Below are 57,671 nucleotides of genomic sequence, written 5' to 3'. Positions count from 1 at the left end.
GGTCGAGGGATCTGACGTTCCTGAGCCCCGAAGTACTGGCGATGCTGCCTGCCGACGTCCCCCATCCCTGGCTAAGACCGCCCGCCTCGGTGTCGCCCGGGTTCGCAGCTCAGGTCGCGGTCCTCGCGGTCGCGCAGGGGTGGGCCGAGGAAGGCGACCTCGAAAGCCCGGTGCGCCATGCGTCACCGCTGGCGAGCCTCCCGGTCGTTCGCGCGTGCCTTGATGTTCCTGTCTGGTGGTGGTTCAAGGGCCGCCGCAGTCGCATTCTCGCACGCGAAGCCTTCAAGGATCGGCTTCCACCGGACGTCTACGCGCGCCAATCCAAAGGTTCGCCCGATGGTTTCGTCGCGGAGGTGTACCTTGCCAACCGCGCCACGCTGCGCGAGATGCTGCTCGATGGCCACTTGCGACGTCTCGGCCTGCTCGAACCCGACGCTATCGAAGCGGCGACCCGGGCACATCAGCCGATACGCGGCGTTGTCCACGAGCGGATTCTCTTTCTTGCGCAAGCGGAAGCCTGGCTTGGCTCATGGTCCTGATCCGGTTTCAGCAGGCTTCCAGCCGGCGGCGAGGGCGTTCCAGTGGGCGTACGTGCCCGCTTGCTCCTCAACTTGGTTTGGATGCGGGGCGGTCTTCCCCTGAAGCCAGAACGCGAACCAGTCGATGTTGCGCTGATAGGCCGCAAGTTTCTGTGCCGGTTGCCACTTGTGATGAAAGGCGTCGGGAAAGACGTACATGTCGACAGGTTTGCCTTGTTCCCGCAGCGCCGCGTAGACGTCGACACCGCCGAGATATTCACGGTCGGCCAGTTGCATGAGCAAGGGCGTATCGATCCGCGCCGCATTCGCGACCAGCGAACCATGTTTCCAGAATGCGTCGTCCTGCGCGGTGAGCGGCGCATAGCCCTGGCCCTGCTTGAGGCGGGCAAAGGCCGGGCCATAGCCCGCATTGACCGCCCAGGGCTCCATGCAACAGGTGCTGATCGATGCGGCCGCGAACCTGCGGCTGTTGATCATGGCGAACGCCGCGCTCGTCGAGCCGTCGCTCAAGCCCGTGATACCGACCTTGCTTGGATCGGCGATGCCCATTTCGACGACACGGTCGATCCCCCGTTCGATCGCCGATTTGACGGCACGCCGCCAGAGCCAGGTCCGTGTCCCGGCCGCTCCGACTTGCTCCCGGCTGTCGAGATCAGGATCGCTGGCCGCCGCGCGCTCGGGTGCATTGTAGCTCAGGACAGCGAAACCGGCCGCCGCAAACGGATGAATAGGGTACTCGTCTCCCATCCCGCCGCGCAGAAATCCGTTGCTGGTATAGGTCGTCACGATGAGGGGCACGCGTGTTCCAGGTTCGTAGCCCGGCGGGAGGACGAGGTCCCCGCGCACCTGGGCGCCCGCATCGTTGCTCCATTGCAGGTGCCGAACTGTGCCAAGCCGGAATGAGGCCCATTCGGGATTGGGATCGTACAAGAGTTCCGATTTGCCGGAACGGACATCGAAGCGAACCAGGCGTTGCGGCTGCGTAGAGGTTTCGCGCAGACAGACAAGGCCTGCCTGCGCGATCACGCAATTGCTGATCAGGTCGTGGGTCAGGACAAGACGCTCAGGCTCGCCTTTTCCCAGCGTCCAGCGATAGAGACCGCTCAATCCATGGGCCCAGCCTTCCCGGCGCAGAAAGACGAGGGTCTTGGTATCCGGTGTCCACCACATGTCCACGATACGCCCCTCGCACTGAGTATAACGGCATGCAATCTGCGTTCCGTTGGGCAAGCTCACCGTGATTGCGAGCGGACTGAGCGGGTTACTCGTCGAATGACTAGCCCGCGCAACGCGGCCATCGTACCCCTGCGCCACGGGCAAGGGAGGGAACTTGCCCAACTCATCGTCGGGCAAATGCTCCATCTCGGCCTCACCTGCCCGACGTCGCCCCCCCGATTTCAGATCGACACGGTAGCTCGTCCATCCGATCGAGGCATCGGGCATGGGACGATCGGACATGATCGGAACGAAGCGATCATCGTAGTGGAAGCCGGAACGCCCTTCGCGTGCGAATGCCGCGCGTTCCGCGAGTCGACCCGTGCGGCTGGCATAGATGAGCGCCGCGCCATCCGCTGACCAGCTCACCGCTTCGACATCGACCGCTTCGTGGGTGACAGCCCGTGCATTGCCGGTCGCGACGTCGGCGAGCCACACTTGTGTGGTCCCGTCATCGCGGCGCAGCCAGGCGATCGACCGGCCATCGGGAGACCAGCGCGGGATCGTGAGCGAGGGATATCCAACGCCCCATATGCGGCCCCTGAACGAATTGACCGTGAGAATAATGCTCCCACCCGCGTTCAGGAGACGTGGAGGCCCCGGGCGATCCAGAGCCAGAACGGCAAGGCCCATGCAGTAGCGATTGGCCTCGGGATCGGCGCGCTGGATCACGAAAGCGAGGTGCCGGCGGTCCGGCGACAGGGCGAGCGCAGGGTGGAACGTGAACATGGCTTCCGGCTCGCCGATCTGCCGCAGGCGCAACAGGTCGACTGGGTGCACGGTCCGAGAGTTCTCTTCGTGCCTTGCTCCCATGACCGAATTCGCCAGGAGATCGGCGCAAGGCGCCCCGGCACAGGCCGGGACTGCCGCGAGCGCCCACGCAAGGCTCAGCGAAACCAACGCGCACCTGCGGACGACCGGGCTTACCATGTGCGACGAACTTCGAAGGCGACGAAGCGCCCAACGGGTGAATAATTCGTGGAATCGTAGGGCGTGTCGTAGAACAACGTCGTCGAGATCTTTCCGGGCATGACGTCGAAGAGATTGGTAATGGTAAGGCCCAGCTGCGTCCCGTTCAGCGCCCCATCGGGCTCGGAGAACGCGTAGCGCGCACCAATATCGAACGTCGTCATCCCCCGCACCTTGGCGATCGGCTTGGAGCGTGTGTCGCGCACGCCGCCCTGGTGATTGACCGCCGCCGACAGGCGCAGCCCGGCCTTCTCCCAGCCAGCGCGAGCCTGTCCGCGCCAGTGTGGCGGATTGTAGAGATATCCGGCCAATGCCTCGACACCTTGGCCCTCGGCTATCTGCTGCGAGCTTTCCAGGTAACTTGCATTGAAGGCCGTCGTCAGGCGACCGGCGGCGAACTCGCCTTCGTAAGTCGCCTGGACGTCGAGCCCCTTCACGTCTTGCCGTCCCGCGTTGACATTCCGGTTGTCGATAAGAACCGCGACATTGGCGGGATCATAGGGACTGGAGGTGGCGTTGACGAAGGTATCGGCTCCGGCAAGGACGTCTTCGAGTAGGCTGGCATCGGGCGAATAGGTCAGTTGTGCGGCGTAGGCCGAGTTCGTCAGCGACTGCGCCGTCAGCGTGATCGGCGTGACCACGCGGTTCGTGTAGTGCGTTTCGAAATAGCTCAGTTCCAGCCCGAAACCTGGAAGCGCTTGCGGACGGATGTCGACACCGGCCGACCAGCTCTCGGCGCGTTCGGGCTTGAGATCCGCATTGCCCCCCGAGACGAACAGTGCCGTGGCGTCCGGCGCATAGCCCTCACCGCCGAACCGGGATATCGGATAGAGGTTCGCGGCCTGGACGCCGTACAGATCGTAAAAGCTCGGCGCGCGAAACGAACGCCCCCATGATGCCTTCAGCGCGATCCCTTCGAGAGGGGTGTAGATCGCCCCGAGTTTGGGCGTTGTTACCCCCCCGATCCCTTCGTAATGCTCGTGGCGCAGTGCGGCGGTTGCCGTCAGTGCGCGAACAAAGGGGATACCCATGTCTTCGGAAACGAACGGCAGGCTCAACTCTCCGAAGACATACTGACTGTCCTGGGTGGGACGAGCGTTCTGATAGTTTCCCGCGCCTCGGAAAATCTCGAAGCCGTTGCTGCGAAAGCCGGCTCCGGCTGCGAGGCCCACCGCGCCAGCCGGAAGCGAAGCGAGGTTGCCGGTGGCCGAGAGTTCGCCTCCGGTCGAACGATTCGCGTAGCGCAACCCGTCGGACAGCGAAAGAATGTCATCATAGTAGTACTCGGCGAGCATATCGTTGCGACCTCGCCCATGAGTCATCGACGCCGAGACCTTCCAATCCTGCCAAGTGTAATGGAGCGCGCCCGATACGGCGAAGGAATAGGAATCGTAGCTGCGTTCGGTACGGCTGACGTCGAGATCCGCCTGCGCGTTCAGAGGATAGAAGAACGATCCCTTGCGCCGGTTGTAGAGACCGTCGACTTCGAGCGTCAGATCGCGAGCAAGCTCCTGGTGAAAATGCCCCGCGAGAGCGTGGCGATGGCTGGCCGGAAGGAGCGTGAGATTGGGCTGAAAGGATGTCGCCTCGCGCTGGTTCGACACCACATCCGTGTTGCGATTGTATTCGTAGGTCGCGAAGAACCCGCCGCCTTGCCAACGGTGTCCGCCCAACAGGCCGTAGCGTTGCTGGAAATCCCCGCCCTGCGTGGCTCCGCCCAGCCGCGCCTGCGCGTCAAGACCTTCGTAGTCCTCGCGCAGAATCACGTTCACGACGCCGCCCACGGCATCCGAGCCGTAGATCGCCGACGCTCCATCTGCCACGATTTCAATCCGCTCCACCGCCGCCATGGGAATTGCTGAAATATCGACGCCCTGCAGCGCGGAATCGTAAGGAAGGCGCCGTCCATTCACCAGGGTGAGAGTCGCATCGCTGCCCAGCCCGCGCAGATTAACCGTCGAGCCACCGCCGGCATTCGCCCCCGCCGATTGGGGAACACTGATACCGATACCGGGGTTCTGCCCGCCTCCAAAGCTCTGCGGCAGATCGCGAACGACTTCCCCCAGGTCCGCACGTCCCCCATCGCGCAACGCCTCCGCATCGAGCCGTATGACCTGCGAGGCGATTTGCGCCCCGCGAATGCGCGAGCCAGTAACTGTGATGGCCTCACCGGCCGCGTCCTGGTCGTCGGCTCCGGCATCCGCACGACGCACCGCGTAACCGCCCTGAACCGCGTAGGCTACCAGCCCAGAGCCCGCCAGCAGCCGATCGAGCGCCTGCTTGAGCGAATAGGTGCCGCGTAAGGCGGGAGCGCGCTTCGCAGCCACGCTCCCGCCATCGGCCAGGACGACCTGTCCCGACAGCGCCGCCAGTGCCCGTAGTGAATCGCCCAGGCGCTGCTCTGGAAGATCCATGGTGAGTTGCGCAGTTTGCTGCGCGTTTGCGACCGAAGGGCTGCTGAATGCCGCGATCGCGCCAAGAAGCGCGAGTTCGCGAGCAATGCCTGTACCTACGCCAATGAAAGACGTCCTCATGATGATCGTTCCCCCCATTCGCCGGTTTTTCCGGCAGGTTCTCCCGGGGAGACGACGGGGCGTGATTTCACCCCCCGAATATTTTCATGAAGACTTCACTTCGTACGCAAGACCACCCTGTCCTTGCGACTGCGGTCGATCTCAAGATCATAGATGCCCGCCACGGTTCGGGCAAAGGCCTCCGGATCCGAGCGTCGAAACGCCCCGGTAACAGGACGCGAGGCGAGCCCCGGATCGCCCAGCACGAGAGGAGTTCGCGCGTAGCGATTAATGATCGCGACGGCCTCGCCCAGGGGCATGTCCTCGACCGCCAGCATGCCGCTCACCCAATTCGCGTCGTCCGCGCCCGGGGTGAGCACCTTCGCGTCCAGATCGCTTCTCTGTCCCTCGGCAAGTTCCACGACGCGGTCCCCGGCAGCCACGCGGATCGGCACGCGTGGGGCGAGCACTTGGCCCACACCGTCCTCGAGACGAACATCGAAGGGCGATCCGTCCACGCGCAGCGACCTCGCTCCGGCCCGCACGCGCACATGTCCATCTGCAGTTTCAACCCGTATACGACCGCGTGCGAGATCGAGCTTTACGTCGCGTCCTTCTTGCGAAACCGCGACACGTGAATTGCTGTCGAGCACGAGAACCAGCCCACCTTGCGTCTTAAAACGCCGGATTTCGCCGATGCGCGTGCTGTAGCTCGCCGCGTGGGCCACGCTCACCACACCCAAGTCCCGGCCCGGGAGCCCCACGACCGCCAGCGTCAGGCCAAGGCAGCCGACCAGACCGGCCGCACCCAGCGCCAGGTGCGTCGAGCGGCGCATGTAGACGGGCGCACGGACCAGTCGCCGATCACGCCCGATGGCAGTTTGGCCTATCTCCCCTGGCACATCCCAAACGCCATAAACGTCCTCGTACGCCTGACGGTGGCGCGGATCACGTTCCAGCCAGGCGGCGAGTTTCGCATCGTAGTCGGCCTCGCCTGTGCCAGCCCGCGCCATCCAGCGCGCGGCGGCCTCCCGGATCGATGCCGGGATGTTCGAACCATCAGTCATGCCCGCGAAGGTCCCGTGCCAGGAGTTTGAGCGCCCGGCTCATCTGCTTCTCAACGCTTTTCACACTCAACCCCGTCTCGGCCGCGATCTCGGCATAACTATACCCATCAACGCGGCTTGCCAGAAAGATCTGCCGGGTGAGCGGCTTGAGTTTCTCAAGAGCGCGCTCGATCCGCCGCAACCGGTCGCGCGCTTCCAGGCAGGCAGACTGGTCGCTGCCGGCAAGCTCCACCTCATCGAGCGAATGATGATCGTTCTCGCCGCGGCGAGCGGCGCTGCGGTAGCGGTCGCGCACGAGATTTTTCACTGCTTGCCCCAGATAGGCGCGCGGCGCGTGAATGGTGCCAGCACCGCGTTCCGCGAGGCGTACGAAAGCGTGCTGCACGATATCCTCGGCGTCTTGGTGAGACGCGCGTGAACCGGCAAGCCCCAACAACCAGGAGCGCTCTTTTCGATAGGTCTGTTCGAGTTGCTTACCTTCCCATGCCCCTTGGTCGGACGGCGAGCAAAACCGATCTTCGGGCGGCAGGGGGTCACCCTCCGCCAGCGACACATAGGCCGCCCCGGGCAGCCTGCTCACAGGCCACCCCACCCATCTGCGGGTGGAATTTTCGCGATCATCAGCCGGTCCTCGACTGCGAGGCGAACCGACGAAAAGCCGGGTGTTGAGACACGCAAGAGTCGTGCACCGACGCCTTTAGCCGAGAAGGCCTGGACATTCGCGTCGGTAACCCGGCCGCATCAGGAAGCGGGCTGAAAGGATCTCAAGCGAGGTTCTCACGCCTCGGCATCGAAATACGATGCTCTTTAAGTCTATCAAATGGATAGTTTAGTGCAAGGTGGTCATACGGAGCCGGAGCTTGGAAAGCTGGCAGCGCCATTCTTCCCTGACTTCGCCGGGCCTCAGCGGTCCCCTCATGACACGCTCGTCCGTGACAATCGGTTGCCTGTGAGCTATCGTTGCTTCCGGCCTTGGGAACGCGAGCCTTAGCCTCCCCTCATCTTCAAAGGAATCTGGGAGCTTGACCGAAGGTCCCGCAGTTGAAATCTGATCAATCGTCTTCGATCGCTTCGCGCGCAAGACGAGCGATTCTTGGGAAAGCTTCTGCCCGGACAACCGCTTGGGCGTTCGTCGCTGTCCCGCGTAGCACGCGCCCCTTGATCCCGTGGAAAATTGCAGCAAGACGGAACAATTGGAAGGTTACGTAGAAACTCCAATGGTCTATGCGCTCGCGCCCCATTCGAGCGCAGTAGGTTGCAACGAAGTCCTCCTCGTTGGGAATGTTAAGCGCAGCGAGATCGGCCTCCTTGAGGCCAGCGACGATATCCGGCGGCATGCGGTACATCATCGCGGCGTAGGCAAAGTCTGCAAGTGGATGCCCCAAGGTCGACAGTTCCCAGTCCAGCACGGCTACGACACGCGGCTCGGTGGGATGAAAGATAATGTTGTCACACCGGAAATCGCCGTGGACGATACTAGTCTCATCGCCTTGCGGGATATGTTCGGGCAACCATTCGATCAGCCAGTCCATGTCCGCATTGCGCCCGGCAGCATCGTCCTCGAGATACTGGCGCGACCAGCGAGCGACCTGCCGCGCAAAGTAGTTGCCGGGCTTGCCGTAATCCTCCAGCCTCAGGGCGGCGTAATCGACCTGGTGCAACTGCGCCAGGGTCGCGTTCATCGCGTCGAAATAGGCCGGGCGTTCCTCGTTTGAAACTCCGGGAAAAGTCGCGTCCCAGAATATCCGCCCCTCGACCATATCCATGACGAAAAACCAGGTGCCGATGACGGTGTCGTCGGTACAGATGCCATGGACGCGTGGGACCGGAAAACCCGTCGCGCCCAGCGCCGCCATGACGCGCGCCTCGCGCTCGACCGCATGGGCCCCCTTGAGAAGCTCCCCCGGAGGCTTGCGGCGCAGTACATAGCGCGCGTCGGGCGTTGAAAGCTGATACGTCGGGTTCGATTGTCCACCGCGAAACTGCGCGATCGACAAGGGACCGCGATAGCCCTCGACATGCGCGAGCATCCAGGCGTCGAGCCGGTCGAGATCGATCTCGTAGCCTTCGCGCACTTCGGTGGTGCCGCTGTTGGCGGCCGCAATGCTCTCGCTCATGCGCTGGCCTGCCCTTCGCCAGCGGCCTGTGCCTCGCGCCAGGAGCGCTTGATCTTCTTGGCCAGCGACCACTTGTGGACTTCGGTCGGGCCATCGTAGACGCGGAAGGCACGGACCTCGCGAAAGATCTGCTCGACCACGGTTTTGTCGGTGAGGCCGGTGCCACCCATGACCTGCACGCAATTGTCCGCAATCCGCATAAGCGCCTCGGAAACGGCCACCTTGGTCATCGAGCTTTCCTGCGTGCCCAGCCCTCCCTGGTCGAGGATGCCGGCACACCACTCGACCATGAGCTGCGCTTGCTGGAGATCGATCCGGTTCTGCGCGAGGAGGAAGCCCACGCCTTCATGGTCGATCAGGATTTTTCCGAAGGCTTCCCGGCGGCAGGCGTAATCGGTCGCGATTTCCTGTGCGCGGATGCAGCTGCCCAGCCAGCGCATGCAGTGGGAGAGCCGGGCCGGGCTCAGGCGTACCTGCGCATAGCGGAAGCCCTCACCCGCATCGCCCAGCATCTGATCGGCTGGAATCCGCAAATCGGTGATCTCGACCGTCGCATGCGATCCGGGCATCGAGGTGTCGATCGTGTTGGGAACATCGATGATACGGATCGCCGGATCGGGCAGGTCGACCAGGAACATGCACGCCCCGCCCTCGCTGTCGGCATCCTCCGACTTGGCCATGACGATGCCGACTTTGGCCCCGTCGGCGCCGGTGATGAAGGCCTTGCGACCGTTGATGACCCAGTGGTTGCCATCCTTGCGGCACGAGGTCTTCATCATCATGGGATCGGACCCTGCCCCGCCCCATTCGGCAGGCTCGGTCATGAAGAACGCGCTGCGCGCCTCGCCCGAGATGAGCGGGGCGAGGAAGCGCGCCTTGATGTCCGGTGAGGCCACGTGCCCCAGCAGATACATGTTGCCCTCATCGGGCGCCATCGTGTTGAGCGCGATCGGCCCAAGCGGCGAAAGCCCAGAGCGAATGAGGACGTACGCTGTACCTTCCTGCGTGAGGTGCGCCCCGTCGGGCAGGATATGCGGCGTCATCAGGCCTTCGGCGCGTGCCAGAGCGCGCATTTCGTCCACCAGCTCTTCGGTGGGAGCACCGTGACAGTCACGGCGCGAGTCTTTTTCGTACGGAATGATCTTTGTGCGCACGAAGGCTTCCACCTTCGCCCCGATAGCCCATGCCGGATCGTCCGCCTTCAATGCCATTGTCCTCGAACCCATTTTCATCTGCCCCGGTGTCCCGGGCGCTTTCCATGTTCACAGGAATAGACATTTGCGCGCGGCCTGCGCCCCCACCTTTAGGAGGGGCATGTGCAGTCGACTTCAGCGCCTACGCCAATGGCTGAGTGCATCCTCCAGCGCGAGCATGCGCCCCTCAGCGATTTGCCCCGGCGTCACCGAGAAGCGCGGGGCGGGCGCGGCCTGTCGTGTTGCGTCACGCTCGACGAAGACCCCGCGCGCCGCATTGACGGGGTGAACCATCGCCTCTGCCATCGACAGCACCGGGGTTACACAGGCATCGGTATCGCGAAACAGCGCTTCCCAATGGTCGCGCGGGGCTTGGGCGAAAGCCTGCGCCAGAGCCTCCTCGAGCGCAGGCCAGCTTTCGCGCTCGTGCTGCGGGAAGCGCGCCGGATCGAGCGCCAGCCCCTCAAGTAAAGCCCGGAAGAACTGGGGCTCCAGCGCCCCCACCGCCACGTAGCCGCCGCAGGCGCAGGCGTAACACCGATAGAACGGCGCGCCGCCATCGAGCAGGTTCGCGCCCGGTTCCTCGCGCCACTGCCCACTGGCAAGCAGCGCGTGAAAAAGGCCCATGACATGGCTCGCCCCATCGACGATGGCCGCATCCAGCACCTGCCCCTTTCCGGTGCTGCGGGCATGAAGCATCGCGCTGACCATCCCGAAGGCAAGGTAAAGCGCTCCCCCCGCGTAATCGCCCACGAGGTTGAGCGGCGCCTGCGGATAGCCGTCGCGCCCGCGCAACGCATGAAGCGTGCCGGTCAGCGCGAGGTAGTTTATATCGTGCCCGGCGCGCGCGCGCAGCGGCCCGGTCTGGCCCCATCCGGTTGCACGGGCATAGACGAGGCTCGGTGCGAGCGCATGGCACACGTCCGGTCCAAGCCCGAGCCGCTCCATGACACCGGGCCGCATACCTTCCACCAGCGCATCGGCATGACGCACCAGCGCCAGAACGCCCTCGCGGCCCGCTTCGGTCTTCAAATCGAGCTCCACGCTCGTACGCCCCCGGTGGAGGATGGCGCCGCCCACATCAGCATAGGCGCTTTGCCCGCCGGGACGCAGCACCCGAACCACATCGGCGCCCATATCGGCAAGGAGCATGCCGCAATGAGGCACCGGTCCGATCGCATCGAGCTCGAGGACCCTGAGACCGACCAATGGCCCGGCATGACGCGCGGCTTCATCCTGCTCGTGTGCGGGGCTCGTTTCTTTAGCGAGGTCATCCATCATCGCGTGTCCTCCCTGCGTCCGAGCATGCGGAAACGAAGGAACGCGGACGGCCACAAGGGCCGTCCGCGCAGGATTCGGTACACCGTCAGGGCGCCGATCAGTACCGAATACGAATGCCAAGCGTGAAGTAGCGCCCGATCACGTCGTAAAGCTGACCGTCATAGGCCTGATTGAAGCCCAGGTTGGTCGAGTTGGTCCGCCCGACGCGCGGCTTCTGGTTGAACAGGTTGTTGACGTTGAAGAACATTTCGGGACTTCCGAACGTCTCGTCCTCAAACCTGTAGCGCATGGTCGCGTTCGTGTAGAACACATTCTCCACGGTGTTGTCGTCCACCGTGATCGGAAGCACGACGCGGGTCGTCTTGCCGATGTAACGCTCCTGAACCGAGAGCGAAAAACCTCCGTTCGAATACGTCGCCGAGAAGTTGCCCCGCCAGCGCGGCAGCCCCGGCGTACCGGCCTGCTCGACAGTTGGTGCACCCGGATTGGTGAACTGATACGTGTCGAGATAGGTGCCGATGGCGCGCAGCCGCACGAAGCCATTTCCCAGCTCGGTGTCGTAGTTGGCTTCGAAGTCGATGCCCGAGACACGGCCCGAGGCCACGTTCTGCAGCGGAGCGTCGATCTCGGTGATGAGGCCCGCGGTGTCGCGTGAGATCAACCCGCAGAACAGCGCGTTGCCCGCATCGCACTGGTCGACGACGGTCTGGAATCCGACCTGCGTGATCGAATCGGACAGCTTGATGCGGTAGTAGTCGACCGACAGACCCAACCCCGGCAGCCAATCGGGACGATAGACCGCGCCGAAGGTCAGTGTGCGCGCCTTCTCGGGGCGAAGTTCGGCGTTGCTGCCCGAGAAGGTGAAGATGTTGAGGAACGTCTGGCCGTTAAATTCGGGATCGCTGATCGTGGTGACCGACCGGACGACACCGCCGAACAGCTCGTTGATGTTGGGCGCGCGAATGTCTTGCGACAAACTGCCGCGCAGGCGGAAACCGTCGAAGACTTCGTTGGTCACACCGATCTTCCAGGTCGTGACGCTTCCGCTCGTGCTGTAGTTCGTGCGCCGAACGGCGGCGTTGACGCTGAGGTCGCGAGCAAGCGGCACGTCCTTCAGAAGCGGCAACTGCACTTCGCCAAAGACTTCCTTCACGTTGTAGGAGCCCGCGCTCGAGCTGAGGTTGCCCGCGCTCCAGCCGAAGGACATGCCGGTGGGGTCGGCAACCTGGTCAAGCGAGACCTTGCGGTACTCGGCACCGACAGCGGCGCTGATCGGACCTGCCCAGCCATCGAAGACCGTACCATGCATCGCAGCCGCGGCAACGTCCTGCTTGGTGGTGCCGCGCGCGATCGACGTGCCCGTGAGATAATTGCGTTGATCCTCGGTCAGGGGGATTTCGCCAAAGGGGGTGGTTGGTACGCAACCGTTGCCCGGTTCGCTGAGACTTGAACGGCAGACGATCGAGCCGTCCGGCGCGAACACGGCATCCGTCGCAAGACGCGAGCGCGCCTGATAGCGGCTGTTCTCGGCACCGTAGCGGGTCTTGGAGACGCTGTGCGTTCCGTAGACGTCAAGTTCCCAGTCGCTCCAGAGCTTGGCGTTCAGGCCGGTCGAGAGACTGTAGGTGTCGCTCTCAAAGAAGGTCACGTTGCGGCCGTAGTTGCGGTCCAGCTTGCCCAGCTGGATCGACGTCAGGCCGTTCTCGTCCATGAGCTGCGCGATGGAATCGGGCAAGTACGCGTTGTCGCGCTGAACGCGGTAGGCGTTGCCGCCCAGATTGAAAAAATAGAGGTTGGGGCTGCGCGATTCCGCATGACCGTAGCTGCCTTCGGCAAAGAGTTCGACCCCGTCGAAGACTTCGTACTTGGCATGGGCATAACCGCTGATGTTCTCAACATCGGCGCTGAATGGCTGCGCATAGCGGGCACCGTCGCCTCCCACCTGGAGGGCGCCGGACACGAGGCTGCCGGGCGCGTACGGAATCGGGTTGGCGTCCGCGTCGAACTGGATGTTATTGAGACCGGGGGTGATGATCCGGCCACCGAAGGTTGCCGTGGTGATCGTCACGTTTTCCCGAAACAGCAGATCGGGCTCACCGGGCTGGCCGGCGTCGGGGTTGGGCATGGTCGACCAGCCCGCACGGCCATAGTCGCGCTGGGAACCGTCGAGATAGTCCTGGCTGTTGTAGTTGACGCTGGCGACGATGTGCCCGCGTGACCCGATGTTGGTGCCGCCCGCGATTTCGAAGGCCCGCGCCGCGGCATCGCCATAGGTGGAGAGGCTCTGACGCGCCTCTGCGGTAAGGCCCTGGAAGTCAGTGTCTATGATGTAGTTGACGACGCCCGCGATCGCGTCCGAGCCATAGGCCGAGGACGCTCCGCCGGTCACGATATCGACCCGCTTGACCAGCGATTGCGGGAAGACACCCGCATCGACCAGACCCGAACCACCGAAGATCGCCGGACGCCGCCCGTTGAGGAGGGTCAGCGTGCGGTTGGCGCCCAGGTTCCGCAAGTTGGGCGTGTTCTGCGTGCTCGGACCGCCGCCGATGGTCGGGTTGGGCGTCGCGGGCGAACCTGACGCGGTGAGCTGCGGCAACTGGCGCAACGCCTCGTTGAGATTGGGGGCGACGTCCTTGAGCTGCGCGGCGCTAAGCACGGTGACGGGCGTGGGCGCCTGTTCGCCATTGGTGATGGTGCGCGAGCCGGTAACGATGATTTGCTCGGCTTCCTCAAGTGAAGGTGCCGCTTCTGCAGGTGCGCCCTGCACGTCCTGCGCCAGCACAGCCCCCGGCACGATCCAGGCTGCGGACGCGAGCAGGCAAGAGTAGAGTCGCATTTCAGGTCTCCCAGATTGGTATGTTTTTTATTGCTGTTTGGAAATATTGCCGGGGCGATGCCGGCCGCCCCCCCCTCTTTGAGAGGGGGCAGAAAAATTCAGATACGCACGAGCGACCAGGAACCGATTAGTTCGGAACCTCGCCTCTGCGCCCCTTGGCGGCGACGAAGCACAGGCTCGACAGAACGCTCACGGCGGTGACCGCGATCAGCGACCAGCGAAGCCCTTGCGCCTCGCCCATCGACTGGGCCAGCCAATCGCTGATGAGGCCAATCGACAGCGGGCCGAAACCAAGCCCCAGAGCATTGAGAAGGAAAAGGAAAATCGCGAGAACCGTGGCCCTTGAACGGGCATGGGTCATGCGCTGAATGGCGGCGTAGGTCGGCCCGTACCACATGCTTTTGAGCGCAACGGGCACAACCAGCAGGGCAAGCGAGAACCCGGCCGAGGGCAGCAGCAACGTTGCGATATAAAGCGGAACCGCAAGCGCGCTGCCAAGCGCGGGAACCCACAGGTAGGCGTGCGGCGAACGCCAGCGATCGCCCAGCTGTCCGCCCAGAATGGTCCCGATGGTTCCGCCCAGACCGAACGCAATGCCAAGACCTACACCCAGCACGGTCGTCGGGCCAGCCAGCCCCCACGACACGGCGAGCGCGTCGAGCTGGTCGGCATGGTTGCGCAAGAAGAAGGATGCATAGAACGTCTGCTGGCCGTAGCCTACGAACGTCGTCAGCGCCGCGCCCGCCGCGATCCACCAGAAGGCCGTGTTGCGGCGCAGGTTTGCGGCCACTTCGCGCAAGGAGGGGACATCGCCGGGCTTCGCAGCGGCCTTGCCCGCCGCACCGCGCGGGTCGCGCAGCAGCATCCGGATGAGAATGGCCAGCAGGATACCCGGAGGACCGACGATCCAGAACGCCCAGCGCCAGCCCAGCGCATCGACGACGAAACCACCCAGCACCATCCCCAGCAAGGCGCCCATCGGAACGCCGAGGTTGTAGAGCGCAAGCGCGCGGGACTGGTAGGCACGGGGCGTGGCGTCGGCAATCATGGACATGGCGGGCGGGCTGCCCCCGGCTTCGCCCAGCCCCACCCCGATGCGGGCGAGGAAAACCTCGAAGAAATTGCGTCCCAGCCCGAACAGCGCCGTGCACCCGCTCCACAGGACGAGCGCGGCCGAAATGATGTTCACCCGGTCGGTCCGCTCGGCAAGGCGCGCGACGGGCAGGCCCAGCGTCGTGTAGAGGAGCGCGAAGCCGAGCCCGCTCATCGCCCCGATCTGCCAGTCGGCCAGATCGAGATCCGCCTTCATGTGCTCGGCGACGATGTTGACGATCTGCCGGTCAAGGTAGCTGAAGGCATACGTCAGGAACATCATCCCCACGAGCAGGTAGGGCACGCCGCCGCCCGGGCCATCCCGGTTTTCGACGGGCGGTGCGGCAACGGCAGGCTTAGCTGGGCCAGCGGGAGGGCCAACGGGAGGGGACGCGTTCATGATGTTGGCTCCGCAAGGGTGCAGGAAAAGCTGGAGGCCTCATCGACAGGGCCACCGCGATAATGGGCATAGGCGGGATAGGAGCACAGGGGCCGCGCGTAGGATTGCGGTGCCACGGCGCGCGCAACGATGGCATCGGGCGCAGTGCCCTGCTCCACCCAGTCGACCAGAGCGCCGAGCAGATCGGCCTGGTCCGGTCCCGGACCGCCTCTGCAATGGCCCACGCCTGGCGCCACGAAGAAGCGGGCAAAAGTGTCGCGCTGCGCGCCGTAACGCTCTGTCAGCCTCTCGACATAGCCTTGGGTCTGATAGAGCGAGTGCGTGGCATCGGCCGCACCGGCCCAGAGCAGGAGCTTGCCCGAGCGGGCGCGGAACGCGTCGAGGTCAGGATCGTCGTTGATCATGGCAACGCCTGCAGCCTCGTCGGGGTCGCCGCTGCGTGCAGGCCAGGCCACCGCTGGATTGGCCGGGCGCAGCGCGTAAGGATACGCGAGCGCGATCGAGGGCCCCTGGTCGAGGGCGAACGGCTCGGCCGGATCGCTCCAGACCATGCGAAGCATGTTCGAGGAAAAGTGCAGCCGGATCGAATTCGACGCTGGCTTCGCATAGTCACCGAGCCACCAGGCGCGAAACCCGGCGCTCTTTGCGGTTATGCCGGTGTCCCAGGGATAGCCCACGTAGATCGGCTCGCCCGCTGCGTTGCGGACCGGCGCGTGCAGCGCCTCAAGCGTTTCGATCTGGCTGGGAAGGAGGCAATTCGCTCGCTTGTCGCCGGTGCATTCACGCGCCCGAAGTCGCGCCATGACCTGTGTGTTGCTGCACTGACGAAAATTGGAGACGAGCCCGTCGACAAGCCCGTCCGCACCGTCGCAGGCCGCGGCAATGGCATTGGCCGCCAGAAGCAGATCGCCGTCCGAAAAGACCTTGTGGATGGCGGGCAGACCGTCGGGGGCCATCAGGCCTTGCGCGCGCGCCTCCTTAGCTAGGATCTGGAGCCCGCGGACCGAAGACAGCGACTGCATCGGCTGAAGAAACTGCGGGGCGCCGGACGCGATACCGTCGAAATGCTCCGGAAAGCGCTGCGCCATCAGCAGCGCCTCGCGTCCCCCTTCCGAACAACCCATGAAATAGCTGCGCATCGGCGCATCGTAGAACTGACCGGCGAGAAACTTTCCCGTGCGCGCGACCATGTCGTAGGCGTTGAAGAAGTGGTCGCGCCGCGCCTGCGGATCGCGCCCAAAAGCGGCCGAGCCACCGGCTTGCGGGTCTGCGTTCGAGGCGTTGTGCCCGCCATCGGTATCGATCACCGCAAAGCCGCGCAGGAGAGGCGTGGTGTTCGAGGCAAAGAGCGTGTCGAGAGCGGTCGGCGTGGCCCCGTTGGAGCCGCCCCCGCCCAATTGCACGAAACGCCCGTTCCAGACATCCTCGAGCGGGAGGCGCAGGACGAAGGCAACCGCATATTCGCGTCCGTCGACAGGGCTGGTGCGGGGGTTGAGGCGCCCTTCGATCCGGCAGTGGCGGGGCAGCGCCTGCCCTTCCCATTCGCCGCTCTCGATCCGTGCCCCGTCAAAGGCGACAGGGGTGCCCAGCGTATCGGAAAGCCCGCTTTGCAAAAGCGCCTCGCAGCGTGTGTCCGCGCCTCCCGTATCGCCCGACAGAGGCGCAAACGCGGCTGGCGCTCCCACCGCAAATGATGCGACGGCGCACGACAACCAGACGCGCGCGCGGATTGACCAACAGGCTCCCATAAGCCCCTCTCCGATGTTCTGCTTATTGCTGGGAAACCTTGTGACCCACCCCCCGAGAGAGTTCCCCCTCCCAAAAGGGGGGCGAGCACGATTTCCGGGCCTCTTTCATCGTCAGAACGGCAGCTGAACCGCCGCAACGGCGCGGCGCGGCAAGGCAAGGCAAGGCAAGGCAAGGCAAGGCACGGTTCACAGAGTGGAGACGAGGTGCCCCCCATCGACGCAGATATCCGCGCCCGTCATGAACGAGCCTGCTTGCGACGCCAGCAGCAACAGGGGGCCGTCCAGCTCCTCCGCGCGGCCCAGACGTCGCTGCGGCACGCGCCGGATCAGCGCCTCCCCTGCTTCGCTCGCGAAGAAATCCGCGTTGAGGTCTGTCTCGATGTAGCCCGGACACAGCGCGTTCACGCGGATGCCGTGGCGCGCCCATTCGAGCGCGAGGCTGCGAGTGAGTTGCACGACTCCCGCCTTGGCCGTGGCATAGGCGGACAGCCCGCCCGCCACACGGTGGCCGAGGATGGAGGCGATGTTGACGATCGCCCCACCGCGTCCGAACGCGCGCATCCCCTGCGCCGCGCTGCGCGCCACGAGGAAGACGCCGGTGAGATCGGTCGAGAGAACCCGGTTCCAGTCTTCCAGCGCGGTGTCCATCGCGGCGCGGGTGATGGTCACGCCTGCGTTGTTGATCACGATGTCGAACGCCTCGCCTTCGAACGCGGCGGTGACCGAAGCCTCATCGCACACGTCGAGCACCACGCGCGAAGCCGAATGGCCTGCCTCGTGCAGTTCATCGACCAACGCGTCGAGCGCCTCGGCCCGCCGCGCCCCGACGACCACGTGCGCCCCGGCGCGGGCAAGGACCCCGGCAAAATGCCGCCCCAGCCCGGAGGAGGCACCGGTCACCAGCACGCGCTTGCCCGCAAGAGAGAACCGATCGCTCATGCCGTTTCGCTCGCCTTGGAGGCGCGCGCCTTGCGCACGCGCGCGGCTTCGGCCCGCACCGCCTCGATCGCCTCGGGATCGGGGGAGAACCGGGGGCCGGCCTCCTGCGCAAAGCGCTGGCAATCGGCCACGAACGCATCGATGCCCACGGTCGAGATGAGCGAGAGAGCGCCCCCCGTCCAGGCCGGATAGCCGATCCCAAGGACCGAACCCAGATCCGCGCTGGCTTCGTCGTCGATCACCCCTTCGGCCAGGCATCGCGCGCTTTCAAGCGCCTGAATGTACAAGAGACGCTTGGCGACATCATCCGCAGAAGGCTGCACTTTGGCCTGCGGGAACATCTCGGCGAGCCCCTCCCACAGGTGCTTGCCCTCGTCGGTGAAAGTGTAGAAGCCGCCGCCCGTCTTGCGGCCGAGCCGACCCCGCCCGTTCATCGCCTCGACAACCGGTTCGGCATGGGCGCGCAGGAACCGGGCATCGAGACCATCGCGCTTGGCCTGCTCGATGACGCGCTTTTGCAGATCGAGGGAGACTTCGTCGGTCACGGCCAGCGGCGGCGCGGGAAAGCCTGCTTCGCGCGCGGCGTTTTCGATGAGCGCGGGCGAAACGCCTTCGCGCAGCATCGCCATGGCCTCGTCGATGTACGTGCAGAAGACACGGCTGGTGTAGAAGCCGGGGCTGTCGTGGACGAGGATCGGCGTCTTGCGCAGGCGGCCCGCGAGCGCGAAGGCATCCGCCATCGTCGCCGTGGACGTCTCGCGCCCGGCGATGATTTCGACCAGCGGCATGCGCTCCACCGGCGAAAAGAAGTGCATGCCGATGAAACGCGCAGGATCGGGCAAGCCTTGCGCGAGACTGCTGATCGAAAGCGTCGAGGTGTTCGAGGCAAGAACGCCGCCTTCGGCCAGCCCGGCCAGAGCGTCCTTGTAGACCGCCCCCTTGATGTCGCGGTCCTCGAAGACCGCTTCGATCACGAGGTCGCAGCCCCCAAGGTCGCCCGCCTCGGCGGTGGGCGTGATCCGATCGACGATTTCGCGCGCGGACGCCTCGCTGCGGCTGCCGCGTTCGACCTCCTTCTGGCGCTGTTTGGCCGCACGGTCCTGCGCGCGCTGCGCCGCCTCGGCGCTGGTGTCGAGCAGGACGACCTTGATCCCGGCGCCCGCCGCGACGTTGGCGATGCCCGCGCCCATCATGCCCGCGCCGATCACGCCGAGCTTGCCCACGGCCATCGGCGCATAGCCCGGCGCGGCCAGATCGCGCTTGCGCGCGCGGTTCTGGCGCAGGAAGGCCCGGACGAGGTTGCCCGAAACCTTCCCGCCGATGAGCCTGCCGAAATACTTGGCCTCAATTTTGAGGCCGACGTCCATGGCGACCTGCGTGCCTTCGTAGACGGCGGACAGGATGGCGACGGGCGCCGGATAGCGCCCCTGCCGCGCGCGCAACTGGCTCGCGCCCGCCTGAAAACTGCGCGCGGCATGCGGCGCCAGCGGACCGGCGCCACCGGGAATACGGTACCCCTTCACATCCCAGGGCTGCGCGGCCGACGGCCCGGCAAGCAGCCATTCGCGCGCGCGGGAGAGCAGCGCTTCCTCGGTGTCCGCGAGGTCTTCGACGATCCCGGCCGCATGGGCTTTCTCCGGGTCGAGGCGCGTCCCCTTGAGAAGCAGCGGCAGCGCTTTTTCTATGCCCAGCATGCGCGCAAGACGCTGTGTGCCGCCCGCTCCGGGCAGGAGGCCCAGCGTCACTTCGGGCAGGCCGACCGCGATGTCGCGCCGCGACAGCAGGACGCGCCGATGGCACGCCAGCGCCAGTTCGAGACCACCGCCCAGCGCCAGCCCGTTGATCGCCGCGACGACCGGCTTGCCGCAGGTCTCCAGTTTACGCAGCACGCCGCCGTTGGCCATGGCCCAGGCCGCGCCTTGCGTCGGCGTGAGGCCTCCGGCCTGCATGTCGAGAATTTCCTCGACATCGGCGCCTGCCATGAAGCCCGACGGTTTGCCCGAGGTCAGGATCACGCCGCGCACGGCCTCGTTCGCGGCGGCTTCGTCGATGGCCTTTTCAAGGTCCTCGAAGAACTCCGGTGTCAGCACGTTGAAGGCGTGGCCCGGGACATCGACCTGCCAGAGCGCGATGCCCGCCTCGTCGAGGGAGGTGTGGATCGTGGTCATGGTTTCAAACTTCCTTTCAGACCCGTTCGACGATGGTGGCGATGGCCATTCCGGCCGCTGCGCACAGCGTGACAAGGGCGGTATTGAGATCGCGGCGTTCCAGTTCGTCGATGACGGTGCCCAGGATCATCGCACCGGTGGCGCCCAGCGGGTGCCCCATCGCGATGGCGCCCCCGGCAACGTTCACCCGGTCGTGCTCGATGCCCATTTCGCGCATGTAGCGAAGGACCACGCTCGCGAAGGCTTCGTTGACCTCGAACAGGTCGATGTCCGAGACATCCATCCCCGCCCGCGCCAACGCCTTGCGCGACACCGGGCCGGGGCCTGTCAGCATGATCGCAGGCTCGGTGCCGATGGTGGCGAATGAGCGGATACGCGCGCGCGGCTTCAGGCCGCTGGCGGCGCCGAAGTCGGCGTTACCGACGAGGACCGCCGCGGCCCCGTCCACAATGCCGCTCGAATTGCCGGCGGTGTGGACGTGGGCAATGGTTTCGATCTCGGGATAGCGTTGCAGCATGATGGCATCGAGGCCGTCGCGTTTGCCCATCCCGGCAAACACGGGCGACAGCTTGGCAAGGTCGGCAAGCGTGGTGCCCGCGCGCACATGCTCGTCACGCGCCAGCACGACATCGCCCAGCACGTCGCGCACGGGCATAATCGAACGGTCAAACCAGCCGTTTTGCCACGCATGGGCCGCGCGCGCCTGGCTTTCGACGGCATAGGCGTCGACCGTTTCCCGGTCGTAGCCTTCCATCGTCGCGATGGTGTCGGCGCCGATGCCCTGGGGAATGTACCAACTGCCCCAGTTCGCGTTCGGATCGCTGTAGCAGGCACCGCCGTCACCGAAAATCGGCACCCGGCTCATCGATTCAACGCCGCCTGCGACCATGGCCATCCCGTCTCCGGCAATGACCTTGGCCGCGGCGAGGTTCACCGATTCCAGCGCGGAGGCGCAGAAGCGATTGACCTGAATGCCGGTGACCTGCTCATCGTAGCCGGCCATGAGCGCGGCGATGCGGGGCATGTCGCAGCCCTGTTCGCCTACGGGCGTGACGATGCCCATGATCACGTCCTCGACCAGCGCGGTGTCGAGGTCGCTGCGCGATTGCAGCCCTTCGAGGACCTGGCGCGCAAGCTCTATCGGCGTAATCTCGTTCAAGCCGCCGCCCGGGCGGCCCTTGCCGCGCGGCGTGCGCAGGTGATCGTAGATGAAGGCCTCAGCCATGAAAAATGTCCTCGATTAAAGTCAGCAGGATGCGCCGGGAACGGGGTCCGCAAGCACGTCGGCGTATTCGATGCGAAGTTCGCGCTTGAGCACCTTGCCCAGCGCGTTGCGCGGCAGGTCCGTTCGCAGCACGAGGCGGGCAAGGCGCTGATGCTTGCCAAGCCGGGCGTTGGCCCAGACACGCAGGTCCTCGGCCGCGATCGCTTCCCCCTCATGGAGCACGACGAGCCCCAGCGGCGTCTCGTCCCATTTGGGATGGGCAACCCCGATGACGCAAACGTCGGCGACGGCGGGATGGCCGCACAGCACGCCCTCGAGATCGGCCGGGTAGATGTTCAGCCCGCCCGAGATGATCATGTCCTTCTTGCGGTCGAGGATGTAGAGAAAGCCGTCCTCGTCAACCTGCCCGACATCGCCCGAGCGCACGAAACTGCGGCCCGCCCCGTCGCGCCAGATCGCGTCGCGCGTGGCGTCCTCGCGCCCCGCGTACTCGCGCAATAACCCAGGCCCCCGCGTCACAATTTCACCCGGCTCCCCCGGACCACACACGCGTTCGTCGTCGAGGATGACCAGTTCCTGCCCCATGAGCGGCTTGCCGACCGACGTGGGCTTGCTCGCCTGATCCTCGGGACGCAGCAAGGTCGAACCGCCCTCGGTAAAGCCGTAAAGCTCGTAGAAACGACGGCCGATCAGGGCGATGAGACGCTTCTTCTCCTCCGGACGCAGCGGCGAGCCGGCGGACAGCATCACGCGCAGATCGGGGAAGGTGCGCCCTTCCAGCCGCCCTTCGTCCAGCAGACCACGAAGCTGGCTGGGCACTGCGAAGGTATGGGTGATGCCTTCACCCTCGAGGGCATCGACGTAGCCTTGCGGTTCGTAGCGCGGGTGGATGTGCAGCGTGCCGCCCACGAACAGCGTAGGCATGACGACGAGCCAGGTTCCCGCCGTATAGAGCGCCGTCGTCACCAACCCCTGCGCGTCCGGAGCGAAACCCATTTCAAAGCCGTTGGACAGCGCGAAGTACGTGCGCGCGCCATGCAGGTGGACAACCCCCTTGGGCGCGCCGGTCGTGCCCGAACTGTACATGATCGAAAACACGTCGTGCGCGGCAAGAACGACCGGCGGCTCGGCATCGCCAACGCCCTCGCTGAAGGCCGCCAGGCTGCACCAGTGGCCCTGGGCATCCTCGAAATCGAGACCGACGAACCCGCCCGGCACGATCGTCGTGACCTGTGCCCGCACGGCATCGACCAGAGGGCGCAGGTCTGCGGTGCACAGGATGTGGGTCGCGCCGCTGTCGTTGAGGATCGTCGCGACCTGATCGGCCGCCAGCATCGAAGAAATGGGGACCATCGCCGCGCCGGACTTCACCGTACCGAACATCGCCACGCACGCCGCGATGGACGAGGAGGCAAGGACCGCGACCCGCTCGCCCTTGACCACGCCGTGGGCATGAAGGGCATTGGCCAGACGGTTCATCCGGGCGTTGAAATCGCCCCAGGTGACCGTCTCTCCGGCGCAGACCAGCGCGCGGGACGCCGGACGGTTGCGCGCGTGGCTCGCCCAGACTTCGGGAAGAACGGTGTCGGAAATATCAAATGACGTCATTGTCCTGGCTCTCCCAATCGGTGTGGAGCCCGCTTCTTGCGGGTCTCCCGGTAGGGCCGGTCTCGGCCCGGTCTGCTCGCTCGCTCTCGATCAAGGACGCGCGCATTCGAAGCTTGCCGCCGCATCCGGCGCCCCCGTGCCGCGATAGCGCGGGTAAGCGGGAAAGCGGCACAAGGGGCGGCTGCGCGGGCCGGTTTCGTCCGCGCCGTCGATGCCGATTGGCCGCTGCGGGGCGATGCCCTGCTCGACCCACCGGTCGAGTGCACCCAGCGCATCCCACTTGAGCGTGAAGGCGCCATGTCCGTGGCCGAAGCCGGGCACGAGATAGTAGCGGGCGAAGTGTTCCAGCCCGCCGGCGTAGCGCTCTTCCAGACTGCGAAAGTAGGCGTTCGTCTCTGCGGGCGGCACGGCCATGTCGGTCGAACCCTGGATCAGGATGAGTTTGCCGCTGCGGCCATGGCCCTCACCCGTGCCCGCCGCACCGCGGAAGCTGTCGAGATCGGGGTCCTTGGCATCCCAGATCGCGGAAAGGGTCTGGATCCGGTCCTGCCAGCGGGTTTCGTCGAAATCTTCGACGCGCGCTTCCGGGTCGCGGGTGATGAAGTATTTGATGACGCCCGAATTGAAACCGTAATACGCCGTCTTCGTGCCGTCGCTCCCGGTTTCATCCATGTAGAAGCCGCCAAGATCGCCGCCTTCGAAAACGGGAAACGGCCCCATCCGCTCGATGCCCTGTGCGAATGGAAAATCGAACTGCACCGGATGCGCGGCGACGCGAAGGGCATCGATCTGGCCTTGCGAAAGGCACTGCGCGCTGGCGTCCTCGGTTTCCGGGCACAAAAGCGTGGTCACGTCGAAGGCCGTCTCGCAGGCCTTCGTGTTCCCCACGATCCCGTCCTCGAGGCCATCGAGACCATCGCACGCGCGCAGGACCGCGCTCTTGAGCAAAGCCTGCTGGGCACTGTCGAGCGCGCGACCGGGTTGTGCATAGGCCGCCTGCCAGAGCCGGTGCCATACCGGCGTTAGCAACTGCGCGGGATAGTAGGCCACGATACCATCGTAGTCCTCCCCGTAGCGCTGCGCGGCGACCAGCGCTTCGTGCCCGCCCTTGGAACCGCCGACGAAATAGGTGCGCCCCGGCGCCGCGCCATAGTAGTGCGAAGCGATGGCAAACGCGGCATCGCGCGCGCGCTTGACGCTCGCGCCGAGGTAGTTTTGCATCGCCGTCTCGTTCATCCCGAAACTGCCGTCGAACGGCGAGGCGCCGGTATGGCCACCATCGCTGCCAAAGGTGACGTAGCCTGCCGCGAGTGGCGCGGCGTCTTCCGGACCGTTGGCGATGGCGCCCTGTGCGGTAACCAGTTTACCGTCGAAGCCGCCGCCGCCGAACTGTACGGCCTTGCCGTTCCAGCCATCGGGAAGATTGATCCGAACGCGCACGGGCGGGTCACCCTCGTCCATCGACACGATCGCGCCGGTAACCTCGCAGAAGGCCCGCGCGCCATCGGTGACCCGGCGTGCCTCCTCGATGCGAACCCCGCGCGAGGGCAGCGTTATGGCGTCCGGACCGGGCGCGTGGCTGGCAAGGCCCGTACAGTCCGCTGCCCCAAACGCGCTTTGCCCGGCGCCGGGCTCGACGGCTGCGGTGGACGCTGTCGTCCCGCTCCCCGCACCAGCGCAGCCGGCCAGGAGCCCGGCAGCGAGCAAGGCCGGGAAAAACCGCGCCCCTGAAAGACCAGACCCGGCGCTGTCGGTTCCCGCGAAAGTACCCTGCACCATCAGCCTCACGCCTCCGCGCGCTTCAGAACGATGGTGCGCGGCACGGTGTATTCCACCAGCCCTTCGCGCCCCCCTTCGGTGCCCAGACCCGACTGCTTCCATCCACCGAACGAGGCCAGAGGCGAAAGGTGCTGCGTCTCGTTGATCCACACCGTGCCGCTCTGGATACGCGCGGCGATCCCGGCCGCAGCGCACTCATCGGAGCCCCAGATCGAGCAACCAAGGCCATATTCGCTGGCGTTCGCGCGGGCCACCGCGTCCTCGATGTCGTCGTAGACCAGGAGCGGCAGGACCGGGCCGAACTGCTCCTCCTGCACGATACGCGCGGTCTCGGGCGGATTGTCGATGATGGTCACCGGCACGAAATACCCCTTGTCGGGCACATCCCCTGCCGCTTCGAACAGGACGTCGTAGCCTTGCGCACGGCTGTCTTCGATAAGCTCGCGCACCCGGTCAAACTGGGGCTTGTTGTTGAGCGGACCAAGGCCGACGCCTTGCTCGGTGCCATCGCCCAGCCGCACGGTCTTCGCGTAGGCGACAAGCGCCTCCTTGAGACGGGGGTAGACACTGCGATGAACGTAGAGGCGCTTGGTCGCGATGCAGATCTGCCCGTTGTTGCGAAAGGCGGCCCAGAACAATTCGGGCGCGATCCGCTCGACGTCGGCGTCGGGCAGCACGATCGCGGCATCGTTTCCGCCCAACTCGAGCGTGACGCGCTTGAGCGTGTCGGCCGAGGCGGCCATCACCCGGCGCCCCGTGGCGGTCGAGCCGGTGAAGCTGATCTTGTCGATGCCCGGATGCGCGGTGATGAGCGGGCCCAGTCGATCTTCGCCGCACACCACGTTGAGCACGCCATCGGGCAGGATGCCGCGCGACAGTTCAGCGATGCGCAAGGTTGTGAGCGGCGTGAACGGCGAAGGCTTGAGCACCATCGTGTTGCCCGTCACGAGCGCCGGGCCAATCTTGAACATCGCCAGAAGAAGCGGAAAATTCCAGGGCACGATGGCCCCCACCACGCCCAGCGGCACGCGCCTGGTGACGCTGAGACGGGTCTCGCTGTCCTCGTTCACCTCGTCGGGCAGGTCGAGCGCGCAGACCCCCTTGAGCCAGCCCGCGCAGCCCATGACCTCCCGCTCGGCCTCGTGCAGGGGCTTGCCCTGCTCTTGCGTGAGGAGGCGCGCCAGAGGGGCCTCCTGCGCCAGGATGGCCTCGGCGAAGGCTAGCAGCTTGACGCGACGATCCTCGGGCAAAAGCGCGGACCATGCAGGAAAGGCGGCCCGCGCCGCCGCGACGGCTTCGTCGAGCTGCGCCTGGCTGCAATCGGGAACGTGGGCGATGGCCTCGCCGGTCGCCGGGTTCACGACTGCGCAGGTGCCGTCCGCCGATCCAGCGCGCGCCCCGCCAATCAGCATCGCGTAGTCGCTTTCCGAAATCATGGTCCTCGCCCTTTTCTTTGCGTTTGCCGTGTTTAAGCCCCTCACCATCCCGCCATGCCCCATCCCAAAGGAGGGGTAAGCGAAGGATGCGAAGCGATAGGCCGTCGGGGCAAGCAAGACAGGGCGGCGAGGCCCGACACGAAGGAGAGAGGTTCATGCAAACGCGCGCAGCGGTGCTCGAAAAGGCTGGCGGCGATTTCGTCGTGCAGGACGTGACGGTCGAAGACCCCCGCGACGATGAGGTGATCGTGCGGATCGAAGGCGTGGGCCTGTGCCATTCCGACCTCGTCTTTGCCGAAGGGCATCGCCCCTACCCCATGCCGGCGGTCCTAGGCCATGAAGGCGCCGGAATCGTTGTCTCGGTGGGGGGCGGGGTCTCCGGTTTTGCAACCGGCGATGCCGTCATTCTGGGCTTTTCGAGCTGCGATGCGTGCCCGCGCTGCGACGAAGGCCTGCCGGGCTATTGCGCGGATTTCGCGCCTCTCAATTTCATCGGCTCGCGGCGTGACGGAACCACCGCCTACCGCCGGGGCGACACCAAAGTCGCCTCGCACTTCTTCGGCCAGTCCTCCTTTGCCCGCCACGCGGTCGTGCGGGCCGGCAATCTCGTGAAAGTGCCCGAAACACCGCTCGACCTCGCGCTTCTTGGTCCACTGGGCTGTGGCATCCAGACCGGCGCGGGCGCGGTCATGCGCGCTCTGGCCTGCACGCCCGGCTCCAGCCTCGTCGTCGTCGGTGGCGGATCGGTCGGGCTTTCGGCGCTGATGGCCGGCTCGGTTCAGGATTGCGCGAAGATCGTTCTGGTCGAACCGATGGCGGAGCGGCGTGAACTGGCTATGGAACTGGGTGCCAGCGCCACCATCGACCCTCTGGCTGGCCCCTTGTCCGAGCAGATTCTGGCGCAGCTTCCGGGCGGCGCGGACTATATCGTCGACACCACCGGCCGCCCCGACGTCGCGGCGGCGGCCCTCGATTCGCTCGCGGTGCACGGAACACTGGCGCTGCTGGGCGTCCCCCACGATGCCACCGCGACGATCCCGCTTCCGCTTTCGCGCACGATGCTGCGGGGCCACCGCGTGATCGGCGTCGTCGAGGGCGACAGCGACCAGACGACCTTCATCCCCGAACTCATCGCTCTGCGCGATGCGGGCCGGTTCCCCTTTGATCGCCTGATCCAGACCTTCCCGCTCTCGCAGATCAACGAGGCCATTGCCGCGCAGGCCCGCGGTGAATGCATCAAGGTCGTGCTCATTCCCGACGACGAAGAGCCCGCAGCAAACAACGCGAAGGGATGATGCGATGAAGCTTTACCATTCCGATCACACCCGCTCCTTCCGCGCCCTCTGGGCGCTGGAGGAAGTGGGCGCGTCCTACGAACTCGTGATGATGCCCTTCCCGCCCAGAGCGACGACGCCCTCGTTCAAGGACGAAAATCCGATGGGGACAGTCCCCCTGTTCCTCGACGGGGACACGCGGATGACCGAATCGTCCGCGATCTGCCAGTACCTTGCCGAGCGCCACCCCGAAGCCGGACTTGCCGTTGCGCCGGGCGATGCGCGCTTTGGAGACTATCTCAACGCGCTCCACTACGGCGAGGCAACGCTCACCTTTCCCCAGGCGGTCTATCTTCGCTATTCGCGCTTCGAGCCGACCGAACGGCGCCTGCCGCAGGCGGCCGAGGACTATCGCCTGTTCTTCCGGTCGCGCCTGCGCTGGCTCGACACGCAATTGCTGCGCGGGGCCTACGTCGCGGGCGATGCCTTCACGATCGCCGACATATCGACCGGGTACGCGCTGATGCTCGCGCGCAGGATCGGGATCGACGACGTCCTCAGCCCGGCCCAGCACGATTATCTCGAGCGCCTTGCCCAGCGCGAGGGCTGCCAGCGCGCCCTCGCCCGGCAGGTCGGACAATAAAGTACGCTTCGCGATGCTCTCTCCCTAGTTCGCGAAGCGCACGACGATGGAGCCGCGGGCACAGACCCCCGGCTCCATCGTTCACGGGCTTTGACAGTTTTGGGATGGCGCGTGGCCGTCACGCAAAGGCGAACGTGTTCATCCCGTCCTCGCACGTCACCGTGACCGTGCGGCCAAGCGCATCGTTTTCATGCGCATCCTGTGCCGTTTCGCGCGCCTCGGTCGGGCTGCGCGCGATGAGGCGTTCCCCTTGCGCGGTGCGGGCAACGACGAGCGCGTAGGCCGGGCCCTTGCGGTCGTGCTGGACCGAGTACGTCTCGACCTGCGCCTCGCCCGAATAGCTCTCGAGGGGGGCAATGCCGGGGTCCGCGTCGAGCGCGGCCTGCAACGGCGCGCTGTCGGGTTGTGTCCATCCGCGCGGGACCGTGCTGTACAGGCCAACGCTGTACTTGGAGAGATAGCCGCCGTTGGCCCCGACGAGCGCGAAACGCCCGGCATCGCGGCGCGCGAAGGCGACCGCTTCGGCAATGGCGTGGAGCGAATAGCCGTTGCCCGGTCCGCCGAAATAGGGAAGCCCACCGGTCAGCGTCAGGCCGCGCGCATCCTCGGGAGAAAGGCCCAGCCCATCCGTCGCGGCGTTGGCCACTGCAATCGGGAAGCAGCTGTAGAAGTCGAACGCGCCGACCGCATCGACGCTCAGCTCCGCCTGCGCCAGAGCGGTGTGGCACGCAGCGATCGCCGATGGCGCCGCCCCCATGTCGGGACGCGCCAGCAGCGATTTCTCCACCGCGCGCGCATGCCCGTGAAGATAGACCATCGCCGCCTCGGGCACGCCCAGCGCGCGCGCGCGGCCTCGCGAGGCAAGCAGCACCGCCGCTCCCTGGTTGACGAGATCGCGCGCCACGAGATGAAGCGTATAGGGATCGGCGATCCAGCGGTTGTGCGCGTGCGCCTCGCCAAGGCGCGTGGCATCGACGTTGTCCACCGCCGCAGCCGAATACGGATTGTTTCGCGCGACCGGCAGGAACGGCGCGAAGATCCGGCCCATCGCCGCTGCATAGTCGGCGCGACTTTCGCCTCGCCGCGCGCGCCGCGCATTTTCGGCCAGCGCGTAGGCGAGCGTCGGGCTGGCCATCCCGTGGCGCGCGGCCAGGGGATCGCGCCAGCCTTCAAGCCCCGCCCCCCGGTCCTCGACCGATCCTTCGGGAGCTTCGGAAAAATCAAGCTGCGCTCCGGCCTTCTGGGCTTGGCGAACGGTCGATATGGCCTCCCCGCCCGCCAGCAGCACGAAATCTGCCGCACCTCTGGCAATCTCAGCGCAAAACTCGCCCACCAGATCCTGCGGCGTGTTGCCGCCCGCCTTCTCCCAGACCGCGCGCTTCGGGTCGGCTCCCAGCCGCAGGGCCACCGAGCGGGGGTAATTGGAAGACTTCCCGAAGGGCGCGGGCAGTCCAAGTGTATCCTCGAACGTGCGCGTCGTCGCCAGCACATCCAGTCCCGATGCGAGAGCGGGATCAAGCCCGGCATCGATAAAGGCCCCGCGCGCCGCCTCGACGGCAAGCTCGACACCCGACCAGGCGTGATAGCTCTCGGCCTCGATCCGGTCGACGCTTTGTCCGACCCCGATCAGAACCGGGGTGCGATCGTCCACCCCAGGAACGGAATTGGCCATTTCAGCGCCCCTTCCAGACCGGCGCGCGCTTCTCGGCAAAGGCCAGCGCGCCCTCGCGGGCATCCTCACTCGCGCGCACCGCGGCCATCTCCCGATGCGAGAGCGCCCAAGCCGCCGTCTCGTCGGGAACCTCCATCTCGCTATAACCGCGCGCGATGCGCTTGGTCGCCTGCACGGCCATCGGTGCATTGGCCGCGATTGTCTTGGCTATCGCGAGCGCTTCGTCCATCAGGCTTTCGAAAGGAACCACGCGGTTGATCAGACCCAGTTCCTGCGCCCTGTTGGCATCGATCACCGCCCCCGTGAGCAGCAGCTCCATCGCCGCCTTCGAGCCGATGGCACGCGGCAGCCGAAACGCCCCGCCCGCCGCGGCAAGGATGCCACGCTTGACTTCGGGAAGGCCGAACTTCGCGTTCTGTGCGGCAAGGGCGATGTCGCAGGCCAGCACGATCTCGGTGCCGCCGCCCACCGCGAAGCCGTTAACCGCGGCAATGAGCGGCTTGGAAACCGGGTGCGAGACGATGCCGGCAAAGCCCCAGGCCTCACGCTCGCCCGGTGGCACGGGCCGCTCGCCGCGCGCGGCGGCCTTGAGGTCCATCCCCGCACAAAAGGCGCGTCCGCCGGCGCCGGTCACAACGATGCAGCGCACGTCGGGATCGTGCTCGGCCGCCTCGAGCGCCTCGCCGACCCGCAGCGCGAGATCGGCGGTGACGGCGTTCATCGCTTCGGGGCGGTTGAGCGTTATAATCGCCACGTTCGCCTCACGCGCGACACGTACCTGGCCCGAAGCTTCAGGCCCGGAGGATGCAGGAGATGGGGACATTTTTGCGTTCCTTCCGCAAGTGCGGCCCGTGGCCGCCTAGATGAGGCCGAACCGGCGAGCCACGGTTATCGCCCCAGTCCGGTTGCGAACCCCGAGCTTTCCGTAGATGTTCTTGATGTGCCACTTGAGCGTGCACAGCGAGACGTCGAGCCGGTCGGCAATGTCGCGGGCAATCATGCCGCTATCAAGCGCTACCAGGACTTCGGCCTCGCGCGCGGTCAGCCTTTCGACCGGCGCATCCTCGGCGTCGCTGGGCGGCTCCATGCCCATTCGCTCCATCATGCTGACCATGAAGCGGCTCGACTGTGTGCTGATCTGGTCATCCACCACCATGTGCGCGATCATCTCGCGCAGCGCCCACTCCAGATCGAGCACGGTGCGCACAAGCTGCCCCGATGCGGCCACCGCGATGGCGCGTGAGAAACAGCGGCGGGCGATGCCAAGTTCGCCCAGACTCCACTCGCAGGCGGCGCGCAGCAACATGAGCGAAGTCATCCAGCGCCGCTGGCCGTGCAGTTCGGCAAAGTCGATCAGAGGGAGAAGCAATTCCCGCGCCGCGCCAGCATCGCCGTTGGCAAAGCACAGCCATGCTTCGACGCCCTGGAAGTCGAGCTGCATGCGATGATCCATCCGACACGCCATGGCATCGCGTACCGCGTCGAACCGTGCGGCGGCCTCCTCGATGCGTCCGGAGCGGATCAGCATGCGCACCCCCAGCAACTGGCCCATGTGCGAATAGAACCAGCCATGGATGCCGTCCTGATGCACCGCGAGCAGCGCGGCATTGATGCCCTCGCTGTGCTCGACATAGGCCGTCATCGCTTCCTGTGCAGCAATATGGAGGCGTGGCAATCCATAGCTGCTGGTCGCATAACCATGTTCCAGAGAGCCCTTCACCGCGTCGAGATTGTTGAGCTCAAGCTGGACAGTCGCCGAGATGAGCGCAAGCATCTTGGAAACGGTCGCGTTGCGCCCGCAGGCGATCTGCGCATGGCTTTCGGCACGCTCGATGATGTCCAGCGCCAATTGCGCCCGACCTGCATCGAGTTCGGTCAGGGCCTCGATCCCCATAGACCAGATGTTGCCCGCCTCGTTCGCGGATTGCGTCGAATAGTGACGTGCCATCAGCAACATGCGGCGGCAGGCTCGTTCGTCGAAAGCATAGCCGTGCGCCAGCGCATACATGATCGCGACCCCGGCCGCCTGCAGCGCGTCCTCGTTGGCCCAGCGGTCCAGCCAGTCCTGCGAAAGCTGGCGGGTCAACGCCGCATTGCCGCGCCGTGCGGCAACCGTGATCCGCAGGCGCTCGGCGAAGGCCTGCTCGGCATCCGCGCCCGCGCCGAGATGCGGCACGATGCGCTCGAGCCGCGCCTCAGCCTCGTCGAGCCGCATCGAGAAGGCCAATGCGCGCACATGCCACAACTGCAACTCGTGCCCCAGAAGAGCCCCCTTCTGTTCGATCCTCTCAAGCCATCCCAGCATCTTGGGGCTATCGCCCTGTTGGCGACGGATGCGCGGAGCGTGCCGCGCCAGGAGCTGCGCGGCCTCTTCGGGCCGGTCCATGCGCAGTAGATAGTCGATCGCCAGGTCCTCGAGCCCCTCCGCTTCGTGCCAGGCGATCGAGGCCAGCAGCGCGGCCGCATCGTCTTCGGGCGGGATGGGATGGACGCGGGTCAGGTGGCGCCGCAGCACCGGCGCAAGGGCCAGGAAACCCTCGCGTTCGCTCGGCACAAAGAGCATGTACTCGTCACGACAGCGCAGGAAATTGTCCGCCCCTGTTGCCCCAAAGGCAAGCTCGACAAGGTCTTTGGACAAAATGTCGAAGACCGCACAGCGCGCGAGAAATGCGACAATATCGTCGGGCACCGCCTCCTCGACGAAGGTACGAAAGAAACCTCGGCCCGCCGCCCCCTGCAGGAAGGGGGCCGTCGGATCGCTCCGGCGATCGCGTGATCGCAAAATCTCGGCACCTGCCAACGCAGCGGCAGGCCAACCCGCGGTCTCGAGATGCAGCCGGCGCGCGATGGCGCTGTTGCCGGAGGCGTCCTCCCCCAGCAACCCGATGGTCTCGTGCAGCCCCAGGCGCAGGTCCTCGACGTCGATGACCTGCGCCTTGCCGCGCATTTGAAGCGAGAGCCAGTCGACCGGCGGGAGGTTGCGCGTGGCGATCACGACGCGCCCCTGCGCCTCTCCCTCGCGGATCAGCGCGTGAACCCTCGCTTCGTCGAGACGGCTGCCATCGTCGAGAATACGGATGCCGAAGTCGCGCGTTTCGGAGCCCTCGAACCGCATTCCCAGTTGGTCCGCATAGGAACGAAGCAGAGCCGACTTGCCATAGCCTGCGGGCGCCGCGACGACGACCAGCGGCGCCCGCGCCTTCGCAAGCTTGTCCAGGGCACTTCTGTTTGACGCAGGGCGCAACTCGGCCTCGATCCGCATCGTACTCTCCCAATCGCATGTTCTAGCGCTCTATTTGCATCTACTTATTCGCCATTGGCAAGACACTCCCCCTCCCAAAGGAGGGGGCAGCCGATCCGAAGAGCGGCGATCAGCATGTTCAAGACCGTGCGGACCACCGGCGCGCATCGATGGGAAGAGGAGACAGCGGGCCACGAGGTCCCTTCGCATGTCCGTCCAACTCGCCTCCATCGTGCGTGCAGGGCCGCGCAGCGACAACCAGGCACTCACGCAGAGAAGCGGATCGAAAGGACCGGCTCGGACATGACCCAACAAGCCATTCTGGAGGGGATCAGGATCACGGACATGACGACCGTGATCTTCGGCCCCTATTGCACGCAGATCCTGGCCGATCTTGGCGCCGACGTGATCAAGGTGGAGCCGCACGGCGGGGATGCCTCGCGCAACATCGGCAAGTCGGCGCACACCAAGCTCATGGGCGGCCTGCACATGCGCATGAACAGGGGTAAGCGCTCCGTCGACTGGGATATCAAGAGCGCCACTGGACGCGCCGCGCTCGAACGCTTGATCGCCTCCAGCGACGTACTGATCCACAACATCCGTCCCGATGCCACCGAACGTGCCCGGCTGGACTATGAGACCGTCCGCGCCCTGCGCCCCGACATCATCTATGTCCAGTGCACCGGCTTCGACACGCGCGGCCCGATGGCCGGGCGGCCCGCTTATGACGACATCATCCAGGCCGCCTCGGGAATTGCCTCGCTGTTGCCGCTGGTCGACGACAATCCGGCCCCGCGTTTCGTGCCGATGGCAATGGCCGACAAGGTTTCGGGCCTGCACGGTGCCTACGCCGTGCTCGCCGCGATCATTCACCGCCTGCGCACCGGCGAGGGCCAGATGGTCGAAGTCCCGATGCTCGAGTCGCTGGTCAGCTTCAACTTGCTCGACCACCTCTACGAGGAAACCTTCGTACCGCCGATCGGCTCGATCGGGTACACCCGCCAGCTCGACCCGACCCGTCAGCCGCTGCCGACGAAGGACGGCTATATCGTCGTCGCGCCCTATCAGGACAACCGCTGGATTCGCCTCTTCGAGTTGCTTGAGATGACGCAGATATTCGAAGAGCCCGGGCTGACCGATCTCATGTCGCGGCGGGAGAACGCCGACCGGCTCTACACCGCGCTTGCCTCGCGCCTGCCTGAGCGAACCACCCAGGAATGGCTCGACCTCTTTGCCATGAACAACATTCCGGCAAGCCGGATCAATTCCCTCGAGGACCTTCTCGAAGATCCACAACTGACCGCGTCGGGACTGCTGCGCGAGCGGGAGCATCCCAGCGAGGGGACCTATCGGGAAGTGCGCGGCCCGGTGCGCTTTTCCGCAGGATGCCCCGAGGACGTGCGCCACGCGCCGAGGATCGGCGAACATTCGGCCAGTGTCGCGCGCGAACTCGGCCTCGAACCGGAGCAGATGCCATGATACTGACCAACGAACACCGCCAGATGGCTGAGACGGTAGAGCGCTTCGTGCGCGAGGAAATCAATCCTCACGTGGCCGAGTGGGAACGGGCCGGCATGTTCCCCGCGCATGAGCTGTTCCCCAAGCTGGGCGAACTGGGCCTTCTGGGCATCAAGTACGAGGAAGAATTCGGCGGTCTCGGCCTCGACTTCACTTATTCGCTGGTGATGGCAGAGGCGCTTGGAGAAGCCAATTGCGGCGGCGTTCCGCTTGGCATCGGGGTGCAGACTGACATGTGCACGCCCGCCCTTGCCCGCTTTGGCTCGACCGAACTCAAAGCCGAATACCTCGCCCCCGCCATCGCCGGAACGAGCGTCGGCTGCATCGGGGTGAGCGAGCCGGGCGCGGGATCGGACGTGGCCTCGCTACGCACCACCGCGCGGATCGATGGTGACGACTATATCATCAACGGAACCAAAATGTGGATCACCAACGGCCTGCAGGCCGACTGGTGCTGCCTGCTCGCCAACACCGGCGAAGGAGCGGTCCACCGCAACAAGAGCCTGATCGTCGTGCCCCTCGACCTGCCCGGTATTGCCCGGACCAAGATCGACAAGATGGGCATGCTTTCTTCCGACACCGCACAGCTCTTCTTCGAAGATGTCCGCGTCCCGCGGCGCAACCTGATCGGCGAAGAGGGCAAGGGCTTCGTCTACCAGATGCAGCAGTTCCAGGAAGAGCGTCTCTGGGGCGCGGCGCGTAACCTGCGTACACTCGACCGCATGATCGACGAGACGATCGAATACACCCGCCAGCGCAAGGTTTTCGGCAAGGCTCTGCTCGACAACCAGGCGATCCATTTCCGCCTTGCCGAACTGCGCAGCGAGGTTGAGGCGCTGCGCGCGCTGACCTACCGGGGCGTTGCCGAATACGTGGCGGGCCACGAGGTGACCCGGCTTGCTTCGATGGCCAAGCTCAAGTCCGGGCGGCTGATGCGCGAGGTAAGCGATTCCTGCCTCCAGTACTGGGGCGGCATGGGCTACACCGCCGACAACTATGTCTCGCAATTCTACCGCGACGGGCGCCTCAGCTCGATCGGCGGCGGCGCGGACGAAATCATGCTGACCATCATCGCCAAGCTGGAAGGGACCCTGCCCCGCAGCTGAGGTTCCTTGCGGCACCGGAGTTTCCCAGATGCTTGACCGTTCCGAGAGTCTTCTCTTCGACGAAGACCTCCACTTCTTCCGTGACAGTGTGCGCCGTTTCATCGCCCGCGAGTTTACCCCCCGTATCCCCGAGTTCGAGGAAAGCGGGCGTATCGCGCGCGACTTCTGGCGCAAGGCCGGTGAAGCCGGTCTGCTTTGCCCCGGGGTCCCGGGTGAATATGGCGGGCTTGGCCTCGATTTCCGGTTCAACACGGTGGTCAACGAGGAACTGTCCTACGCAATGATGGCCGACGGCATCACGCTGCAATCGGACATCACCATGCCCTACCTGCTGCACCACGCCCAGCCCGAACTGAAGCAACGCTGGCTGCCCGGCATGGTGACGGGCGAGGTCATCGCCGCCATCGCCATGACAGAGCCCCAGGCCGGTTCAGATCTCAAGGGGCTGCGCACGCGGGCCCGGCGCGAGGGTTCCGACTACGTGATCGACGGCGCCAAGACCTACATCACGAACGGGCAGAACGCCGACATCGTCTTCGTCGTATGCCGGACCGACCCCGAAGCGGGAGGTCGCGGATTCTCGCTGATCCTGGTCGAGGCGGATCGCCCCGGCTTCACTCGGGGCCGCAATCTCGACAAGATCGGGCACTGGATGGCGGACACCTCCGAACTCGCCTTCGCGAACGTACGCGTTCCGGTCGAGAACCTCGTGGGCGAGGAGAATGCCGCCATGGCGCATCTCTTCGGCGAATTGCCACAGGAACGCCTGAGCATCGCCATCTCCGCGCAGGCTGGCGCGCAGCGTGCCTTCGACGAGGCCCTTGCCTTCACCCGCGAACGCAAGGCCTTCGGCCAGAGCATTCTCGACTTCCAGAACACCCGCTTCGTGATGGCCGACATCGCCGCCCAGCTTCAGGTGGGATGGGCACATCTGGACTGGCTGGTCCACCGCCATCTCGCTGGCCGGCTGACCAACGAGGAGGCTGCTGCCGCAAAGCTCTGGCACAGCGAGATGCAATGGCGTGTCTGCGACAAGGCCCTGCAAGCGCATGGCGGCGCCGGTTACATGAATGAATACCCGATTGCGAGAATCTGGCGAGACGCCCGCGTCCGTCGTATTTATGGCGGGAGCAGTGAAATCATGCGTGAAATCGTGGGTAGAGGGCTAGTGAGCCCTTAGCCCGCCAGATTTACCGGGCGTGTTCTGAAGGGTTGGCCGAGCACATCTATCAAACGCTCTGTTGCGCGCGCGGTCGGGCTGAAAACCTGATCAAAATGCACAAGAGTCAACTCGCCAGCGCCACTACTTCGTGCCGCTCGGCCACGGCCGACCAGATGCAGCTCGTCCTGCACACTGACGCACCACTGGTCACGCAAGAGTTTGCCACCTTACGCTTGCGGGTCCTCAAAGTCGCCGGTTCAAAGACGGTCCGACGCGATCCGGCTGCCTCGCGAACAAGGCAGGTCAGGCTAATGAGAACATCCTGAAAGCGTGACGAAATAGATAACATGGCCCGGCGAGTTGCCATGTACGAGGCCTAACCACTGCCAGTTGAATGGCTGGTCGAGATATATTGTCAATCAAATTTACGAAATGCCTCTCGACCAGCCACAGGACTTCCTGCTCAGCGCGCTGCGTCGATCATCGCACCGCCATCTGGGGTAAGGCTGCTGCCGGTTATGAACTGGGAGTCTGTGCTCGCAAGGAACAGTGCAACGGGCGCGATATCATCTGCGGGTTGCCCGAACCGGGCTAGGGCACTCGTCGGGGCGGGTACTTCGACTTCGGGTCCCCAGGTTTCGGCTATGGGAAGTAGGTTGTTGACCGTAATGCCGTCAGCGGCCCATTCACGCGCTGCCGTACGTGTGAGTGCGCGAACAGCCTCCTTGGCCATGTTGTAAGGGCCCATGGAAGCCAGACCGATTACACCCGCCATGGAACCGAAATTGATGATCCGGGCCTGCTCGCTCACTTTCAAATAGGGATGCGCCGCCTGCATAAAATTGAGGTAGGCGATCGGTCCCATTTCCAGATTGCGCTGGAGTTGCTCGGTCGAGAGTTCGAGAATGCTCGAATACGGAACCGTTGGATCGAAGGCATTGTTCACCAGGATGTCGATCCCGCCAAATTCCTCCACGACTCTAGATACGGCCGAATCGATCTGCACCCGATCGCTGACGTCACATGGAGCACCCAGTGCTACACCGCCATCAGCAGTGATCTCGTCGACTACGCTTTCGATGTTAGCAGCTGTGCGAGAGAGAATCGCGACGTTTGCCCCTTCTGCTGCGAAGAGCTTGGCGATTGCACGACCAATCCCGCGCGTGGCGCCAGTGACAATTGCAGTCTTACCGTCAATGCGGCCCATACCTGTTCCTTCTTTGATCGACCAGAATCGCCCTTCGCGACTTCCACGCACAGGAAATGTCAGCTAGCAGTAGCCTCTTCAAGAAGGATGAATTTCTGTAGGTTAGTATGGAAAAGAAGACCAACAGCAGTAATGAGACTAATATGCATGAGGAGATGCGTCGTGCATTTTCCATGCTCTCGGGTAAATGGAAGCTTGAGATCATGTGGCTTCTGAATGGGCGAGTGCATCGGTTCGGCGAATTGCGCAAAGCCATTCCAGGGGTCACGCAGCACATGCTGACCAATCAGCTTCGGGAATTGGAGGCAGATGGCCTTGTCTCGCGCACCGTCTTCGCTGAAGTGCCGCCCAGAGTGGAATATGCGATGACGGACAAGGCACGCGGCCTGGGGCCAATGATGCACGAACTTACTTTGTGGTGGGAAGTGCACGGCGCCAGCATTCCTCACCGGAAGGCCCCATCGGCCAAGCGCAAGAGCTGATCTGTCCCATGGAAATCGCATCAGACGTGTTTGCGCTATTGCTGTTCGTGGCCTTCCTGGCGGGAGGGATCGACGCCCTTGCGGGGGGCGGGGGGCTTCTCACGATTCCGGCATTGATGGCTGCTGGAATTCCTCCGGTCTCCGCACTTGCTACCAACAAGCTTCAAAGTACGATCGGAACGGGCTCGGCTGTCGCCCGCTTCATGCGGGCGGGGCGCGTCGATTTCCGTGCTTTCGCAGTCCCTGCCGCTGGTGCCTTTGCCGGGGCGGTTTTGGGGGCCACTGCTGTCCAGCACGTCAAGGCAGACTTTCTGGAACTTGTCGTTCCGCTGCTTCTCATTGCCATGGGATTCTATTTCCTGCTCGCACCCAAAATGGGCGAAGAGGATCGTCATTCGCGGCTCGGCCGAGCAGGCTTAACAGTGGTTTGCACAGGGATAGGGTTCTATGACGGCTTCTTTGGTCCGGGAACGGGCTCATTCATCACGACGAGCCTTGTAGCTTTAGGCGGGCTAGGTCTGGTGCGCGCCATCGCCAATGCGAAGTTCGTCAATTTTGCAACGAATTTTGCAGGTCTTCTGGCCATGATTGCTGGCGGCAAGGTCCTATGGATACTGGGTCTTTCGATGGCTCTGGCCAACGTCGCGGGCAATCAGATAGGTGCATGGATTGCGCTGCGGTTTGGCGGACGCGGAGTGCGTCCCCTGCTGGTCATAATGTCATTCGGGTTGACGGCGAAGTTGCTGGCTGACCCTGACAATCCCCTGTGGAACTTTCTGAAACTATAGGCCTTCTATGACTCTCGACTTTACCGAACTCCACGGCAGGCATGTTGAACTCGTGCAGCTCTCCCCCGAGCATGGGCCCGCGCTGACTGAGGCAGTTCAGGACGGTGAACTTTGGCGGCTGTGGTATACGATCGTCCCCTCACCTGAGGAAATGGACACTGAGATCGCCCGCCGCCTGGATCTTCAGGCGAAAGGCACAATGCATCCTTTCACCGTCATGGATGCGCAGGGCGTCCCGGTGGGAATGACGTCATTTATGAACATCGACGCTGCAGCACCACGGGTCGAGATTGGCTCCACCTGGTATGCGGCAAGGGTACAAAAGACAGCCCTCAACACCGAAGCCAAGTTGTTGATGTTGGCTCACGCCTTCGATCAACTTGATTGTTTGGCCGTCGAACTTCGCACCCATTTCATGAACCATGCGAGCCGCCGTGCGATTGAAAGGCTTGGCGCGAAATTGGATGGCGTGCTGCGCAATCATATGCGCATGGCCGATGGCTCGATCAGGGACACATGCGTTTATAGTGTCACGTCCGGAGATTGGCCTGCGGTTCGGAACAACCTGGAGTGGCAATTGCGCAAATCCCGATGAGAAGGTCGCCCGGAACGGGTAAGCTCACGGTTTGGCGTAACCCATCGATTTTTCAATCATCGCAGCGACTGCCTGCGCTCCCGCCTGAGTGGGGTGAAACGCAAAGCCTTCATTTGGATGGCTCCCCGTTGTCCACGGTTGTGCGGAGCAGGCATCGTGCCCTTTCGATTGACGGGCTGCGTCAATGAACTGCGTGCCTCGAACTTCACGTGCCGCCGAGCGCGTCGTGGCCGCGAGCTGCTTGGCGATGGCGCGAAATGTATCAGCCTCATCAGCGTTGAGGCCAAGGCGTTCACAAGTCCCGCTTTCGGGCAGGACGTCAGGATAGGTCACCAGGAAAATTCTGGATCTGGGCGCCCGCTTACGCACCTCTTGCAGAACAGCAACGATCGTTTTTCGCAGTTCCGTGTAGGGGCGCGCCTCTGCAGACTGTAGTGGCCCCTTCAAGCCTCCGAACAAACCAGTCGCACGCATCATATCGCCGACGTAGCCAAGGTCATTTCCACCCACGGTGATAGTGACGAGATCGGTGTCCTTGGTCACCGCCTGAATTTGCGGCTCAAGGCCTGTCTGGCTCTCATCAAGAATTTGCTTCGCCGTGCTGCCAGAACAGCTTGCATCGGTAAGTGTGGCTTCGATCTTCTGAGCGAGAACGCGAGGATAGCTGCCTTCCCCGCGCATGCATACTGGTGGCGAATTCGCAACTTTGTCGCCTAAGCCGATGCCCGCAGCATACGAACTGCCCAGGGCAACGTAATGCACCTCGGACTGTGGCTTCTCTGCAGCCAAAACGTTCGAACAATAGGACGTGCTGACCAGAGCCGCAGCAATGCATACAGATTTAATCATCGAACATTCCAGTTGCTAGCAATGGGTCAAATCTGACGGAAGCGCCTTCGAGGGCCCACCTTTGATTTAGAAAGGACCGACCTGCGGATTGCGATGAAGAATGAAGCTGTGCCAGCAGCGTCAGATTTCGCCGCTGGCACAGCTTGTAACAAGTTGCTTCTTACCAGGGCTGGTTTGCCGGCCCCACGGTAAACTCGTTGATCGTCGTATCTTCCGGTTGATCGATGGCGATCGCCACGACGTTGGCGACCCGCTCAGCCGGAATCCCATACTGGTTGTAGATGCCGTGCATGGCCTCGGAGGTTTCCTTGTCGCCGATGGCGTTCAGCAGTTCAGTGCTGATGGCGGCCGGATAGATTGTCGCCGTGCGAATGTTGGTACCTTCCATGGCCGATTCCATACGAAGCACTTCCATGAAGTCCTTCACGAACCATTTTGTCCCGCCGTAGACCGCTCCGTTTGGATAGGCTTTCAGGCCGGCGACGGAAGATGTTGCAACGACATGCCCAGCCTTTTGTTCGATGAAGCTTGGCAGGACGGCGGCGACGCCGTTCAGAACGCCCTTGATGTTGATGTCGACCATCTGGTGCCAGTCATCGGTCCGCATCGCCGAAAGAGGCGCGTTGGGCATGACGCCTGCGTTAAGGAAGATGACGTCCAAGCGGCCAAAAGTGTCCTTGGCGAGCTTGACGATGGCGTCATTTTCCGCCTGCTGGGTAACGTCGAGTTCCTGAAAGACCGCCTGGCCGCCAGCACGCGTGATCTCGTCCGCGATGAGCTTGAGCTTGTCGGCGCGTCGCGCGCCCAGAACAACCTTGGCACCCTTGCTGGCCAGAAGTTTGGCGGTAGCTTCGCCGATGCCCGACGATGCCCCGGTTATGATGACGACTTTGTCTTTGATCATGGTCTTCTTTCCAATTTGTCAGTGATGGGTTTGAGATTGAGGGCAACCGTCGGCGGGGTTCGGCAAGCCCACGCTTGCAGCAGGCACGGCGACAGCTCGTCGTTGTTGCGAGCCTAAAGGCCAATCCCGGACAGATCCTGGCACAGGTCGATCAGGCGTTTCTGGATCTCGATGTCGCGCGTTTCGCGCTCTGGCTCGCGTACACCCATATGGTAGAGGAACTGGCCGGTCAGCTTTGCCAGCCTGGCATCTCCACCCGACGCCAGTGTCGCCTGTGTGGTCGCGCCCTGTTCCAGATCGTCTGGCGCTTGCCGGCCACCCATGCGAGTGGGCACCCACCCAGGATCGACAGCATTCGAATGGGCATCGGGACGAAGCCGCGCTACTGCGAAGGCCAGTGCGGTCACATAGAACTTGCTTTCGGAATAGGCCGCATAGCCGCTCCAGCTGCGCCGGCGCCACAGCATGTCATCCAGTTCGGGCGACACGAAGTGCATATCAGAGCTGAGATAGACCATCCTTGATGGTGCCGGCATCTTCGCCGTCAGAATATAGGGCGCAAGTACGTTGACCCCGAACAGATCTGGGATGCCATCGACGGTCAGCGACAGCCTCGTGTCGGCGCCCAACCCTGCATTGTGGATCACCGCATCCGGCGCACCGATCCCATTGACCTGATCCGCGATGTCGAGCGCGCCGGAGATCGTGCTGACGTCTCCTGTCACGATCTTCACATCGCGGCCTGCGTCGCGCCGCAAGTCATCGGCCCGTGACGGACTGCGGGCATGAAAGATCACGTCATGCCCGTCCGCAAGCAGGGCCTTTCCAGCCAGCAGCCCAAGGCCAGTGGACGATCCGGTGACAAAAATGCGTGCCATGGCAAATACATCCTTTGATCTTCTGAAGTGAGGACCTGCGGCCGCGGGCCAGACATAGGGCCCGGCGCTCAGTCCTGACCGATTTGCGCCATCTGATTGGCGTCCATGCGTCCTCCATAGATCTCGAGCCGCGCCAGTCCGGTCTCAAGTTCGCGAAGGTCGGTCGGCGTCAGTTCGATCCTGACGGCGCCCAGGTTCTCGCGGAGGTGGTCGATCTTTGTGGTGCCGGGGATGGGCACGATCCAGGGTTTGCGCGCCATCAGCCACGCCAGCGCCATCTGGGCCGGAGTGGCGCCCCACGCGGCCCCGAACTTCGCAAGAAACGCAATGATCGGCTGATTGTTCTGCATCACCATCGGCGAGAAGCGCGGGAAATGGGCGCGCAGATCATTCTCTTGATCCATGGTCGACTGAACGTTCACGTCCATCCTGCCCGAAAGGAAGCCTTGTCCCAGCGGCCCCCACGGCACGAACCCGACCCCCAACTCCTCGCAGGTGTCGAGGACGCCGTTTCGTTCCACGCTGCGCTCGATGATCGAATATTCGGTCTGGACCGCCGTCACCGGCTGCACCGCGTGCGCCCGGCGTAGAGTAGTCGCGCTCGGTTCCGAAAGCCCAAAATGCAGCACCTTGCCCTGCTGGATCAAGTCCTTGACCGTGCCTGCCACATCCTCGATCGGCACGCTGGGATCGACGCGGTGCTGGTAGAAGAGATCGATACGGTCGGTTCGCAGGCGCTTGAGCGATTCCTCGACAACGCGACGAATGCGCTCGGGCCGACTGTCCAGGCGGTTGGTCCCGTCGATCGCGAAGCCGAACTTGGTAGCGATCTTCACCTGGTCGCGAACCGGCGCGAGCGCTTCGCCGACAAGTTCCTCGTTGAGGTAGGGACCGTAGACCTCCGCAGTATCGAAAAACCTGACGCCTTGCTCGTAGGCGTCGCGGATGACCCTCAACCCTTCAGGTCGCTCAATCCCCAGTCCATAAGGACCAGGAGTCAGCTCCATGTCTCCGAAGCCGATTTCGGAGACTTCCAGGGCACCGAGCTTACGGGTCTTCATGGCGCTTTGTCCTCGGGGCATTCGGGTGTCTTGGGCAGCGGCAGGCCTTGCCCAAGATACAGCAGAGGGAATGGCAGCCGCGGCGACAGTCGCTGCGGCCGATGTCAGGAACTGCCGCCGACCTGTCGACACCATCGCGCCAGTTGCCGCGGCTTCCTCATCGTTTGTTTCGATGCTCACGTTCGAAGCCTTTCAAACGGGCTGGTTGATCGGCCTGAACAGGATTTCGTTGATGTCCACGTTGGCCGGCTCGTTGATCGCGAAGGCAACGGCGCGCGCGAAGGTGTCGGGCTCGACGCCGTTCTGGCTCGCAAAGTCCTGGACGCTGCTCCTGATGTCGGCATCGCTGATATGGGTGGCGAGTTCAGTGTTGACCGCCCCCGGCGAAATGACCGTCGTGCGCACGTTGTAGGGCTTGAGCTCTTTGCGCAGCCCTTCGGTCAGTGCGCGCACCGCAAACTTGGTCGCGCAATAGACGACGGCGTTGTAGTCGACGACATGGCCATAGACCGAGGACACATTGATGATGTGGCCGGACTTCTGCGCTTTCATATGCGGTATTGCAGCCGCAACGCCGTAAAGAACACCCTTCACGTTGATGTCGATCATTCGGTCCCACTCGCCGGTCTGCAGCTTCTCAAGCGGTGCCAATTGCATTAGCCCGGCATTGTTGAGCATCACGTCGATGCGGCCGAAGGCCTCCACAGCCCTATCGACCAGTGTCTTGACCTGTTCCTTGTCGGTGACGTCGGTCGTGACAGCGATCGCTTCGTGACCTGCGTCGGTCAGTTCCTTCGCCAAAGCGGTAATTCGGTCCGAACGGCGGGCGCCCAAAACGACCCGTGCGCCCTTGGCGGCCAGATGACGGGCGGAGGCTTCTCCTAAGCCACTGCTCGCGCCGGTGATGACGACGACTTTATTTGCGATTCCATCAGACATTTTGGACTCCTGTTTTCAGAGAATTTGTGGAGGTATGCGGTCGGCCAAGAACGGTGACTGCAGCGAAAAGGGCTGAGCCCAGCAGCAGGACAGCGGCGAGCGAGAAGGCGCTCCACAGCCCGACATGATCAATCAGCATGCCTCCGGCGGAAGCGCCGCCTGCGATCGCACATTGGATGAGCGCGACCTGAAGCCCGCCACCAGCTTCAAGCTCGTCGGGAATCGTGCTCGCCATCCAGGTGTTCCAGGCAACAATCAGCGGGGTCGTGAGCAGCCCCCAGAGGAGTAGCAAGACGATCGTCATTGACCCGACGCTTCCAAAGGTGATCATCAGAACCGCAAGCACGGCAAGCGCGATTGGCAGACCGATCAGCACGGCATTGAGGCTGTAGCGCAGCACCCGACCGATCAAGCTCAGCCCGGCCAGGCCGCCAAGCCCGAGAACAAGCAGGGCAAGTGAGACGGCCCCGGCGTGGAAGCCTGTGACGGTTTCGAGGAACGGCCGCAGATAGATTGAGAGCGCGTTCTGACCGATGAAGGACAAGGCGATCGCCGCCATACCGGTCGCGAAATCACGCTTACGCAGCAGTCGAAACATCTCACCGACTGAAGCAGAAGCAGTCGCCATCGGAGGCATCGGAGGAAGGACAGCCAGCTGCCAGGCAATCGCCGCCATGCCGATGGGTACCGTTACCAGAAATGTTGCTCGCCATCCGATTAGGGTATCAAGAAAGCTGCCAATCGGCGCTGCAACGACAAGCGCTGAAGCTGTGCCGGCTTGTAGTAGCGCGATGGCTTTGGAAACGTCGCTTTCGCGGGCCAGTCTGGCGGCAATTGCCGTCGAAAGGGACCAGAACCCTCCGATCGCCATGCCTACCAGCGCCCGTCCGATGAGAAAGACTGGAAAGTTTGGTGCGACAGCAACAATCAAGCTCGAAACGGTGAGTACGCAGGCGTACATCAGGACAACGAGGCGCCGGTCGAGGCGTGCGGAGAGAGCATTCCCAAGCAGGCTCGTCGTGATCGCAAACGCCCCCGAAACGACGATTGATAACCCTGCCTGCCCTTCGGAGATCGCGAGGTCCCTGGCGATGGACGTGAGCAAGCTGGCAGGCATGAATTCCAACCCGACCAGCAGGAACGCGAGAAGCGAAAGGCTTGCTATTGCAGCCCAAGGGGTCGGTTCGCTCTGATCCGCATTGGTCTTATCTGTTTTCATATCGTCCTGGCGCTGCTCATTCCATCTTTGAGCCTAGAGATAACTCGGGGTGGCCCGTAGCGACTAGATGGTCTAATCTGCATCTAGTAGTGAATGAGGTTCACCAATGAGACGGGACGAATTCAGCGATATGCGAGCGCTCATCGAGGTCGCGCGGGAGCGTAGCTTCACGCGCGCAGCCGCGAACCTGGGCGTTTCGCGATCGGCTCTTAGCCATACGATACGGGCGCTTGAGCAGCGCCTTGGAATACAGCTTTTGTCCCGCACGACACGGGATGTAGCCCCCACGGCGGCCGGTGAGCGCCTCATCAAGGGGATCGAACCTCACTTTCAGGGCATTGCAGATGAGGTCGCCGCCCTCGGGTCACTGAGAAACACCCCAGCGGGCAGCTTGCGTATCGTCTGCCCGGACGATGCGATTGATCTCGTCTTTCGCCAGCGCATGCCGCAGTTTCTGCTTGATTATCCCGATATCAATGTCGAGCTCATCGTCGATAATGGGCTGACGAACATTGTCGAGGATCAGTTCGATGCGGGTGTTCGGTTGGGTGAGGCCATTGCTAAAGACATGGTGGCGGTGCGAGTTAGTTCCGACATTCAGTACACAGTTGTCGGCTCGCCAGAATATCTCGACAAAAACCCGTTACCGGTGACCCCGCAAGATCTGACCAGCCATCAGTGCATCAACCTGCGGCTGCCCACGTCCGGGGCAATCTACGCATGGGAATTCCAGAAGAAGAAGCGGGAATTCAGTGTTCGTGTCGAGGGCCAGTTAACGTTCAACAACCTCGTGCCTGCCATAGATGCTGCAATCGATGGATCCGGACTGATCTACGCACCGCAAAATTTTGTTCAGCGGTACATCGACCGGGGGCGCCTCAGAGAGGTCTTGGCAGACTGGTGCCCGACCTTTCAAGGCTACCACCTTTTCTATCCCAGTAGACGCAATATGTCCCCGGCCTTCGCTGCATTCATTGCGACGTTTCGGTTTGCAAGTCGCGATCGGTATCGCCAAACGGCTGTAGCCGAAGAGACAGATAATTCCGTTTGAGCTTCAATCTGGCTTTGATGATGTGACCGCTCCCGACGGCATTGATGGGACTGCCAGGAAGGATCCACACAGGAGAGCGTGCCACATCATTAAAAGGCTTTTTACAACCTAAAATGGGACCGACCGCTTATCTCCCTGTACATATAAAAAGCATAAGTGGACTCATTTGGCCGCCCGCCCGAGTGAACCACGCGCTATCAGTTCCCAAGACAGCCTGACTCGCCGTGGCGGCGCATCTCGATTCCGTATTGTATCGAGAAGCAACTGCGCAGCTTCCTGGCCGATCTGTTCCATCGGTTGTCTGATCGTGGTGAGTGCCGGATTCACATAGCTGGCCATCTCAATATCGTCGAAACCGACTACGGATACGTCATCAGGACAGGAAAGGCCCCATTCACGCAGCGCAGCCAGGGCGCCGATCGCCATCTCGTCGTTGTGGCAGAAGATTCCGGTCGCCTTGCTCTGCGTTTGCAGGAGTTCGTGCATGCGGGCATGCCCGGAGGCCAGCGAGAAATCGCCCTCCAGCAACTGCAACTCGGCCAGCGCGCCATGGCGCTGTGCGCTGGCCCGCGCTCCGCCGAGACGCTCGCGGGTGAGCGGGCTCTGCGCCGGTCCGCTCAGTACGGCGACATGGCGGTGGCCTGCGGCATAGAGCGCGTCCATGGCCGCCTTTGCAGCCGCCCGATTGTCGATATGCGCGCTTGAAACACTAAGTTCGCTGTTGAATTCACAGGCGTTGACCACCGGCGCCTGCCCGCCCGCCTCCTGCACCAGCGCCGCGATCACCTTGGGCAGGCGATGTCCGAGAAAGATCAGGCCATCAACTTCCCCGCGCTTGAGCATGAGCCCGAAAAGCTCCTCGCGTTCGGGAAGATCGCGCGTGTCGCCCAGCACAACCGCGTAGCCCGCAGCCACCGCCCCCCCTTCGATGCCACGTATCACCTTGGCGAAGAATGGATTGGAGATATCGGGAACGGTGACAAGGATCTTGCCCGTCCGCCGGGTCTTCAGGCTCGCAGCAATCGGATGCGGCGCATAGCCAAGCCGCTCGATCACCTGCAACACCTGCTCGCGCAGGTCTGGTGTGACAACCTCGGGGCGAGCCAGCACGCGCGAAACCGTTGCCGGGGACACACCCGCCTCGCGCGCGACATCTCGGATCGTAGCCATACCGTTCCCTTTGCCTGCTCGCACCGGGCCGCACAAGGGACTTGCCTCCTGCACAAAATCGTGTTTGAAACCGGTTTCAGAACGAGCCCTCACTGGGCCCATGCCACATTATAACGCGGCCGCCTCCTATGAGACTGGCCACCGGGAGATCGGACCAGATGATGCCTGCCGCCCAACGCCCTGTTCGCCTTGCCCTACTGGGAGGGGGGCGCGGTTCGTTCATCGGTGCGGTACACCAGGCCGCGGCCCAGCGCGACAACCGTTTCGATCTGGTTGCTGGCGTTTTCAGCCGAACACTAGAGAAATCGCGCGAGCAGGCGTTCCTCTGGGGTGTCGACCCCGAGCGCGCCTACGCCAGCCACGAGGACATGTTCCGCGCCGAAGCGGGTCGCGAGGACGGCATCGAAGCGGTCGCCATCGCCACGCCCAACGACAGCCACTTCCCGATTGCGCGCGCGGCGCTCGATGCAGGGCTTCACGTGATCTGCGACAAGCCGATGACCGCTACGCTTGAACAGGCCCGCCAGCTGGCGACGCAAGTGGAAGCAGCCGGACGCGCCTTCGCCCTCACCTACACCTACACCGGCTATCCCATGATCCGCGAAGCCCGCGCGCGGGTCGCTGCGGGCGTGCTCGGGGCAGTGCGCAAGGTCGTGGTCGAATATCCGCAGGGCTGGCTCTGGCAACCTACCGACGAAAGCAATGTACAGGCGGCATGGCGCATCGATCCCGAACGCGCTGGCAAGGGCGGCTGCATAGGCGACATCGGCGTTCATGCCTTCCAGCTGCTCGAACACGTCAGCGGCTTGCGTGTCGAGGAACTGTGCGCAGACTTGCCTCGCCTCGTCCCCGGCCGAACGCTCGACGATGACTGCAACGTACTGCTGCGCCTAGAAGGAGGAGTTCCGGGCGTGCTGATCGCCTCGCAGGCGTGCCCGGGCGAGCGCAATGGCCTGCGCCTTCGCATCTATGGTGAACGCGCCAGCCTCGAATGGTCGCATGCGGCGCCGGGCGAACTGCGCATCCTCACCCCAGACGACCGGGTCGAGATCGTCTTCGCCGGCGCGGCGTCGCTGTCCCCCACCTCGCTGGCCGCCACGCGCCTGCCGGTCGGCCACCCCGAAGGCTTCGTCGAGGCATTCGCAAACATCTATACCGATTTCGCGCAGGCGATCCGCACCGGCGCTCCCGCCACCGAAGTTCCCGGCGCAGACGAAGGCCTGCGTTCGCTCGAATTCATCGAACGCGCCATCGCCTCGGATGCCGAGCGGCGCTGGCTGCCCTTCGTGGAGAAGACGGCATGAAGACGATCAAGGGACCGGCGATCTTCCTCGCCCAGTTCATGGGCAGCGAAGCGCCCTTCGATACGCTCGACAGTCTTGCGCAATGGGCTGGGGGACTTGGCTACAAGGGCATCCAAATCCCGTGCGATCCGCGCCTGATCGATCTTGATCTGGCGGCGCAGAGCAAGGACTACTGTGACGACCTGCGGGGCCGTCTGGCCGTTCACGGCATCGAGCCGACGGAACTCTCCACCCATCTGCAAGGCCAGCTCGTCGCGGTCCACCCAGCCTACGACAGCCTGTTCGACGGCTTTGCCGCTCCGCACGTGCGCGGCAATCCTGCCTCACGGCAGGATTGGGCGATCGAGCAAGTGAAGCTCGCCGCGCGCGCAAGCCGCAACCTCGGGCTCGATGCCCACGCCAGCTTCTCCGGCGCGCTTGCCTGGCCCTATGTCTATCCCTGGCCGCAGCGGCCTGCCGGGCTCGTCGAGGAAGCCTTCGCCGAACTGGGCCGGCGCTGGCGCCCGATCCTCGATGTATTCGAGGACAACGGCGTCGACCTTGCCTACGAGCTGCACCCCGGCGAGGACCTGCATGATGGGGCCACCTTCGAACGTTTTCTCGAGGAGGTCGGGTCGCATCCGCGCGCTTCCATCCTCTACGACCCCAGCCACTTCGTTCTGCAACAGCTCGACTATCTGGCCTTTCTCGACATCTACAACGAGCGGGTAAAGTGCTTCCACGTCAAGGATGCCGAGTTCCATCCCAACGGACGTTCGGGCGTTTATGGCGGCTATCAGAACTGGGTCGACCGGCCGGGCCGGTTCCGCTCGCTCGGCGATGGACAGGTCGATTTCAAGGCCATTTTTGCGAAGATGGCGGCCTACGATTTTACGGGTTGGGCCGTGCTCGAATGGGAATGCGCGCTCAAGCATCCTGAGGACGGCGCCCGCGAAGGCGCGCCCTTCATCCGCGACCACATCATCCGCGTAACGCCCCACGCATTCGATGATTTCGTTGGCACCGGATTCGATGAGACTGCCAACCGGCACATCCTCGGGCTCGATCGCTAGGCCAGCGGGACAAGTACAAAAATGATCTGCGCCAAGCCCGCGAAGGAGAGAGGAAGATGATCGATACCCGCCTGAACCGGCGCGCCGTACTGGGTGCAGTTGGCCTTGCCGCCATGACCTCGGTGGCGAGGCCGGTCCTGTCGCGCGCATCTGCAAAGGGGTTCTTCGCCATGCACGATCTGCCCATCGGCGTTCAGCTCTATACGGTCGATGCCCTGCTCAATGAGGATTTCGAGGGAACCTTGGCGCAGATCGCCGGGATGGGTTACCGCACGGTCGAGATCGCAGGGTTCCACAAGCGCAGCGCCGGGCAGTTCCGTGCCGCGCTGGACAAGGCAGACCTCATCTGCCGCAGCGCCCATATTCCGACGCAGGCCCTTGACGAAAACCCTTCGCTCGCAAGCGAACCCGGACCGCTCGCAGAAGCACTGCATGTCCTTGGCGTGAAGACAGTGGTCATGCCGATCTTCCCGCTGCCTGCCAGCGCCACTTCAGCACCATCGTCCTTCGAAACCTTCGTTGCCGCCGGACGCGCGATGACCGCGGACGATTGGAAGCGCACCGCCGATTACATCAATGCCAAAGCCCGCATCTTCGCCGAATTGGGGCTGGGCTTCGCTTACCACAACCACAACTTCGAATTCGCGCCGCTCGGCGATACCTGCGGCTTCGACATCCTGCTTCACGGCACCGACCCGCACCTCGTCACATTCGAGATGGACGCAGGCTGGGTCACGGCGGCAGGGCACAATCCGCTCACCCTGCTGCGCCACCACCCCGGCCGCTTCCGCCAGATCCACGTCAAGGACATCAAGCCCTCGACCCAGCCCAATTTCGAGCTGAAGCAGGATCCCACCAGCGTGGGGGCGGGGATGATCGACTGGAAAGCCATCCTCCCGGCCGCCTATGCCGATGGCGTGCGTGAGTTCTACGTCGAACAGGAACCGCCCTACATCGGGGGGCCGCTTCCGATGATTGCCGCCAGCCAGCGCTATCTGGCGTCATTGCCAGCCTGATACAGAGTCTATTTTCCATGACGGCTACGACTGTTGCACCGAGAAGCGAAGCTTCCGAGCACCCGGCAAACTCCCTCCCACGGGCGGCGGCCTTTGCCGCGACGCCGCGTCTCTCGATCCTGATGTTCCTTCAGTTCTTCGTCTGGGGCGCCTGGTCGGTGACGCTCGGCCTTGTCATGCAAACCTTGAGCCTTGGGGCACTGATCGCCGACGCTTTTTCGGTGGGGCCGATCGCATCGATCCTTGGCTCCTTCGTATTCGGAATGGTCGCGGTCCGCTACCTGCCGCCACGCCTTCTGCTTGGCGTGCTGCACTTGCTGGGTGGCGGACTGCTGCTCCTGCTGCCGGCGCAGATCACGCCAGCGACCGGTGGAGCATTCGTAGGCATGCTGTTTGCCTATCTGATGCTCTACATGCCCACTGTCGGCCTTGCCAACAATCTCGCCCTCAAGGCGCTGGGTACGCGCGTGGATCGCTTCCCGTTCGTGCGCGCCTTCGGTACGCTGGGCTGGATTGCAGCCGGGCTGATCGTGGGCTGGAGTGCGCTTTCGGCAAGCCCGGCTATCTTCCAGATCGCGGCAGCGGCCTCGCTGCTGCTGGGCATCTACGGCTTTACCCTGCCATCGGTCTCGCGCGACGATCCGGGGGAGCAAGGCTTGCTGCGCACTTTGTTCTGCGTTGACGCCTTTGCCTTGATGAAAGACCGCTCGTTTCTCGTCTTCGTGACCTGCGCGACGCTGATCTCGATCCCGCTGGCGATGTACTACGCGTATACGTCTGCTTTCATCGGCTCGATCGGCTTTGCCAATGCCAGCGGAGTGCTGGCATTGGGCCAGATGTCCGAGTTGGTCTTCATGTTCAGCATGCCCTGGCTCTACCGCCGCTTCGGCGTAAAGCCCCTCCTGCTGGTGGGCATGGTGGCTTGGGCCCTGCGCTATGCCCTCTTTGCGCTGGCCGACGCCCATGGTGCGGCTTGGGCGATCTATCTGGGCGTTGCCCTGCATGGCGTGTGCTACGATTTCTTCTTCGTGGCTGGCGCGATCTATACCAGCACGCTGGCCGCTCCGCGCCAGCTAGAGGCGCAGGCGCAAGGCATGCTCACGCTCTTCACTTATGGGCTTGGCATGTTGCTTGGCTCGCAGATTGGCGGGCTACTTTATGCCGCCATGCCTAAAGACCCGACGATTGCCGACTGGCACGCCTTCTGGATCTATCCCGCGATCGCAGCGGGTGTGATCGCAATCCTGTTTCATGTCGCGTTCCGCGCCCCGGCCACGACTTCTGAACGAAGCGAATCCGTGGCGACGAAATAGCAGGCACAATGTACATTTCTTCGCATCGCGGCATAGCACGGACCCGCGCCATAGGTTTTTGCGTGAAAAAGGATTCAACATGCGCGCATTAGTCGTCTCGACGTTTTCTGTTGCTGTGACAGCCGCTATGACCTGCGCAAGTGCAGGCGCTCAGATATCTGATGCGGCTGCCATCGCTTCTGATCCGCCTTACACGAAGCAGACACTGGTCCTGACTGACATTCCAGAGCCCTCGGGACCGGCCATCGCGCTTTTCAATGGCACGGACTTAAGTGGCTGGGACAAGTGGATCGGATATCGAGATCCTGCCTTGACCTACCACCAGACCACCGAGCGCGCCATCGGGAAGAACACCAGCGAAGGTGCAAGTACTTTCCGGGTCGTCCAAGAGGACGGGAAACCTGCACTTTACGTAGAAGGAAAATTGTGGGGCGCGCTCGTGCACAAAGGGGTCTACGGTAATTACCACCTTAGAATGCAATATAAATGGGGTAACAAGAAATACGCTCCCCGGCAGGACATGCCGGAGAACAACGGACTTCTGTACCATTCATACGGCAAGTTAGGATCGGTATTCGGCACATGGATGCCTGCGGTCGAATTTGAGATTATGCGTGGTTCGGTAGGCATGGCTGTGCAGGTGGGGCAAAGCACCGGAATTCGCAGCTACATCGGGCACGATGCTGATCTTACGCTTTATCCCTACCGTCGATATCAGGTCGGCGGTGCACTAGCGGAAGTCGGCCTACCCACTTACAACGTTGAAGCGGCGAGTGACGCTGAGCGACCGACCGGCCAATGGAACACTTTGGACCTGTATGTCCTGGGCGATCAGGCGGTCCATGTCGTCAACGGCGTGCCCGTGCTTGCGGTTCATGATTTGGCCGTCATCGACGGCCAAACGAAAGCGCGCACTCCGCTGACAAAAGGACACATTCAGCTTCAATCAGAAGGTGCAGAAACCTTCTTCCGCAACATCACGATTGAACCGATTTCCTCCCTCCCAAAGGTCGAGGTGAAGTGAGCAGCGACAAGACAGCTTTGGCCTGCTGCCGGTTTGATGGACACCGAAAAAGGCTTCTTCAGGCTACCCCGTCCTACAAGCGGTTTTGGACTGGCAAGTGCACATGAGTGATCTCAATTGTCGGCGTTCGCCGGCTCGTCCTTTCCCGAGGGCGCCAACTGATGTCGAAAACTCCGCTCACCTCGCCTTGAAACCGCCTTGCCGCATTTTCGCACTATGGCTCAAAAAATCCCACTGCAGCTCTCCGACCTAGTGGTGAACGGACTGGCAAGCGACCTAAAAAATTCCAATATTATACAATTAAATCAATTTAATAGCACTGCTATCAATCATCTGCCGCCCCAGCCATCATTGTTTTCTGAGAACGCAGCTCCGACGAGGTCGGCGCATGTAACCGCGCGTTGCCGCACGAACGGGCCGCGGTGAAGCGGCCCGGCGGAGCAATGCGAAGCGGGGCTGGACGCTTTCCGGACGCCCGTCCCTCCCCATACTCTTTCAATTGGCCTGTAAATTCAGGCTGGCACGACTTTCTGACGAATGGTGCCGAACGGCGCCCAGCCGTCGCTCGTGCGCGCTTCCATGAAGACTTCTTCCCCGAACTGGAGGAACGGGCTCGAGGCCGCGCCGCTGGCGATCATTTCGATCGCGCGGACCTCGGAGATGCAGCTCGAGCCGACCTGTTCGTAGTCAGGGCTGGAGACCGTTCCTGATCCGATGATCGTGCCCGCGACCAGATCGCGCGTGCGCGCCGCATGCGCCACGAGTTCGGGGAAGCCCACGTCCATCGCTGCGCCATTGGCATGGCCGAACGGCTGCCCGCTGCGTTCGACGACCAGATCGAGCGCAACCCGGCCGGTGCCGGTCCACTGCGCCCCCAGCGCATCCGGGCTGACCGCGAAGGGCGCCATCGAGCAGGCGGGCTTGGCCTGGACCCAGCCGAAGCCGGTCTTCATCTCGGCAGGGGCAATCGCGCGCAGCGACCAGTCGTTGATCTGCACCACGAGCTTGATGTACCCTGCCGCCTCTTCGGGCGTGACGCCCATCGGCACGGCGTCGAGGATGACGCCGAACTCGCCCTCGAAATCGATGCCATCCGCCTCATCGAGGAAGGGAATGTCGGCGCTGCCCGCATAGAAGCGGTCGGACATGCCCTGGTACATGAGCGGGCGCTCGCTTTCGACCGGCGGCAGTCCGAACGCGATCTGCATGAGATGGCCGTGGGTCCCGAAGGCCGAGCCGTCGAGCCACTGCCAGGTGCGCGGCAAGGGCGCGAGCAGCCGCGCGGGATCGAGGGCTTCCCCCTCCCCTGCCTCGACCCGCTCGGCGAGCGCGGCAAGCTGCGGCTCCAGAACGTCCCAGTTCGCGATCGCGGTCAGGAGGTTGGAAACCGGCGCCTTCAGGCACCGCGTCCCGTCGCGCGAGGCCAGGACCAGAGATCCGTCCGGCGTGCCGTCGGCAAGAGTGGCAAGTCGCATGGTGTCAGTCCTCGTCCTCGATGATGGCGACCGCGCGGGTCCAGCCCGCCGATGCGCCCTTGATCTTGTGGGGGAAGCACGAGACGGTGAAGCCATGGGGCGGCAGCGCCTCGAGGTTGTGCATCTTTTCCAGGTGGCAGTAGCCGATGTCCCGCCCGGCCTTGTGGCCTTCCCAGATCAGCGAGGTATCGCCCGTCTCCTTCACCTTCTCGGCGGTGTGGTTGAAGGGCGCGTCCCAGGACCAGGCGTCGGTGCCGGTGACGCGCACCCCACGCTCGGTGAGGTACATGGTCGCCTCGTAACCCATGCCGCAGCCCTTGCTGAGGAAGTCGGGCTGCCCCAGCGCCGCGCCCGCAGCCGTGTTGACCAGCACGATGTCGAGCGGCTTCAGCTCATGCCCGATCCGGGCCAGCTCGTCCTCGACGTCCTTCGCCGTGACCACGTAGCCGTCGGGAAAGTGGCGGAAGTCGAGCTTGACGCCGGACTGGAAGCACCATTCGAGCGGCACTTCGTCAATCGTCATCGAGCGGCGCGGTTCGCCTTCGCGGGCATCCATCGTCGGGTGGAAATGATAGGGCGCATCGAGGTGCGTGCCGTTGTGGGTGGTGAGCTTGATCCATTCCGACGCGGCAAAGCCGGCCCCATCGGGCGTATCTTCGGCCGTGACGCCGGGGAAGAAGACATCCAGCTCGGACGCGGTGTCCATGTGGTCCTGGTAGGTGATCTCGGGCCGCATGAAGGGCGGATCGGAGACCACATCGTTGCACAAGGTGATCGAGAGGTCGATGAAGCGTCGGGTCATGGCGGCAGTCCTGTTCGGAAAGAAATGAGAGGAAGCGACGACTAGCGCAGCGGCGTGGCCAGAGCCGCGCGCAGCGCGAAGGGAGTTACGAGAACGGCCAGCAGCGCGCCCAGCAGGACCTTCCCGCACAGCGCCAGACTCCAGTTCACAACGCCCGGCGCGCCCGCGAGAAAGCCAGCAAGTACCAGGATCGCCATCGCGCCCAGCGCCGTCAGCAGCGCCAGCACCAGCGCGCGCAGGAGAAGGTTCGCAGGCAGCCGCGCAGCAAGGGCGCCATCACGCAGGGCATCGGGCGCCAGCGCGCCGCGTCGCAGCCGCCGCACGGTCAAGGCTCCGGGTACGAGCGTGCTCATCAGCGCGATCATGAAGCCCTGGGGCAGCCCATCAAGGACCAACCCGCCTGGCCCCCAGACCGGTACCGGCCCGCGCAGCCCGAACACCAGCACGAAGGCCAGAGCGGACAGGACCGCATTGATCGCGACGCTGATCGCGGTCTCGGTGCGGATATAGCGCGTGGCAGGCGACATGGGACAGGCTCCCTGTGACAAATGGCTGGCGAGAACGCCCGGGCGGAGGAGAGAGCGGGCCCGGGCGCACCGCCGTCACACCGGGCCGCTCTTGCCTGAGGCCCGGTGCGTGCGAACGGATCAGGCGGTGTGCCCGCCCAGAGTCTCGGCGAACCAGTCGGCGATGACGTCACGGCCATAGGCCATGTTGTCCGCGCCCACGTGCTCGACCCCGCCCTCGCGCGCGGTGAAGATCACCTTCTCACGGCGCGGCGAATTGACCAGCTGGTCGTAGAGGTCATCGGCATAAGCCGGGCTGATCTGACGGTCGTTGGCGCCGTGGGTGACGAGAAATGGCACCTTGATGCGGTCCATGTGGCCATTGAGGTTCATGTCCTTCGATTTCTCGAGGAAATCCTCCTGGCCCTCGGCCCCGAAGGCCCAGTGCACGTGCGCCCAGTAGTGCGGCACGGGGTTCTCACCCTCGCGCGCCATGCGCTTGTCCTGCACTTCGCGCCAGTTGTGGTTCGCGCCCCAGACCGCACCGCTGGCAAAGCGCGGCTCATAGGCCACCGCGCGCGGCGCAAAGTGGCCGCCCAGCGAAATGCCCGTCATGCCGAGCGCCTTGGGATCAACTTCGCTCTGCTGTTCCAGCCAGTCGACCGCCTTGCTGGCCCAGCTTTCCGAGTGCGGATCGACCGGAAGGCCCTGGAGGCGCAGCGCCTCGCCCGAGCCGGGCTGGTCGACGCACAGGGTCGAAATGCCCCGGCGCGCCAGCGCCTCGGGCAAGCGGCTCCAGTAGAGCAGCTCCTTGTTGCTATCCAGACCGTTGCAATAGACCACGCACGGCGCGGGCGTCGTCTCGCTGCCGGGCGCGCGGGTGAAGAGCGCGGGCATCGTGCCGGTCTCTAGCGGAATTTCCACCCGCTCGCGGTTGATCCGGCCCAGCTTGGCCGAACGCTCGAAGGCTTCGCGCGCCTTGGCGAAGGTTTCCTTGCGCCCGGGCGTGCCATGGCCCTGCATGCGTTCGGCGATGAAGAGGTAGAGCGAAGCGCGCTCCAGCTTGTTCGAGGCGGAGAAACCGCGCCCCTTGGCCTCGTCCTCGGCGGCAAGGTCTAGCAGCTTGTCGCCCATCTCGGCCCAGGCCTTCATGAACTGCGGGGTACCGGCATCCGCGCCGCTGTTTGCCGCGTCGCGGATCGGCTTGCACATATCGATGACCTCACCGATCTGCGCGCCCGATTCCATCGCGATCGAAACCGACAGGTTCCAGATATAGTTGGGGAAATATT

Annotated in this window: 46 protein-coding genes and 1 pseudogene (2 of these 47 only partly in view); 16 read left to right on the top strand and 31 right to left on the bottom strand. The window is 63.9% G+C overall.

Going from position 1 to position 57,671, the window contains the following annotated elements; translation table 11 throughout:
• Window positions 1–539: the 3' end of an asparagine synthase-related protein gene (locus LC060_RS06215; protein ID WP_226633545.1), read on the top strand. It extends 1,210 nt beyond the left edge of the window; only the last 539 of its 1,749 coding nucleotides appear in the window; its start codon lies beyond the left edge, outside the window; its stop codon occupies window positions 537–539.
• On the opposite strand, the gene LC060_RS06210 is transcribed toward LC060_RS06215, so the two are convergent.
• From LC060_RS06210 to LC060_RS06135, 16 genes are all read right to left on the bottom strand, one after another.
• A complete protein-coding gene (locus tag LC060_RS06210) occupies window positions 528–2,534 on the bottom strand; it encodes an Atxe2 family lasso peptide isopeptidase (protein ID WP_226633544.1) in 2,007 nt (668 codons plus the stop codon). The two genes, LC060_RS06215 and LC060_RS06210, sit on opposite strands and share 12 nt — an antisense overlap.
• 143 nt (window positions 2,535–2,677) lie before the next feature.
• Window positions 2,678–5,257 (bottom strand): TonB-dependent receptor, encoded by a 2,580-nt coding sequence (locus LC060_RS06205; protein WP_226633536.1) that lies wholly within the window; start codon window positions 5,255–5,257, stop codon window positions 2,678–2,680.
• A 95-nt stretch (window positions 5,258–5,352) separates the two neighbouring features.
• Window positions 5,353–6,303 (bottom strand): FecR family protein, encoded by a 951-nt coding sequence (locus LC060_RS06200; RefSeq protein WP_226633534.1) that lies wholly within the window; start codon window positions 6,301–6,303, stop codon window positions 5,353–5,355.
• Window positions 6,296–6,883, bottom strand: coding sequence for an RNA polymerase sigma factor (locus LC060_RS06195; RefSeq protein ID WP_226633532.1), 588 nt, complete (start codon window positions 6,881–6,883; stop codon window positions 6,296–6,298). The genes LC060_RS06200 and LC060_RS06195 overlap by 8 nt, the downstream gene beginning before the upstream one ends.
• A gap of 472 nt (window positions 6,884–7,355) precedes the next feature.
• Window positions 7,356–8,420 carry a phosphotransferase gene (locus LC060_RS06190; protein WP_226633530.1) on the bottom strand — a complete coding sequence of 355 codons (1,065 nt, stop codon included), beginning with the start codon at window positions 8,418–8,420 and terminating at the stop codon, window positions 7,356–7,358.
• On the bottom strand, window positions 8,417–9,631 hold the full coding sequence (locus tag LC060_RS06185; RefSeq protein ID WP_226633528.1) for an acyl-CoA dehydrogenase family protein: 1,215 nt from the start codon (window positions 9,629–9,631) through the stop codon (window positions 8,417–8,419). The genes LC060_RS06190 and LC060_RS06185 overlap by 4 nt, the downstream gene beginning before the upstream one ends.
• A gap of 117 nt (window positions 9,632–9,748) precedes the next feature.
• Window positions 9,749–10,894 (bottom strand): CaiB/BaiF CoA transferase family protein, encoded by a 1,146-nt coding sequence (locus LC060_RS06180; protein WP_226633526.1) that lies wholly within the window; start codon window positions 10,892–10,894, stop codon window positions 9,749–9,751.
• A gap of 97 nt (window positions 10,895–10,991) precedes the next feature.
• Window positions 10,992–13,733 (bottom strand): TonB-dependent receptor plug domain-containing protein, encoded by a 2,742-nt coding sequence (locus LC060_RS06175; protein ID WP_226633524.1) that lies wholly within the window; start codon window positions 13,731–13,733, stop codon window positions 10,992–10,994.
• A gap of 127 nt (window positions 13,734–13,860) precedes the next feature.
• Window positions 13,861–15,225: a spinster family MFS transporter gene (locus LC060_RS06170; protein WP_226633522.1), complete on the bottom strand. Its 1,365-nt coding sequence runs from the start codon at window positions 15,223–15,225 to the stop codon at window positions 13,861–13,863.
• Window positions 15,222–16,910, bottom strand: a complete 1,689-nt coding sequence (locus LC060_RS06165; RefSeq protein WP_226633520.1) for a tannase/feruloyl esterase family alpha/beta hydrolase — start codon at window positions 16,908–16,910, stop codon at window positions 15,222–15,224. Before LC060_RS06165 ends, LC060_RS06170 begins: the two co-directional genes overlap by 4 nt.
• 249 nt (window positions 16,911–17,159) lie before the next feature.
• Entirely contained in the window at window positions 17,160–17,912 is a 753-nt protein-coding gene (locus LC060_RS06160) for an SDR family NAD(P)-dependent oxidoreductase (protein ID WP_226633518.1), read from the bottom strand.
• A complete protein-coding gene (locus LC060_RS06155; RefSeq protein WP_226633516.1) occupies window positions 17,909–20,080 on the bottom strand; it encodes a 3-hydroxyacyl-CoA dehydrogenase NAD-binding domain-containing protein in 2,172 nt (723 codons plus the stop codon). The genes LC060_RS06160 and LC060_RS06155 overlap by 4 nt, the downstream gene beginning before the upstream one ends.
• A gap of 16 nt (window positions 20,081–20,096) precedes the next feature.
• On the bottom strand, window positions 20,097–21,305 hold the full coding sequence (locus LC060_RS06150) for an acetyl-CoA C-acetyltransferase (protein WP_226633515.1): 1,209 nt from the start codon (window positions 21,303–21,305) through the stop codon (window positions 20,097–20,099).
• 21 nt (window positions 21,306–21,326) lie between these two features.
• A complete protein-coding gene (locus LC060_RS06145; RefSeq protein ID WP_226633513.1) occupies window positions 21,327–22,913 on the bottom strand; it encodes a class I adenylate-forming enzyme family protein in 1,587 nt (528 codons plus the stop codon).
• 90 nt (window positions 22,914–23,003) lie between these two features.
• Window positions 23,004–24,692: a tannase/feruloyl esterase family alpha/beta hydrolase gene (locus LC060_RS06140; protein WP_226633511.1), complete on the bottom strand. Its 1,689-nt coding sequence runs from the start codon at window positions 24,690–24,692 to the stop codon at window positions 23,004–23,006.
• Between the two features lie 5 nt (window positions 24,693–24,697).
• The gene (locus LC060_RS06135) at window positions 24,698–26,128 is read right to left on the bottom strand and encodes an aldehyde dehydrogenase family protein (protein ID WP_226633510.1); all 1,431 of its coding nucleotides are present in this window, start codon (window positions 26,126–26,128) and stop codon (window positions 24,698–24,700) included.
• A 155-nt stretch (window positions 26,129–26,283) separates the two neighbouring features.
• Between LC060_RS06135 and LC060_RS06130 the strand changes: the two genes are divergently transcribed.
• Together LC060_RS06130 and LC060_RS06125 are read left to right on the top strand one after the other, a co-directional pair.
• Window positions 26,284–27,423, top strand: a complete 1,140-nt coding sequence (locus LC060_RS06130; protein WP_226633508.1) for an NAD(P)-dependent alcohol dehydrogenase — start codon at window positions 26,284–26,286, stop codon at window positions 27,421–27,423.
• Between the two features lie 4 nt (window positions 27,424–27,427).
• Complete coding sequence (locus tag LC060_RS06125) at window positions 27,428–28,045, top strand: glutathione S-transferase family protein (protein WP_226633507.1); 618 nt, start codon at window positions 27,428–27,430, stop codon at window positions 28,043–28,045.
• Between the two features lie 118 nt (window positions 28,046–28,163).
• Here LC060_RS06125 and LC060_RS06120 read toward each other — a convergent pair whose 3' ends face one another.
• From LC060_RS06120 to LC060_RS06110, 3 genes are read right to left on the bottom strand one after another with little or no spacing between them, the layout of a single operon-like run.
• Window positions 28,164–29,717, bottom strand: coding sequence for an acetyl-CoA acetyltransferase (locus LC060_RS06120; protein WP_226633505.1), 1,554 nt, complete (start codon window positions 29,715–29,717; stop codon window positions 28,164–28,166).
• A gap of 1 nt (window position 29,718) precedes the next feature.
• The gene (locus tag LC060_RS06115; RefSeq protein WP_226633504.1) at window positions 29,719–30,540 is read right to left on the bottom strand and encodes a crotonase/enoyl-CoA hydratase family protein; all 822 of its coding nucleotides are present in this window, start codon (window positions 30,538–30,540) and stop codon (window positions 29,719–29,721) included.
• Window positions 30,541–30,576: 36 nt separating this feature from the next.
• Window positions 30,577–32,979: a LuxR C-terminal-related transcriptional regulator gene (locus LC060_RS06110; protein ID WP_226633502.1), complete on the bottom strand. Its 2,403-nt coding sequence runs from the start codon at window positions 32,977–32,979 to the stop codon at window positions 30,577–30,579.
• A gap of 282 nt (window positions 32,980–33,261) precedes the next feature.
• On the opposite strand from LC060_RS06110, the gene LC060_RS06105 reads away from it, so the two are divergent.
• The 4 genes and pseudogenes from LC060_RS06105 to LC060_RS06090 all read left to right on the top strand — a co-directional run.
• Complete coding sequence (locus tag LC060_RS06105) at window positions 33,262–34,437, top strand: CaiB/BaiF CoA transferase family protein (protein ID WP_226633501.1); 1,176 nt, start codon at window positions 33,262–33,264, stop codon at window positions 34,435–34,437.
• Window positions 34,434–35,582 (top strand): acyl-CoA dehydrogenase family protein, encoded by a 1,149-nt coding sequence (locus LC060_RS06100; protein ID WP_226633499.1) that lies wholly within the window; start codon window positions 34,434–34,436, stop codon window positions 35,580–35,582. The genes LC060_RS06105 and LC060_RS06100 overlap by 4 nt, the downstream gene beginning before the upstream one ends.
• Before the next feature lie 28 nt (window positions 35,583–35,610).
• Entirely contained in the window at window positions 35,611–36,762 is a 1,152-nt protein-coding gene (locus tag LC060_RS06095; protein ID WP_226633497.1) for an acyl-CoA dehydrogenase family protein, read from the top strand.
• A 2-nt stretch (window positions 36,763–36,764) separates the two neighbouring features.
• A pseudogene (locus tag LC060_RS06090) lies at window positions 36,765–37,070 on the top strand (transposase); the annotation flags it as partial.
• Between the two features lie 137 nt (window positions 37,071–37,207).
• Here the strand turns inward: LC060_RS06090 and LC060_RS06085 are convergent.
• On the bottom strand, window positions 37,208–37,951 hold the full coding sequence (locus LC060_RS06085) for an SDR family NAD(P)-dependent oxidoreductase (RefSeq protein ID WP_226633496.1): 744 nt from the start codon (window positions 37,949–37,951) through the stop codon (window positions 37,208–37,210).
• A 107-nt stretch (window positions 37,952–38,058) separates the two neighbouring features.
• Here LC060_RS06085 and LC060_RS06080 point away from each other — a divergent pair, with 107 nt between their 5' ends.
• The 3 genes from LC060_RS06080 to LC060_RS06070 are packed head-to-tail and all read left to right on the top strand — an operon-like array spanning window position 38,059 to window position 39,816.
• Entirely contained in the window at window positions 38,059–38,433 is a 375-nt protein-coding gene (locus LC060_RS06080; RefSeq protein ID WP_226633494.1) for a winged helix-turn-helix transcriptional regulator, read from the top strand.
• Between the two features lie 8 nt (window positions 38,434–38,441).
• Entirely contained in the window at window positions 38,442–39,221 is a 780-nt protein-coding gene (locus tag LC060_RS06075) for a TSUP family transporter (RefSeq protein WP_226633493.1), read from the top strand.
• Window positions 39,222–39,228: 7 nt separating this feature from the next.
• On the top strand, window positions 39,229–39,816 hold the full coding sequence (locus tag LC060_RS06070) for a GNAT family N-acetyltransferase (RefSeq protein WP_226633491.1): 588 nt from the start codon (window positions 39,229–39,231) through the stop codon (window positions 39,814–39,816).
• Window positions 39,817–39,840: 24 nt separating this feature from the next.
• Here LC060_RS06070 and LC060_RS06065 read toward each other — a convergent pair whose 3' ends face one another.
• The 6 genes from LC060_RS06065 to LC060_RS06040 all read right to left on the bottom strand — a co-directional run bounded on the left by LC060_RS06065 (window position 39,841) and on the right by LC060_RS06040 (window position 45,666).
• Entirely contained in the window at window positions 39,841–40,665 is an 825-nt protein-coding gene (locus tag LC060_RS06065; protein ID WP_226633489.1) for an SGNH/GDSL hydrolase family protein, read from the bottom strand.
• A gap of 160 nt (window positions 40,666–40,825) precedes the next feature.
• Complete coding sequence (locus LC060_RS06060) at window positions 40,826–41,569, bottom strand: SDR family oxidoreductase (protein ID WP_226633487.1); 744 nt, start codon at window positions 41,567–41,569, stop codon at window positions 40,826–40,828.
• A gap of 113 nt (window positions 41,570–41,682) precedes the next feature.
• Window positions 41,683–42,447, bottom strand: a complete 765-nt coding sequence (locus LC060_RS06055; protein ID WP_226633486.1) for an SDR family NAD(P)-dependent oxidoreductase — start codon at window positions 42,445–42,447, stop codon at window positions 41,683–41,685.
• A 68-nt stretch (window positions 42,448–42,515) separates the two neighbouring features.
• Window positions 42,516–43,508 (bottom strand): aldo/keto reductase, encoded by a 993-nt coding sequence (locus tag LC060_RS06050; protein WP_226633484.1) that lies wholly within the window; start codon window positions 43,506–43,508, stop codon window positions 42,516–42,518.
• A 192-nt stretch (window positions 43,509–43,700) separates the two neighbouring features.
• Complete coding sequence (locus LC060_RS06045; protein WP_226633483.1) at window positions 43,701–44,447, bottom strand: SDR family oxidoreductase; 747 nt, start codon at window positions 44,445–44,447, stop codon at window positions 43,701–43,703.
• Window positions 44,440–45,666: an MFS transporter gene (locus LC060_RS06040; RefSeq protein WP_226633481.1), complete on the bottom strand. Its 1,227-nt coding sequence runs from the start codon at window positions 45,664–45,666 to the stop codon at window positions 44,440–44,442. Before LC060_RS06040 ends, LC060_RS06045 begins: the two co-directional genes overlap by 8 nt.
• A gap of 106 nt (window positions 45,667–45,772) precedes the next feature.
• Between LC060_RS06040 and LC060_RS06035 the strand changes: the two genes are divergently transcribed.
• Entirely contained in the window at window positions 45,773–46,717 is a 945-nt protein-coding gene (locus LC060_RS06035) for a LysR family transcriptional regulator (protein WP_226633479.1), read from the top strand.
• A gap of 162 nt (window positions 46,718–46,879) precedes the next feature.
• On the opposite strand, the gene LC060_RS06030 is transcribed toward LC060_RS06035, so the two are convergent.
• The gene (locus LC060_RS06030; RefSeq protein WP_226633477.1) at window positions 46,880–47,887 is read right to left on the bottom strand and encodes a LacI family DNA-binding transcriptional regulator; all 1,008 of its coding nucleotides are present in this window, start codon (window positions 47,885–47,887) and stop codon (window positions 46,880–46,882) included.
• Window positions 47,888–48,045: 158 nt separating this feature from the next.
• Between LC060_RS06030 and LC060_RS06025 the strand changes: the two genes are divergently transcribed.
• The 5 genes from LC060_RS06025 to LC060_RS06005 all read left to right on the top strand — a co-directional run bounded on the left by LC060_RS06025 (window position 48,046) and on the right by LC060_RS06005 (window position 53,596).
• Window positions 48,046–49,191: a Gfo/Idh/MocA family protein gene (locus LC060_RS06025; protein ID WP_226633475.1), complete on the top strand. Its 1,146-nt coding sequence runs from the start codon at window positions 48,046–48,048 to the stop codon at window positions 49,189–49,191.
• Entirely contained in the window at window positions 49,188–50,243 is a 1,056-nt protein-coding gene (locus LC060_RS06020) for a sugar phosphate isomerase/epimerase family protein (RefSeq protein ID WP_226633473.1), read from the top strand. The genes LC060_RS06025 and LC060_RS06020 overlap by 4 nt, the downstream gene beginning before the upstream one ends.
• Before the next feature lie 56 nt (window positions 50,244–50,299).
• Window positions 50,300–51,259 (top strand): sugar phosphate isomerase/epimerase family protein, encoded by a 960-nt coding sequence (locus LC060_RS06015; protein ID WP_226633471.1) that lies wholly within the window; start codon window positions 50,300–50,302, stop codon window positions 51,257–51,259.
• 17 nt (window positions 51,260–51,276) lie between these two features.
• Entirely contained in the window at window positions 51,277–52,572 is a 1,296-nt protein-coding gene (locus LC060_RS06010) for an MFS transporter (protein ID WP_226633470.1), read from the top strand.
• A gap of 79 nt (window positions 52,573–52,651) precedes the next feature.
• On the top strand, window positions 52,652–53,596 hold the full coding sequence (locus LC060_RS06005) for a DUF1080 domain-containing protein (RefSeq protein WP_226633468.1): 945 nt from the start codon (window positions 52,652–52,654) through the stop codon (window positions 53,594–53,596).
• 512 nt (window positions 53,597–54,108) lie between these two features.
• On the opposite strand, the gene LC060_RS06000 is transcribed toward LC060_RS06005, so the two are convergent.
• The 4 genes from LC060_RS06000 to LC060_RS05985 form a co-directional block, all read right to left on the bottom strand.
• Window positions 54,109–55,071 carry a fumarylacetoacetate hydrolase family protein gene (locus LC060_RS06000; RefSeq protein ID WP_226633466.1) on the bottom strand — a complete coding sequence of 321 codons (963 nt, stop codon included), beginning with the start codon at window positions 55,069–55,071 and terminating at the stop codon, window positions 54,109–54,111.
• A gap of 4 nt (window positions 55,072–55,075) precedes the next feature.
• Window positions 55,076–55,873, bottom strand: a complete 798-nt coding sequence (locus LC060_RS05995) for a cyclase family protein (RefSeq protein WP_226633458.1) — start codon at window positions 55,871–55,873, stop codon at window positions 55,076–55,078.
• Window positions 55,874–55,914: 41 nt separating this feature from the next.
• Window positions 55,915–56,400 carry a hypothetical protein gene (locus LC060_RS05990; protein ID WP_226633456.1) on the bottom strand — a complete coding sequence of 162 codons (486 nt, stop codon included), beginning with the start codon at window positions 56,398–56,400 and terminating at the stop codon, window positions 55,915–55,917.
• A gap of 120 nt (window positions 56,401–56,520) precedes the next feature.
• Window positions 56,521–57,671, bottom strand: partial view of an alpha/beta hydrolase family protein gene (locus LC060_RS05985; protein WP_226633454.1) — the 3' portion only. 13 nt of this gene lie beyond the right edge of the window; 1,151 of the gene's 1,164 nt are visible here — the last part of the coding sequence; its start codon lies off the right edge, out of view — the gene reads right to left on this strand; its stop codon occupies window positions 56,521–56,523.

This window comes from Novosphingobium profundi, from assembly GCF_020524485.1.
Classification (GTDB): Bacteria; Pseudomonadota; Alphaproteobacteria; order Sphingomonadales; family Sphingomonadaceae; genus Novosphingobium; species Novosphingobium profundi_A.
This window is presented reverse-complemented; position numbering and strand designations above follow the sequence as displayed.

Bases quoted from the DNA above. Each gene is read 5' to 3' on its own strand.
- LC060_RS06110 (WP_226633502.1), bottom strand. From the start codon at position 32,979: ATGCGGATCGAGGCCGAGTTGCGCCCTGCGTCAAACAGAAGTGCCCTG.
- LC060_RS06125 (WP_226633507.1), top strand. From the start codon at position 27,428: ATGAAGCTTTACCATTCCGATCACACCCGCTCCTTCCGCGCCCTCTGG.
- LC060_RS06180 (WP_226633526.1), bottom strand. From the start codon at position 10,894: ATGATGGATGACCTCGCTAAAGAAACGAGCCCCGCACACGAGCAGGAT.
- LC060_RS06140 (WP_226633511.1), bottom strand. From the start codon at position 24,692: ATGGTGCAGGGTACTTTCGCGGGAACCGACAGCGCCGGGTCTGGTCTT.
- LC060_RS06070 (WP_226633491.1), top strand. From the start codon at position 39,229: ATGACTCTCGACTTTACCGAACTCCACGGCAGGCATGTTGAACTCGTG.
- LC060_RS06060 (WP_226633487.1), bottom strand. From the start codon at position 41,569: ATGATCAAAGACAAAGTCGTCATCATAACCGGGGCATCGTCGGGCATC.
- LC060_RS06135 (WP_226633510.1), bottom strand. From the start codon at position 26,128: ATGATTTCGGAAAGCGACTACGCGATGCTGATTGGCGGGGCGCGCGCT.
- LC060_RS06040 (WP_226633481.1), bottom strand. From the start codon at position 45,666: ATGAAAACAGATAAGACCAATGCGGATCAGAGCGAACCGACCCCTTGG.
- LC060_RS06105 (WP_226633501.1), top strand. From the start codon at position 33,262: ATGACCCAACAAGCCATTCTGGAGGGGATCAGGATCACGGACATGACG.
- LC060_RS06050 (WP_226633484.1), bottom strand. From the start codon at position 43,508: ATGAAGACCCGTAAGCTCGGTGCCCTGGAAGTCTCCGAAATCGGCTTC.
- LC060_RS06045 (WP_226633483.1), bottom strand. From the start codon at position 44,447: ATGTCTGATGGAATCGCAAATAAAGTCGTCGTCATCACCGGCGCGAGC.
- LC060_RS06075 (WP_226633493.1), top strand. From the start codon at position 38,442: ATGGAAATCGCATCAGACGTGTTTGCGCTATTGCTGTTCGTGGCCTTC.
- LC060_RS06000 (WP_226633466.1), bottom strand. From the start codon at position 55,071: ATGCGACTTGCCACTCTTGCCGACGGCACGCCGGACGGATCTCTGGTC.
- LC060_RS06175 (WP_226633524.1), bottom strand. From the start codon at position 13,733: ATGCGACTCTACTCTTGCCTGCTCGCGTCCGCAGCCTGGATCGTGCCG.
- LC060_RS06100 (WP_226633499.1), top strand. From the start codon at position 34,434: ATGATACTGACCAACGAACACCGCCAGATGGCTGAGACGGTAGAGCGC.
- LC060_RS06065 (WP_226633489.1), bottom strand. From the start codon at position 40,665: ATGATTAAATCTGTATGCATTGCTGCGGCTCTGGTCAGCACGTCCTAT.
- LC060_RS06010 (WP_226633470.1), top strand. From the start codon at position 51,277: ATGACGGCTACGACTGTTGCACCGAGAAGCGAAGCTTCCGAGCACCCG.
- LC060_RS06095 (WP_226633497.1), top strand. From the start codon at position 35,611: ATGCTTGACCGTTCCGAGAGTCTTCTCTTCGACGAAGACCTCCACTTC.
- LC060_RS06120 (WP_226633505.1), bottom strand. From the start codon at position 29,717: ATGGCCAATTCCGTTCCTGGGGTGGACGATCGCACCCCGGTTCTGATC.
- LC060_RS06160 (WP_226633518.1), bottom strand. From the start codon at position 17,912: ATGAGCGATCGGTTCTCTCTTGCGGGCAAGCGCGTGCTGGTGACCGGT.
- LC060_RS06170 (WP_226633522.1), bottom strand. From the start codon at position 15,225: ATGAACGCGTCCCCTCCCGTTGGCCCTCCCGCTGGCCCAGCTAAGCCT.
- LC060_RS06155 (WP_226633516.1), bottom strand. From the start codon at position 20,080: ATGACCACGATCCACACCTCCCTCGACGAGGCGGGCATCGCGCTCTGG.
- LC060_RS06200 (WP_226633534.1), bottom strand. From the start codon at position 6,303: ATGACTGATGGTTCGAACATCCCGGCATCGATCCGGGAGGCCGCCGCG.
- LC060_RS06085 (WP_226633496.1), bottom strand. From the start codon at position 37,951: ATGGGCCGCATTGACGGTAAGACTGCAATTGTCACTGGCGCCACGCGC.
- LC060_RS06020 (WP_226633473.1), top strand. From the start codon at position 49,188: ATGAAGACGATCAAGGGACCGGCGATCTTCCTCGCCCAGTTCATGGGC.
- LC060_RS06115 (WP_226633504.1), bottom strand. From the start codon at position 30,540: ATGTCCCCATCTCCTGCATCCTCCGGGCCTGAAGCTTCGGGCCAGGTA.
- LC060_RS05995 (WP_226633458.1), bottom strand. From the start codon at position 55,873: ATGACCCGACGCTTCATCGACCTCTCGATCACCTTGTGCAACGATGTG.
- LC060_RS06190 (WP_226633530.1), bottom strand. From the start codon at position 8,420: ATGAGCGAGAGCATTGCGGCCGCCAACAGCGGCACCACCGAAGTGCGC.
- LC060_RS06055 (WP_226633486.1), bottom strand. From the start codon at position 42,447: ATGGCACGCATTTTTGTCACCGGATCGTCCACTGGCCTTGGGCTGCTG.
- LC060_RS06005 (WP_226633468.1), top strand. From the start codon at position 52,652: ATGCGCGCATTAGTCGTCTCGACGTTTTCTGTTGCTGTGACAGCCGCT.
- LC060_RS06030 (WP_226633477.1), bottom strand. From the start codon at position 47,887: ATGGCTACGATCCGAGATGTCGCGCGCGAGGCGGGTGTGTCCCCGGCA.
- LC060_RS06150 (WP_226633515.1), bottom strand. From the start codon at position 21,305: ATGGCTGAGGCCTTCATCTACGATCACCTGCGCACGCCGCGCGGCAAG.
- LC060_RS06080 (WP_226633494.1), top strand. From the start codon at position 38,059: ATGGAAAAGAAGACCAACAGCAGTAATGAGACTAATATGCATGAGGAG.
- LC060_RS05990 (WP_226633456.1), bottom strand. From the start codon at position 56,400: ATGTCGCCTGCCACGCGCTATATCCGCACCGAGACCGCGATCAGCGTC.
- LC060_RS06185 (WP_226633528.1), bottom strand. From the start codon at position 9,631: ATGGCATTGAAGGCGGACGATCCGGCATGGGCTATCGGGGCGAAGGTG.
- LC060_RS06025 (WP_226633475.1), top strand. From the start codon at position 48,046: ATGATGCCTGCCGCCCAACGCCCTGTTCGCCTTGCCCTACTGGGAGGG.
- LC060_RS06205 (WP_226633536.1), bottom strand. From the start codon at position 5,257: ATGAGGACGTCTTTCATTGGCGTAGGTACAGGCATTGCTCGCGAACTC.
- LC060_RS06035 (WP_226633479.1), top strand. From the start codon at position 45,773: ATGAGACGGGACGAATTCAGCGATATGCGAGCGCTCATCGAGGTCGCG.
- LC060_RS06130 (WP_226633508.1), top strand. From the start codon at position 26,284: ATGCAAACGCGCGCAGCGGTGCTCGAAAAGGCTGGCGGCGATTTCGTC.
- LC060_RS06145 (WP_226633513.1), bottom strand. From the start codon at position 22,913: ATGACGTCATTTGATATTTCCGACACCGTTCTTCCCGAAGTCTGGGCG.
- LC060_RS06015 (WP_226633471.1), top strand. From the start codon at position 50,300: ATGATCGATACCCGCCTGAACCGGCGCGCCGTACTGGGTGCAGTTGGC.